Origin of the sequence: Actinoplanes subtropicus (assembly GCF_000721705.1) — a bacterium.
Taxonomy (GTDB): domain Bacteria; phylum Actinomycetota; class Actinomycetes; order Mycobacteriales; family Micromonosporaceae; genus Actinoplanes; species Actinoplanes subtropicus.
The window spans coordinates 57,672-101,774 of record NZ_JOJL01000038.1; the positions used below are offsets into that span (position 1 = coordinate 57,672).

At 72.3% G+C, this 44,103-nt stretch carries 38 protein-coding genes, 2 pseudogenes and 1 riboswitch (1 of these 41 cut by a window edge); of the genes and pseudogenes, 21 read left to right on the forward strand and 19 right to left on the reverse strand.

The features are described from left to right. On the reverse strand, positions 1–370 hold the beginning of the coding sequence (locus IH26_RS0141490; RefSeq protein ID WP_030441782.1) for an AfsR/SARP family transcriptional regulator. It extends 2,648 nt beyond the left edge of the window; the window shows 370 of its 3,018 coding nt (coding positions 1–370); the start codon lies at positions 368–370; its stop codon lies off the left edge, out of view. 58 nt (positions 371–428) lie between these two features. Here IH26_RS0141490 and IH26_RS58865 point away from each other — a divergent pair, with 58 nt between their 5' ends. Together IH26_RS58865 and IH26_RS0141500 are read left to right on the forward strand one after the other, a co-directional pair. Then, positions 429–1,268 (forward strand): DUF1266 domain-containing protein, encoded by an 840-nt coding sequence (locus tag IH26_RS58865; RefSeq protein ID WP_084599545.1) that lies wholly within the window; start codon positions 429–431, stop codon positions 1,266–1,268. Next, complete coding sequence (locus IH26_RS0141500; RefSeq protein WP_245665915.1) at positions 1,265–2,131, forward strand: hypothetical protein; 867 nt, start codon at positions 1,265–1,267, stop codon at positions 2,129–2,131. Before IH26_RS58865 ends, IH26_RS0141500 begins: the two co-directional genes overlap by 4 nt. A 347-nt stretch (positions 2,132–2,478) precedes the next feature. Here the strand turns inward: IH26_RS0141500 and IH26_RS0141510 are convergent, their stop codons facing one another. The 3 genes from IH26_RS0141510 to IH26_RS56600 all read right to left on the reverse strand — a co-directional run bounded on the left by IH26_RS0141510 (position 2,479) and on the right by IH26_RS56600 (position 4,498). After that, positions 2,479–3,297, reverse strand: coding sequence for an SDR family NAD(P)-dependent oxidoreductase (locus tag IH26_RS0141510; RefSeq protein WP_030441784.1), 819 nt, complete (start codon positions 3,295–3,297; stop codon positions 2,479–2,481). Positions 3,298–3,307: 10 nt separating this feature from the next. Further along, positions 3,308–3,937 carry a TetR/AcrR family transcriptional regulator gene (locus IH26_RS0141515; RefSeq protein ID WP_051809438.1) on the reverse strand — a complete coding sequence of 210 codons (630 nt, stop codon included), beginning with the start codon at positions 3,935–3,937 and terminating at the stop codon, positions 3,308–3,310. Between the two features lie 63 nt (positions 3,938–4,000). Continuing rightward, the gene (locus IH26_RS56600; RefSeq protein WP_051809440.1) at positions 4,001–4,498 is read right to left on the reverse strand and encodes a GyrI-like domain-containing protein; all 498 of its coding nucleotides are present in this window, start codon (positions 4,496–4,498) and stop codon (positions 4,001–4,003) included. 26 nt (positions 4,499–4,524) lie between these two features. Beyond that, positions 4,525–4,639: riboswitch (SAM riboswitch) on the forward strand. Positions 4,640–4,652: 13 nt separating this feature from the next. Between IH26_RS56600 and IH26_RS0141525 the strand changes: the two genes are divergently transcribed. From IH26_RS0141525 to IH26_RS0141535, 3 genes are all read left to right on the forward strand, one after another. Beyond that, positions 4,653–5,249 carry a GNAT family N-acetyltransferase gene (locus tag IH26_RS0141525; RefSeq protein WP_063763821.1) on the forward strand — a complete coding sequence of 199 codons (597 nt, stop codon included), beginning with the start codon at positions 4,653–4,655 and terminating at the stop codon, positions 5,247–5,249. Between the two features lie 10 nt (positions 5,250–5,259). Next, entirely contained in the window at positions 5,260–6,204 is a 945-nt protein-coding gene (locus IH26_RS54640) for a serine hydrolase (RefSeq protein WP_051809442.1), read from the forward strand. An 86-nt stretch (positions 6,205–6,290) separates the two neighbouring features. Further along, positions 6,291–6,836: a hypothetical protein gene (locus IH26_RS0141535; protein WP_157437636.1), complete on the forward strand. Its 546-nt coding sequence runs from the start codon at positions 6,291–6,293 to the stop codon at positions 6,834–6,836. Between the two features lie 41 nt (positions 6,837–6,877). Here the strand turns inward: IH26_RS0141535 and IH26_RS0141540 are convergent, their stop codons facing one another. From IH26_RS0141540 to IH26_RS0141550, 3 genes are all read right to left on the reverse strand, one after another. Continuing rightward, on the reverse strand, positions 6,878–7,948 hold the full coding sequence (locus IH26_RS0141540) for a glycoside hydrolase family 19 protein (protein ID WP_030441790.1): 1,071 nt from the start codon (positions 7,946–7,948) through the stop codon (positions 6,878–6,880). A gap of 90 nt (positions 7,949–8,038) precedes the next feature. Further along, entirely contained in the window at positions 8,039–8,719 is a 681-nt protein-coding gene (locus IH26_RS0141545) for a response regulator (protein ID WP_030441791.1), read from the reverse strand. Further along, the gene (locus IH26_RS0141550; protein ID WP_245665916.1) at positions 8,716–9,993 is read right to left on the reverse strand and encodes a sensor histidine kinase; all 1,278 of its coding nucleotides are present in this window, start codon (positions 9,991–9,993) and stop codon (positions 8,716–8,718) included. Before IH26_RS0141550 ends, IH26_RS0141545 begins: the two co-directional genes overlap by 4 nt. Between IH26_RS0141550 and IH26_RS54645 the strand changes: the two genes are divergently transcribed. The 6 genes from IH26_RS54645 to IH26_RS0141580 all read left to right on the forward strand — a co-directional run bounded on the left by IH26_RS54645 (position 9,962) and on the right by IH26_RS0141580 (position 16,508). Next, positions 9,962–10,663 carry an ABC transporter permease gene (locus IH26_RS54645; RefSeq protein WP_245665917.1) on the forward strand — a complete coding sequence of 234 codons (702 nt, stop codon included), beginning with the start codon at positions 9,962–9,964 and terminating at the stop codon, positions 10,661–10,663. The two genes, IH26_RS0141550 and IH26_RS54645, sit on opposite strands and share 32 nt — an antisense overlap. Beyond that, entirely contained in the window at positions 10,639–11,559 is a 921-nt protein-coding gene (locus tag IH26_RS0141560; protein WP_245665918.1) for an ABC transporter substrate-binding protein, read from the forward strand. The genes IH26_RS54645 and IH26_RS0141560 overlap by 25 nt, the downstream gene beginning before the upstream one ends. Positions 11,560–11,622: 63 nt before the next feature. Next, positions 11,623–12,609 carry a lysylphosphatidylglycerol synthase transmembrane domain-containing protein gene (locus tag IH26_RS0141565; protein ID WP_051809443.1) on the forward strand — a complete coding sequence of 329 codons (987 nt, stop codon included), beginning with the start codon at positions 11,623–11,625 and terminating at the stop codon, positions 12,607–12,609. A gap of 106 nt (positions 12,610–12,715) precedes the next feature. Beyond that, positions 12,716–13,729 (forward strand): lysylphosphatidylglycerol synthase transmembrane domain-containing protein, encoded by a 1,014-nt coding sequence (locus IH26_RS0141570; protein WP_169789895.1) that lies wholly within the window; start codon positions 12,716–12,718, stop codon positions 13,727–13,729. After that, positions 13,720–15,507, forward strand: a complete 1,788-nt coding sequence (locus IH26_RS56605) for a glycosyltransferase family 4 protein (protein WP_157437637.1) — start codon at positions 13,720–13,722, stop codon at positions 15,505–15,507. The genes IH26_RS0141570 and IH26_RS56605 overlap by 10 nt, the downstream gene beginning before the upstream one ends. Continuing rightward, positions 15,504–16,508 (forward strand): PIG-L family deacetylase, encoded by a 1,005-nt coding sequence (locus tag IH26_RS0141580; protein WP_030441797.1) that lies wholly within the window; start codon positions 15,504–15,506, stop codon positions 16,506–16,508. The genes IH26_RS56605 and IH26_RS0141580 overlap by 4 nt, the downstream gene beginning before the upstream one ends. Before the next feature lie 247 nt (positions 16,509–16,755). Here the strand turns inward: IH26_RS0141580 and IH26_RS0141585 are convergent. After that, positions 16,756–17,413, reverse strand: a pseudogene (locus IH26_RS0141585) (DedA family protein); the annotation flags it as partial. A 77-nt stretch (positions 17,414–17,490) separates the two neighbouring features. On the opposite strand from IH26_RS0141585, the gene IH26_RS0141590 reads away from it, so the two are divergent. The 3 genes from IH26_RS0141590 to IH26_RS0141600 all read left to right on the forward strand — a co-directional run bounded on the left by IH26_RS0141590 (position 17,491) and on the right by IH26_RS0141600 (position 20,932). After that, positions 17,491–18,159, forward strand: a complete 669-nt coding sequence (locus IH26_RS0141590; protein WP_030441799.1) for an ABC transporter ATP-binding protein — start codon at positions 17,491–17,493, stop codon at positions 18,157–18,159. Between the two features lie 70 nt (positions 18,160–18,229). Further along, on the forward strand, positions 18,230–19,648 hold the full coding sequence (locus tag IH26_RS0141595) for a B12-binding domain-containing radical SAM protein (protein WP_051809449.1): 1,419 nt from the start codon (positions 18,230–18,232) through the stop codon (positions 19,646–19,648). 42 nt (positions 19,649–19,690) lie between these two features. Next, complete coding sequence (locus tag IH26_RS0141600) at positions 19,691–20,932, forward strand: phosphorylase family protein (protein ID WP_051809451.1); 1,242 nt, start codon at positions 19,691–19,693, stop codon at positions 20,930–20,932. Here IH26_RS0141600 and IH26_RS0141605 read toward each other — a convergent pair. Genes IH26_RS0141605 through IH26_RS56610 form a run of 3 tightly spaced genes read right to left on the reverse strand, consistent with a single transcriptional unit; the run spans position 20,910 to position 26,501 of the window. Then, positions 20,910–24,071 (reverse strand): ATP-binding protein, encoded by a 3,162-nt coding sequence (locus IH26_RS0141605; protein WP_030441802.1) that lies wholly within the window; start codon positions 24,069–24,071, stop codon positions 20,910–20,912. The genes IH26_RS0141600 and IH26_RS0141605 overlap by 23 nt on opposite strands. Continuing rightward, complete coding sequence (locus IH26_RS0141610) at positions 24,068–24,682, reverse strand: hypothetical protein (RefSeq protein ID WP_030441803.1); 615 nt, start codon at positions 24,680–24,682, stop codon at positions 24,068–24,070. The genes IH26_RS0141605 and IH26_RS0141610 overlap by 4 nt, the downstream gene beginning before the upstream one ends. 16 nt (positions 24,683–24,698) lie before the next feature. Further along, positions 24,699–26,501, reverse strand: a complete 1,803-nt coding sequence (locus IH26_RS56610; RefSeq protein ID WP_157437639.1) for a hypothetical protein — start codon at positions 26,499–26,501, stop codon at positions 24,699–24,701. A gap of 264 nt (positions 26,502–26,765) precedes the next feature. Between IH26_RS56610 and IH26_RS0141620 the strand changes: the two genes are divergently transcribed. Together IH26_RS0141620 and IH26_RS58870 are read left to right on the forward strand one after the other, a co-directional pair. Further along, entirely contained in the window at positions 26,766–27,173 is a 408-nt protein-coding gene (locus IH26_RS0141620; protein ID WP_030441805.1) for a hypothetical protein, read from the forward strand. A gap of 78 nt (positions 27,174–27,251) precedes the next feature. After that, a pseudogene (locus IH26_RS58870) lies at positions 27,252–28,395 on the forward strand (aminotransferase class V-fold PLP-dependent enzyme). On the opposite strand, the gene rph reads toward IH26_RS58870, so the two are convergent. Continuing rightward, positions 28,392–30,875: a rifamycin-inactivating phosphotransferase gene (gene rph / locus IH26_RS0141630; protein WP_030441807.1), complete on the reverse strand. Its 2,484-nt coding sequence runs from the start codon at positions 30,873–30,875 to the stop codon at positions 28,392–28,394. The pseudogene IH26_RS58870 and the gene rph overlap by 4 nt on opposite strands. Before the next feature lie 82 nt (positions 30,876–30,957). Then, a complete protein-coding gene (locus IH26_RS0141635; protein ID WP_030441808.1) occupies positions 30,958–32,130 on the reverse strand; it encodes an MFS transporter in 1,173 nt (390 codons plus the stop codon). Between the two features lie 285 nt (positions 32,131–32,415). Here IH26_RS0141635 and IH26_RS0141640 point away from each other — a divergent pair, with 285 nt between their 5' ends. The 3 genes from IH26_RS0141640 to IH26_RS0141650 are packed head-to-tail and all read left to right on the forward strand — an operon-like array spanning position 32,416 to position 34,570. Continuing rightward, the gene (locus tag IH26_RS0141640) at positions 32,416–33,048 is read left to right on the forward strand and encodes a response regulator transcription factor (RefSeq protein ID WP_030441809.1); all 633 of its coding nucleotides are present in this window, start codon (positions 32,416–32,418) and stop codon (positions 33,046–33,048) included. Further along, entirely contained in the window at positions 33,045–34,079 is a 1,035-nt protein-coding gene (locus IH26_RS56615) for a sensor histidine kinase (RefSeq protein ID WP_084599549.1), read from the forward strand. The genes IH26_RS0141640 and IH26_RS56615 overlap by 4 nt, the downstream gene beginning before the upstream one ends. 5 nt (positions 34,080–34,084) lie before the next feature. Continuing rightward, entirely contained in the window at positions 34,085–34,570 is a 486-nt protein-coding gene (locus IH26_RS0141650) for a glutathione peroxidase (RefSeq protein WP_030441811.1), read from the forward strand. Here IH26_RS0141650 and IH26_RS0141655 read toward each other — a convergent pair. The 6 genes from IH26_RS0141655 to IH26_RS0141680 all read right to left on the reverse strand — a co-directional run bounded on the left by IH26_RS0141655 (position 34,559) and on the right by IH26_RS0141680 (position 40,555). Then, positions 34,559–35,653 (reverse strand): hypothetical protein, encoded by a 1,095-nt coding sequence (locus IH26_RS0141655; protein WP_084599551.1) that lies wholly within the window; start codon positions 35,651–35,653, stop codon positions 34,559–34,561. The genes IH26_RS0141650 and IH26_RS0141655 overlap by 12 nt on opposite strands. 204 nt (positions 35,654–35,857) lie before the next feature. Then, positions 35,858–36,538, reverse strand: a complete 681-nt coding sequence (locus IH26_RS0141660; RefSeq protein ID WP_245665919.1) for an HAD family hydrolase — start codon at positions 36,536–36,538, stop codon at positions 35,858–35,860. A 51-nt stretch (positions 36,539–36,589) separates the two neighbouring features. Beyond that, complete coding sequence (locus IH26_RS0141665) at positions 36,590–37,453, reverse strand: carbohydrate ABC transporter permease (protein ID WP_030441814.1); 864 nt, start codon at positions 37,451–37,453, stop codon at positions 36,590–36,592. Further along, a complete protein-coding gene (locus IH26_RS0141670) occupies positions 37,453–38,406 on the reverse strand; it encodes an ABC transporter permease (RefSeq protein ID WP_030441815.1) in 954 nt (317 codons plus the stop codon). Before IH26_RS0141670 ends, IH26_RS0141665 begins: the two co-directional genes overlap by 1 nt. Further along, positions 38,406–39,920, reverse strand: a complete 1,515-nt coding sequence (locus IH26_RS0141675; RefSeq protein WP_030441816.1) for an extracellular solute-binding protein — start codon at positions 39,918–39,920, stop codon at positions 38,406–38,408. The genes IH26_RS0141670 and IH26_RS0141675 overlap by 1 nt, the downstream gene beginning before the upstream one ends. Further along, positions 39,917–40,555 carry a DUF624 domain-containing protein gene (locus IH26_RS0141680; protein ID WP_084599553.1) on the reverse strand — a complete coding sequence of 213 codons (639 nt, stop codon included), beginning with the start codon at positions 40,553–40,555 and terminating at the stop codon, positions 39,917–39,919. The genes IH26_RS0141675 and IH26_RS0141680 overlap by 4 nt, the downstream gene beginning before the upstream one ends. A gap of 272 nt (positions 40,556–40,827) precedes the next feature. Between IH26_RS0141680 and IH26_RS62400 the strand changes: the two genes are divergently transcribed. Together IH26_RS62400 and IH26_RS0141690 are read left to right on the forward strand one after the other, a co-directional pair. After that, positions 40,828–42,594, forward strand: a complete 1,767-nt coding sequence (locus IH26_RS62400; RefSeq protein WP_034217084.1) for a serine/threonine-protein kinase — start codon at positions 40,828–40,830, stop codon at positions 42,592–42,594. Positions 42,595–42,738: 144 nt separating this feature from the next. Beyond that, a complete protein-coding gene (locus IH26_RS0141690) occupies positions 42,739–43,926 on the forward strand; it encodes a beta propeller repeat protein (protein ID WP_030441819.1) in 1,188 nt (395 codons plus the stop codon). Positions 43,927–44,103: the final 177 nt, after the last annotated feature.

Below are 44,103 nucleotides of genomic sequence, written 5' to 3' on the forward strand. Positions count from 1 at the left end.
GCGGTTCGCCACGCCACAGCGCCAGGGCGGCGGCCGGATCCGTCGCGGCCAGCCGCTCGAAGGCCGCGACGTCCGCCTGGGCCGGATCGATCCGCAGCTGGTACCCGGCGTCGGTGGAGACCAGGTCGCCGCCCAGCTCCAGCGCCTGGCGCAGCCGGCTCACGTACGTCTGCACCAGGTGTGTCACGCTCGGTGGGGGCTCGGCGCCCCAGACGGTCGCCACGATCCGGTCGACCGGGACCGGCCGGCCCGCCTCGAGCAGCAGCACGGCCAGCACGGTCTGTTGTTTGACGCCGCCGAGCGGGACCTCGTGGTCGCCGCGCCACGCGCGCAGCGGGCCGAGCAGCTCGAAACGCAACGGTCCGGGCACCGCGCGACTATAGCGGGATTCGAGCGAAGTGCGAGCGGCCCCGCCTACTCTCCCGCGCGTGCAAATTCCTGTCTACGTCTACCTTCTCGCGCCCGTGGTGATCGTCGCCTTCGTCGTGCAGCTCGTGCTCCGCGGTCGCTCGGCCGCCCGCAGCGCCCGCGGCATCACCCGCGCGCTGCGCAACGTCGTCGCCGCCGACAAGCAGCAGCCCACCACCGGCGAGCTGGCCACCGCGCTGGCCGTCGGCGCGCACATGTCGCTCAACCAGGGCGTCTCCTGGAACGTCCTCAAGGACGACGCGAACAGCGCCCAGAAGATCTACGCGAACCTGAAGAACCAGTGGGACGTCACCAGCCCCGCCGCGCTGCGCGAGTGCCTCGAGGGCCTGCTCGACGACGAGACCGGCGACCCGATCGCGGACTTCGTCCTCAAGGTCCGGCAGCCGGGAGCGGACGCGTGGCGGGCCACGGTCACCGAGGCCGCCCGCTCGCAGGGCGTCCCCGAGACGACCATCGCCGAGATGACCGCCACCGTCGACCGCGTGCTCCGCTACGAGGACCGCTTCCGCGCCGACGGCCTGCTGCCGCCGGAAGGACAGGTCAAGAGCCTGCTTGCGTACGACTGGGGCCGGGCCGTCAACATGGCCCGCTGGGGGTACAAGCTCCGCTGGATCAAAGAGCAGCAGGCCCAGGAGTACGTGCTGCGCGCCGCCAAGCAGGCCTTCGGCGTCTACGGCTCGTGGACGGACCTGTCGGCCGGCTACGCGCTGGGCCGGGTGCTGCGCTTCGACAACGACGAGTTCGACAGCTGGTACGCCACCATCCTGGAGGCGCACCAGGTCCTCACCACCGACCCGGCGAGCCCCTGGCTGACGCTCCCCTGGCCGGCGGGCCGGTGAATCATCGACGCCTCGTCGTCCTGGCGGCCGCCGTCGGCCTGATCCTGCTGGCGGCGGCCCTCCGGGAGCTGTACACCCGGTGGCGCCGCCGCCCGCCCCGCCCGCTGGACACCCCCCGCTACGCCGGGGTCGCGGCGTCCGCGGAGTACTCCTCGGCGCTCGCCCTGGGCGCGCTGGCGTCGGTCCGGGCCGGCGAGGTGCTCGACGCCGTCCAGTGCCGCCGCCCGCGCCGCGCCATCAAGCGGGAGTTGCGCCGGGCCGCCGAGCCGTACCGCCACTCGGTGCTCGGCGAGGAGGATATCGCCACCGCGGTCGGCCGCTGCGTCAACGACCTGCTCGGCCCGGCCGCCGAGACGGTCGGCGGCCACCTGGCCCGGGCCGAGGAGCTGATCCGGCACCGCGGCCGCGGCGGCCCCGACCTGTGGCACCACGCCATCGACGAGTGGGCGGCCCGCGCGGCCCTTCCGCCGGAAGCCGTGGCCGGCCTGCACGACACGGCCGACCAGATCGCGAACGCCGAGTCGGACCTCCGCGACGCGGGCATCCTCGGCGCCGGCGAGGTCGTGCCCAGCCTGCTGGCCTTCCACTGGGGACCCGGCGTCCACCTGGCCCGCGGCGCGATCCGGGCCGGCTGGCTGGACCGCACCCGAGGCCTCAACTACCTGCGCCGCGCCGGCGAACTGGCCCGCCTCTGGTACCCGACGCCCCGCACGCTGCTGGCCGCCCAGCTGCTGCCCGCCTACCTGACCGCCGACACGGCGACGATCCGCTGGGCCGAGCTCGTCGTACCGCCGCTGCTGACCGACCCCCGCAGCCCGCTCACCGACCCGGCCCCCACCCCGGACCAACCCGCCCAGGCGTAGCCGACGGCGCGCGCGTTCGTCGCCACCACAAGGACCGGCAGCTTCCCGACTTGGCCGACAAGCGGACACCGCCGGAAGCCGCAACCGTAGTCACCCGCACCGCGATCGGCCCTTCACGGATCTTGAAACGCACGCGTCCGCCGAGAACGGAAAAGCTCCACCCTTGCCCAGGCCCGGGCCACCGCGCCGCCCGCGATAACGGAAATATCAGGGCAGCGAATCGGGCGTGCTCTCACGAGGTGGACGCCGATGGGACCACTACCCAGCATCCGGGACCGCGCCCGCCAGGAGCGACGAGCGGCCCACCACGCAGGACAAAACCGCCCTCGGCGACGACAGCAAGGGCGTCAAGCTCCCGCTGTCCTGACCGGCCCGCGCCCGGAAGCCTCGCGCCGCCGGACCGTCCGCTCGGCGAGGCGCAACACCGCCCGGTGCGGCAGGAACCGCTGGCCGTTCGCCACCATCGCGTTGGCGCATCCGTCGACGACCGACGGACGGCCGTGGGCCAGGCCGCGCAGGGTGGTCGCGACGACCTGTTCGGGCGTGCGCCGCCTGCCGAACGAGGCCTCCTCGGCGCCGACGACGTCGAAGAAGGCGGTCTCGGTCGCCCCCGGGCAGATGGCGATGACCTCGACGCCCTGCGGCTTGGCCTCGCCCCACAGCGCCTCGGTGAACGACAGCACGAACGCCTTGCTCGCGGCGTAGACCGCCATGTGCGCGATCGGCTGGAAGGCGGCGGTGCTGGCGACGTTGACGACCGCGCCGCGCCGCCGGGCGGTCATCGCGGGCAGGAAACGGGTGGTGAGGTCCACGACGGCGGCGCAGTTGAGCTGGATCTGCGCCAGCAGCCGGGCCGGGTCGGCGTGCTCGACGTCACCGTGGGTGCCGAAGCCGGCGTTGTTGATCAGGACATCGACGGTACGGCCGAGCGCCGCCACCCGGCCGGCGAGGTCCTCGCCGGCCCCGGGACGGGCCAGGTCGATCGGCAGGACGTCCACGCGGACGCCGTGGGTCGCGGTGATCTCGGCGGCGAGCGACCGCAGCCGGTCCTCGCTGCGCGCGACCAGCACCAGGCCGGCGCCCTGGCGCGCGAGCTCGTGCGCGAAGGCCGTGCCGATGCCGCTCGACGCGCCGGTGATCAGAGCCGTCTCTCCAGCGAACTTCATGACCTGCTCCTCAAGAGTCTGCGGGTGGTAGCAGTCCGTGCTGGGCCAGGTCGAGCAGGACCCCGGCGCGCCGGGTGAACAGCCCGGACGCCTCCGACCCCGGATTCAGCACGTCGGTCAGGGTCTTCAGGCCGTCGAACGCGGCCACCAGGACCACGGCGACGGCGTGCGGATCCGGGCCCGGGCGGAAGTCGCCGTCGGCCTGGGCCCGCCGGACGATGTCGGCGACGAACTCCACCCACTCGGCCATCGGCTTGACGACCGCGTCGGCGGTGGCCGGGTCGGCCGCCATCTCCCGGGTCAGCCGGTTGATGCTCCAGGCGCCCGGCTCGGTGGCGAGCAGATCGAGCATGGCCGGCGGCAACGCCCGGAACTGCTCGAGCGCGCCGCCCGCCGCCAGCACCCGTTCGCTGACCTCATGCAGCCAGCGCTCCTGCTGGTCGCGCAGCACCGCGAGGGCCAGGGCCGACTTGGACGAGAAGTGGAAGTAGAAGGCGCCCTTGGTGAGCCCGCTGGCCACGATCAGGTCGCTCAAGCCGGTGCCCGTATAGCCCCGCTCGGCGAACACGCGGGCGGCCGTCTTCAGCAGGAAGGCGCGGGTGGCCTCCCCCTTGGCGGTGGCCGGCGTCGTCGGTGTCATGAGCCGAGACTAGAAACATACCGGTCGGTTTGTAAATACCGACTGACCGGTATGTGATGCCGGTCATAGCTGATCGCCCAGCCGGATGGCCAACTCGATCTGCCATCTGGTCTTCCTGCGCTCGGTGCGCGGGTCGGTCAGATAGGCCTCGTAGCGACAGGCGAACGCGTCGCCGGCCGGGCCGGTCACGACGTCGAAGGGCAGGCCCTCGGCGCGGACCCAGTCGATCAGCAGGCCGTTGGCGCGGCGGGCGTGATTGACGTACGTCAGGGCGGCGTAGCGCCCGGCCGGCAACGCGCCGGGCCGGACCCGGTCGTCGCCGGCGAACGGCTGGTCGGTGATCGCGCCGACCTCGAGGTCCATGTCGCCGTCCATGTCGACCACGTGCAGACGCAAGAAGACGGGTCCATAGCGGATGCCCGAGTCGTCGAGCCGCTGGTACAGCTCGGCCATCAGCTTGTCGCGCACGGCCAGCATCCCGCGGAACGGCGTCACAGTACGGATCCCGGCGGTGGCGCGCTCGGGCCACGTCACCACCGACGGTCCCGCGAGGATCTCCATTCCGGTGATGCTACGGTCGCCGGGAAGGTCATGAGTGCCAGCGCACAGCCCCGGCTTGCTGGCCGGCAACCCTCCGCCTCGCGGGCGGGGTGCTCCGGGTGACGACCAGGCCGGCACGACCGTGCCCGGCAAGCCGCGAGCGAGGAGCCTCGTCGTGCCCATCGTCTTCAGTCCCGCCGGTCTCGGCGACGCCGGCCGGATCGCCGCGCTGCACGCCGACAGCTGGCGGCGGCACTACCGGGGTGCGTATGCCGACGCGTACCTGGACGGCGACCTGCTCGCCGACCGCCGCGCGGTCTGGTCGTCCCGGCTGGCCACCGCCGAGGGCACCCGGACGATCGTCGCCGAGCGGGACGGCGACGTGGTCGGCTTCGTGCACGTGGTCCTCGACGCCGACCCGCGGTGGGGCAGCCTGGTCGACAACCTGCACGTGTCCCACGCCGAGCACCGGTCCGGCATCGGCAGCCGGCTGATGGGGCACGCCGCCCGCGCGGTGCTGGCCGGGGCCGGGTCGCCCGCGCTGTACCTGTGGGTGCTGCGGCAGAACACCCGGGCCCAGGCCTTCTACCGCGCATCCGGCGGCACCCCCGTGGAGACCGGCATCGCCGCCGCCCCCAACGGCGATCCCGCGCTCCTGACCGGCACCCCCGAAAAGCTCCGGATGTCCTGGCCGGACGCCACCCGGCTCGTCGAGCTGACGGACGGCGGCGCCGACCGATCGAACGACCCGAGCCGAGGGGAGGTCCGGTAGGCTGCCGCGCGTGCGTGCCAGCCGTGTCGTCGTGATGCTCGCCGTGTTCGCCCTGGCCGGCTGCGGCGGGTCCGCCTCCGCGGCCTCGTCGTCCTGGGTCGCGTCTGCGCCACCGGCGACCACCTCCGCGCCCGCCGAGTCGGTCTCGGCGCCCCCGTCGCCGTCCGCTTCGCCCGCCAGGGCGACGGCTCAGAAAGTGGCGGCCGGCGGCACCATCGCCGCCCGCATGGCGGCGGTGCGTGCCCTCATCGCCAAGAAGCCCGGCACGATCGGCCTGGTGGTGCGCGACCGGGTGACCGGCACCGTCTGGCGGGCGGGCGATCCGGCGCAGCTGAACTGGACCGCCTCGACGATCAAGCTGGCCATCTCGTCGGCGATCCTCGAGCGCGCGCACGCCGGCCAGGTCACCCTGACCGCGGCCGACCGGAACACCATGCGCCTGTCGCTGGTCAACTCCGACAACGACGCGACCACCGCGCTGTGGACCAAGTTCGACGGCGCCGGCATGCTGAGCCGCTTCCGCACCACGTACGGGATGTCCACGCTCGGCGTCGTCCCCGGTCTGCCGGTCTTCTGGCGCAACCTGCGCTGCTCGGCCCAGGACCTGGCGAACCTGATGTCGTACGTCCTGGACAGGATGGACCCCACCGGCCGCGCTTACCTGGTCACCACGCTGCGCGGGGTGGCGTCCTTCCAGCACTGGGGGGTGTGGGGCGCCGGCGCGTCGATGCACCCCGGCAACAAGGACGGCTGGGCCCAGAAGCCGGACAACGGTGTCACCCATTGGGTTACCCACAGCGTCGGTTTCGCCGGCGACCACGAGCGCTACGTCGTCGCCGTCACCTATCGGCTGACCGCGTCGGGAACGCTCGCCCAGGGTGCCCACACGGTGAGTGACGTGGTCGCGACCGTCTTCGGCGCGAAGACCCCGGCGGCGATCTCGTTCCCGACCTGAAGCGGATCGCACCCGATCGGGCGGCTGACCGGAAACCGACTCTCCGGCGTCTTCCGCACGGCTCCGCCGACCGGCACCATTCCGGCATGATCGCGAATATCCGCCGGATGCCGGTGTTGATAACTGTTCTCCTCCTCGCCGGCGCGCTGGGCGCCTGCAAGGACTCCGGCGGCGCTGCCACGGCCGCCGGCGCCACGACACCGCCCACCGCGGCGGCGGCGACCACCACCACCACCACCACCACGACAGCCGCCACCACGTCCGACGGCGGTGGCGGCGGCGACTTCTGCGCCACGGTCAAGGAGCAGAAGGCCACCCTGGTCGGCACCGAACTGGGTGGGCTGCTGTCCGGCGGCACCCCGGCGGCCTGGAAGGCGTACCTGGCCAAGACCGCGGAGATGAACCAGAAACTCGTCGACACCGCCCCGGCCGACATCAAGCCCAGCGTCGAGGCGTTGAAGCGGGAGTCCGCCGACCTGCGCGCCGCGATGGAGGCGGCCGGCTACGACATCAAGAAGCTCGGCGCCGCCAAGCTCCTCCCGCTGCTGAACACGCCGGAGCGCAAGGAGGCGAGCACCAAGCTCACCGATTACGTCCGGACCACCTGCAAGATCGACCTGACCAAACTCTAGAAACCGGGGAGGGTACGGCGAAAGCCGTACCCTCCCGATGGTCAGCAGGTCAGATTGCCGCCGGTGGGTACGCCGAGGATCCCGGCGAAGCGGGTGTAGAGGTTGACCCGGTCCTGCATCTCAGCGGTGTTGCCGCCGTTGCACTCGATGCCGTTGATGGCCCGGATCGTGGTGCCGAAGCCCTGGCCGTTCACCATCGCGTTGTGCGAGGTGGTGCCCGCGTTGCCGGTGCCGGTCATCCAGTACCAGATGCCGGTCTCCCACGAGATCGCCGCGTCGGTGGCGACCAGGTTCGGGTTGTCGAGCAGGTCGACGCCGAGCGCATTGCCGGCCGCGTAGTAGTTGAAGTTCCAGCTCAGCTGGATCGGCCCGCGACCGTGATAGGCGGATTGACCCGCCGGGCAGCCGTACGGCTGGGACCAGTCGCAATAGGTCGGCCAGTTCGCCTGGTTGATCTCGTCGATGTAGACCAGGCCGCCGGTCTCGTGCCCGACGTTGGCCAGGAACGCGGCCGCCTCCTGCTTGGCGACGGTGTCCCCGCCGGTGGTCGCGAACGACGGGTACTTGGCCAGCGCGGCGACCAGGCCCTGGTACGTGTAGAAGCTGTTGCGGCCCGGGAACATCGAGTTGAACTGGGCCTCGCTCACCACGAAGCCACCGGTGTTGCCGCCACCGCCGCCCGAGCAGGAGTACGGCGACCAGTACCAGGTGGAGATCGTCGGGTCGTAGCCCGGGTTGTCGTGGGTCGCCTGGTAGTAGAGACCGTTGGTGTACCGCACGATCGCGCCGGTGGTGTAGTTCTGGCCGGCCACCCAGTTGGGGTAGTCGCAGGCACCGCCACCGCCACCGGAGCCGCCGTCGCAGGCGCCGTTGTCGCTCCAGACGCCGGAGCCGCCGGTCGAGGGCGCCTCGTACTGCGTCCACCACTTGGCGGTCCAGTTGTGGCTGTGGTAGGAGACGACCGCCCCGCCGGTGTAGACGGTGCTGTTGTCGTAGGGCGTAGCGCAGGCGACGGCGGCCTCGGACGCGGTGATCGGGAGCAGCGCGGCGGCCGCTCCGGCGAGCACGACGCCGACGGTGGCGACGATCGCCAGGAGGCGTTTTCTGGGCATGACTCACCTTCCGTGCGTGGGGGGACGCACAGTGCAATGGGGGATGAGATATCGACTGAAGCAGATGCCCGGCGGCCCGGTCAATATCTGTTAAGAAACTTCAGGATAAACGGGCAACGCCAGCCAGTTGTAGCGGTGTTCGGGGCGGCCGGTGGCGCCGTAGCGCAGGTGCATCTCGGCGGCGCCGTCGCGGGCCAGGGCCGCCAGGTAGCGCTGCGCCGTGGCGCGGGAGATGCCCAGCTCGTCGGCGATCTCGGCGGCGGTGCGCGGCTCGCCGGCGTGCCGCAGTGCCTCGCTGACCAGCCGTACGGTCACCGCCGACTGGCCCTTGGGCACGGCCGGGCGGTCGCCCTCGTGCAGCAGCCGCCAGACCCGGTCGATCTCCTCCTGCCCGAGGTGGCGGTCGCCGCCCAGCGCGGTCCGGTATCGGCGGTAGGCCGCCAGCCGCTCCCCCAGCTGCTCGGCGGTGAACGGCTTGACCAGGTAGTTGAGGGCGCCTCGGGCCAGCGCCAGCCGGACCGAGGCGGCATCCGACGCGGCGGTCAACATGATGGTGTCGACGGTGAGCTCGGCCAGCAGGTCCAGACCGGGCTCGTCCGGCAGGTAGCTGTCCAGCAGCACCAGGTCCACCGGTCGTACTGCCAAGAAAGATCGGCAATCCGCGGCCGTACGGGCGGTGCCGGCCACCGTGAAGCCGTCCACCCGCGCGGTGAAGTCCACATGCACCTGCGCGACCCGGAAATCGTCCTCGACGACCAGCACCCGGATCATGTGGCCACCGGGACCAGTGCGTGCGGCAGCCGCGCCTCGAAGACCGCGCCATGGCCCTCGCCGGCCGGGGTGGCCAGCCGGACGTCGCCGCCGAGCTGACGGGCGGCCTGCCGGGCCAGCGACAGGCCGAGCCCGCGGCCCTGCTCACCGCGGGTGCTGATGCCGGCGGTGAAGAGCTCCGCACCGGGGGCCAGAGCCGGGTCGAGCCCGTCGCCGGAGTCCACCACCGAGAGGTGCAGGGCGTCGTCGTCGGAGAGCAGCGCCAGGTCGACCCAGGCCGGCCGCCGCGCGCCGAGCCGGGCCGCCTCGAGGGCGTTGTCGACGAGGATGCCGAGCACGGTGGTGACCTCGACCGGCGCGGTCACCCGGGTGCCGACCCAGCTGGTGTCGGAGAGGGTCAGGCGGACGTCGCGCTCGGCCACCTCGGCGGTCTTGGCGGCGACGAAGGCCTGCAGGTACGGGTCGTCCACGGCGCCGACCGGGCCGGCCGCGGCCAGCGCGCCGCCCGCGACCAGGTGCAGGTACTCCAGGGCCTCGTCGCGATAGTCGTTCTGCAGCAGGCCGGAGCGCACGTGCAGCCGGTTCGCGAACTCGTGCCGGGAGGCGCGCAGGGCGTTGCTGAGCGTACGCACCGAATCCAGCTCGCGGGTCACGTTCTCCAGGTCGGTGCGGTCCCGCAGGGTGAGCACGCCGCCCAGGTCGCGACCGTCGCGGCGGACCGCCCGGTAGTTGACCACCAGCACCCGGTCGCCGGCCACGGTGATCACGTTGTCGGCCGCGCGCGCCTCGAACACGGCCAGCAACCCGGGCGGCAGGCCGGCCTCGGCGACCGCGGCGCCGGGCGCGGGGTCGACGCCCAGCAGCCGGACCGCCTCGGAGTTGCAGACCGAGACCCGGCCGGTCGCGTCGACGGCCAGCACGCCCTCGCTGATCCCGCGCAGCACCGCTTCCCGCTCCTGGACCAGCTCGGCCAGCTCGGCCGGCTCCAGGCCCAGGGTCAGCCGCTTGAGCCGGCGGCTGAGCAGCGCCGACCCGGCCACGCCGAGCAGCAGCGCGCAGCCGGCCACGATCCCGGCGACGCCGAGCTGCTGCCACATGTACGTCCGGATGTCGGCCACCCGGAACCCCACGCTGACCTCGCCGACGACGCTGCCGTCCGCCGCGCGCAGCGGCGTCTTGCCGCGGGCCGACAGGCCCAGCGTGCCGCGCTCCACGCTGATGGTGTCGCGCCCGGCGAGCGCCTTGGACGGGTCGGCCGGCGTCGTGCTGGGCATCCTGCTGGGCCGGGCGCGCTTCGCCGCCGAGGTGGCCGCGCCGTTCATCAAGGCCGCCAACGCGGTGCCCCGGATCGTGCTGGCCTCGCTGTTCATCATCTGGTTCGGCCTGGGCCTGACCTCGAAGGTGGCCACCGCGGTGGTGCTGGTCTTCTTCGCGGTCTTCTTCAACGCCTTCCAGGGCGCCCGCGAGGTGGACCGCAACCTGGTCGACAACGCCCGCATCCTGGGCGCCTCGCGCACCCAGGTGCTGACCTCGATCGTCGTGCCCAGCGCCACCAGCTGGATCTTCGCCTCGCTGCACGCCGCGTTCGGCTTCGCGCTGATCGGCGCGGTGGTCGGCGAGTACGCCGGCGCCGACAAGGGCCTCGGCCTGCTGATCGCCAACGCCCAGGGCACGTTCGACGCGGCCGGGATCTACGCCGGAATGATCATCATCACGGTCGTCGCGCTGCTCGCCAAGTACCTGCTCACGCTGCTGGAGAAACCGGCTCCTCCGGTGGCGCCCGCCCGTTCCGTCCTCTTCGGGAGACAACCATGCGTAAATTCCTGGCGGTTTCTGCGGTCCTTGCCTGTTTTGTCGCCGGATGCCGTGGCACCAGCCCCGACTCCACCGCCGCCGCCTCCGACGGGCCGATCAAGATCATGGTCGGCGGCATCGACAAGGTGATCTACCTGCCCGCGAAGCTGACCGAGCAGCTCGGCGGGTTCCAGGCCGAGGGGCTGAACGTGCAGCTGCTCACCGAGCCGTCCGGCGCGACCGCGGAGAACGTGCTGATCTCGGGCGACGTGCAGGGCGTGGTCGGCTTCTACGACCACACCATCGACCTGCAGACCAAGGGCAAGTGCATCACCAGCGTGGTGCAGTTCGCCGACGTGCCCGGCGAGGTGGAGATGGTCGCCGCCGCGAAGGCCGCCACGATCAAGAGCCCGGCCGACTTCAAGGGCCGGAAGATGGGCGTGACCAGCCCCGGCTCGTCCACCGACTTCCTCACCCGGTACCTGGCCACCAAGGGCGGGCTGACCAGCGCCGACTACACCACGGTCAAGGCCGGCGCCGGGACCACGTTCATCGCCGCGATCGACAACGGCGGGATCGACGCCGGGATGACCACCGACCCGACCGCGGCGAAGCTGGTCAGCAGCGGCAAGGCCAAGGTGCTGCTCGACATGCGTACCGAGGACGGCACCAAGCAGGCGCTCGGCGGGCTGTACCCGGCCAGCTCCCTCTACCTGGACTGCGCCTGGGTGCAGAGCCACCCGGCGCAGGTGCAGAAGCTGGCCAACGCGTTCGTCAAGACGCTGCGCTGGATCAAGGGGCACAGCGCCGAGGAGATCGCGGCCAGGATGCCCGCCGAATACGCGGCCGGAAATCCGCAGCTGTACGCCCAGGCGGTGCACGACAGCATGGGGATGTTCAACGGTGACGGCCTGATGAAGGCGGACGGCGCCAAGAACGTCCTCGACGTGCTCAGCCAGTTCTCGCCGAACGTCAAGGGCAAGAAGGACCAGGTCGACCTGTCCAGGACGTACACCACGCAGTTCACCGCGAAGATCGCTGGCTGATTCTTACGCGGCTCTTACGAAAGGTTCATCGATTGCCATAGGCGCGGCGTCCAAGGTTGCCTCATGAGCACGATGCGACGCGGGTGGTGGAAGCTGCCCGTGCTGGCACTGGCCGGGTGCCTGGCGTACGTGGAGTTGCGGGGGCACCTGCCGAGCGCGGCCTCGATGGGGGCCGCGCTCCGGCAGGCCCGGCCCTGGTGGCTGGTCGCCGCGGTGCTCCTGCAGGTCGTCTCGACGGCGGCCTTCGCCGAGCAGGAGCGGCGGCTGCTGGGCGCCTTCGGGGTCGCCATGCGGGCCCGGGTGTCGGTGGCGGTGACCCTCGCGCGCTCGGCCATGGCGACCGGGCTGCCCGGCGGGTCGGCGGTCGCCGCGGCGTACGGCTATCGGCAGTTCCGCGCCCGCGGGGCGACCCGCCCGGTGGCAACGGCCGTCACGGTGCTGTGCGGTGTCGCCTCGGTCTCGGGTCTCGCCATTCTGTACGCCGGTGACGCCCTGGTGCAGGCCGGACCGGCGGTGGCCACGCTCGCCGTGCTGGCCTTGGCGTCGATGGTGCCGGTGGTCCGCTGGGTGCGCCACCGGCCGGGCCGGCCGGCCTTCTCCGCGCCGTCCGGAGGGCCGGGCGCCGGTGGCGGCACAGCGCCGGGCGGCCGGCTGCGGCAGGTGGTCCGCGAAACGGCCGCGCACGCCGCGCTCATCCCCGCCCGGCGCTGGCTGCTGGTGCTCACGCTCGCCGCGATCAACTGGCTCACCGACCTGTTGTGCCTGCTGGCCTGCCTGCGCGCGCTGGGCCTGTCGGTGCCGATCCCGGTGGTCGGCGCGGCCTATCTGGGCGCGCAGCTGGCCCGGCAGATCCCGGCGACCGCCGGCGGTATCGGCGTGATCGAGGCGACCCTGATCCTGGCGATGACCACCACCGGCCACGCGCCCGCCGCCGCGGCGACCGCCGCCGTCCTGACCTACCGGCTGATGTCCTGCTGGGCGCAGCTGCCGGTGGGGGCGGCGTGCTGGGCCGGGCTGCCGCAGGCGAACCAGCCATCGTACAGCGTTTAAGATCCGCTTACGCCGAAATGGCGACTTGCCGAATTTCAGCGTTCCCTCAGCCGACGCTTGTGATCGTGACCAATTCCGATACGGCGGCTGATCGGTGGAGGAAGGCGTGCCGAAACGGTGGCGAGCAGCCCTGGTGGTGGCCCTTCTCGCGGTGACGGCCTGGGCCGCCGTCCGGGCGTCGGCCGCCGGTGCCTCCTGGACGGCGGCGTTCGGGCTGATCGGCGGGCTTCCCTGGGCGGTGACGGCGGGGCTCGCGCTGGTCTGGATCGCGGGGCTGTACATCCACACGGTGGTGCTGACCGCCGCGCTGCCGGGGTTGAGCCGGGGCCGGGCCCTGGCGTTGAACCTGAGCGGCAGCGCGGTCTCCAACGTCCTGCCGCTGGGCGGCCTCGCCGGCACGGCCCTGAACCTGGCCATGACCCGGGCCTGGGGACACAGCCGCCTCGACTTCGCCCGCTTCGTGGTGGTCTCGAAGGCGTGCGACGTCGTCGCCAAGCTGCTGATGCCGGCGGTCGCGCTGGTGGCGCTGGTGGCCGCCGGGGTGCTCAGCCCGGCGGCGGGCGGTGCCTGGGTGCTGCCGGCGGCCGGCGCGTTCGCGGCCGGGGTACTGCTGCTCTGGGCGTTGTGCGGGCGGGCGGCGCCGCTGCTGCGCGTGGTGGGCGTGGCGGCCCGGGGCTGCTCCCGGGTGGTCCGGCGGCCGGTCGGCGCCACCTGGTCGACGACGGTGTCCGACCTGCTGGCCGGGACCGAAGGGCTGGTGCGAAGACGGCGTACGGCGCTGACGCTGGGCATGGCCGGGTACTGGCTGGCGCAGGGTGCGCTGTTGTGGTGCTGCCTGCTCGCCGTCGGGCTGCGGCCGCACCCGGTGCTGGTGTTCGCCGCGCTGGTCGCCGAGCGGGCGCTGACGCTGCAGGTCATCACGCCGGGCGGGGCCGGGCCGGCCGAGGCCGGGATGGCGACGGTGCTGATCGCGCTCGGCGTGGACCCCACCGCGGCGCTCGCCGGGGTGCTGCTCTTCCGCGCCTTCGTGTTCGCCGCCGAGATCCCGGTCGGCGCGGCGGTGGGCGCCGGCTGGTGGGCCTCGCGGCGCCGGAACGGGGCCCCACCGGTATGCGCGTAGCCCACGTCAGCGACGTCTACCTCCCCCGGCTCGGCGGCGTCGAACTGCACGTCCGCGACCTCGCCACCCGGCAGCGGCGGCGCGGCGACGACGCGTTCGTCCTGACCACCACGGCGAGCGGCGACGACTTCTTCGGCCCGGCCCTCGCGGCGCACGCCAACGACTCCTTCGGCCCGGCCACGACGGGCGGCAACTCCTTCGCCCCGGCCACCACGGGCGACAACTCCATCGGCCCGGCCACCACGGGCGACAACTCCATCGGCCCGGCCACCACGGGCGACAACTCCATCGGCCCGGCCACCACGGGCGACAACTCCATCGCCCCGGCCCTCGCGGGCGGCAACTCCATCGCCCCGGCCCTCGCGGGCGGCAACTCCTTCGTCCCGGCCATCGCGGCGCACGGCAACGACTCCCGCGCCCCGGCCACCACGGCACGCAACGACTCCCTCGCCCGGGCTCTCGCGGCGAACGGCAGCGACTCTTTCGGCCCGGCCAGCGCGGCGCACGGTAACGACGACGTGGACGACGTCCCCGTGCTGCGGCTCGGCGCAGGCCACCGGCTGGGCGCCGGCCCCTACCGATGGGTGCCCGGCGCCGAACTTTCCGACGCCCTGCTGACCCGCGGCACGGAGGTGGTGCACGTCCACATCTCTGCCTTCTCCCCACTGTCGTGGACGGCCGCCCGGGTGGCGGCAGCATCCGGCCTGCCGACGGTCGTCTCGGTGCACTCGATGTGGCACGACGTCCTGCCGATGGTCCGTCGGTACGCCCGCTGGCAGCGGGCCGCCGGCTGGCCAGTGGTGTGGACGGCGGTCAGCACGGCGGCGGCCCAGGCGGTGAGCGCGGCGCTGGACGGAGCCGTGGTCGGCATCCTGCCCAACGGCATCGATCCCAGCGAGTGGCAGACCGCCCGCCCGCCGACCGCGTCCACGATGCCGACACTGGTCAGCGTGATGCGCATGGTCCGCCGCAAGCGCCCGCACGCCCTGCTCGACATCCTGCTGGCGCTCCAGGAAAGCCATCCCGGGCGGTTCCGGGCGGTGCTGGTCGGCGACGGCCCGCTCCGGGCGCGGCTGCAGCGCCGGATCGACGCCTCCGGCTCGGCCGGCAGCATCCACCTGGCCGGCGCGCTCTCCCGGCCGGCGATCCGCGACGTCCTCGCCGCCGCCGACCTCTACATCGCGCCGGCGCCGCGCGAGTCGTTCGGCATCGCCGCCCTGGAGGCGCGCACCGCCGGCCTCCCGGTTGTGGCCCGCGCCGGCAGCGGCATCGCCGACTTCATCCGGCCCGACATCGAGGGCTGGCTCGCTCCCTCGGACGACACTCTCACCGCGACCCTCGCCGGGCTGCTGGACGACCCGGCCCGGCTCGCCGCCGTTGCCGGGCACAACCGCGCCACCACGCCCGCCATGAGCTGGCCGGCCGTGCTCGACGCCGCCGACGCCGCATACGAGGCAGCGATCCGACTCCGGTCCGGCCCCTTGTCCCGCATCGGCCCGTCGACCCGGATCAGCCCGTCGACCCGCGTCAGCCCGCTGACCCGGACCAGCCCGTCGACCCAGGTCAGCGCGTCGGCCAGGGTCAGCCCGTCGGCCCGGGTCAGCCGATGGACCCCGACCAGCCCATTGGCTCGGGTCGGCCCGTTGGCTCGGGTCAGCCCATTGGCTCGGGTCAGCCCGTCGGCCTGGACCGGCCCGTCGGCCTGGACCTGCCCGTCGGCGTGGACCGGCCCGTCGACCTGGACCTGCCCGTTGGCGCGGATCGGCCTGCCGGGATGACCCGGCGGTTCACGCTGGTCTCGTTCCACGCTCACCCGGACGACGAGAGCCTGCTCACCGGGGGCACGCTGGCCCGGGCCGCCGCGGAGGGGCACCGCGTCGTCCTGGTCGTCGCGACGCTCGGCGAGGCCGGGGGTGCGGGCGCCCGCCGGCGGGCCGAACTGCACCGCGCGGCCGAGGCGCTCGGCTGCGCCCGGGTGGTCGTCCTCGGCTACCGCGACTCGGGCCTGCACGGCGACGCACCCGTGGCCGCCGGCGACGCTACCTTGGCCGCCAGCAACGCACCCATTGCCGCCGGCGACGCGCCCACGGCCGCCGGCAACGCGGCCATGGCCGCCGGCGACGCACCCACCGCCGCCAGCAACGCACCCACCGCCGCCAGCAACGCACCCACCGCCGCCAGCAACGCACCCACCGCCGCCAGCAACTCACCCACCGCCGCCAGCTACGCGCCCACGGCCGCCGGCTACCCGCCGCGGTTCGTCGACGTTCCGGTGGACCGGGCCGCGGCCGCGCTGGCCGAGATCCTCCGCGCGGAGCGGGCGGACGTGCTCACCGGCTACGACGCGCACGGCGGATACGGTCACCCCGACCACCGCCACCTGCACCACGTGGCCCGGGCCGCGGCGGCCGCGGCGGCAACCCCGGTGCTGCTCGAGGCGACGGTCGACCGGCGACGGCTGGCGGCGGCGCTGCGCGTGCTGCGCCTGGCCGGCCGGCTGCTGCCGCGGCTGCCGCTGGCCGGGGCGGCCGACGCGTACGCCGACGGCTCGGAGACGACCCACGTCGTCGATGTCGGCCGGTACTGGCGACAGAAACGGATCGCCCTGCGGGCCCACGCGAGCCAGGCCGAGGGTGGGGCGGGACTGCGGACCGTGGCGCTGCTCGGGCGGCTGCCCGGCCCGCTCTTCCGGTTGGCCGCCGGGCGCGAGTGGTTCATCGAGGCGGGCCGGACGCCGGGCGCGCGCCGGGAGGGCGACGTGTTCGCCAGCCTGCGGTAACTCGGCCGAGCGCACCCTCGAGTCGCTCGTCGCGGCCCCGCAGGCCAAGCGCACCCCAGAATCGCTTGTCGCGGCCTTACCGGCCAAGCGCATCCGGAGTCGCTCGTCGCCGCCTTGCGGGCCGCCCCGATTCTCCCGGCCCGTGCACCCCGGCGCCCGAGGCTCGTCCGACGCCGACCTCCTCCGCCGGCTGCTGCGCTAACGCCTCGCCCCTCCGACGTCGACCTGCTGCGCCAACGCCTCGCCCCTCCGAGGCCGCGCCAGTTTCCGCGCTAACGCCTCGCCCGGGCCCGCCGCCGACTGCGCAGGAATTCCACCGCGATCGGGAGCACCGACAGCGCGACGATGCCGACCAGGATCAGCTCGATGTTGGACCGCACGAAGGCGATCTGGCCGAGGAAGTAGCCGAGGATCGTCACGCCACAGGCCCACAGCACGCCGCCGACCGCGTTGTAGATCAGGAACGAGCGGTAGTGCATGCGGCTCGCGCCCGCCACGATCGGGGTAAACGTCCGGACGATCGGCACGAACCGGGCCAGGATGATCGACCGCGCGCCGTACCGGTCGAAGAAGCCCTGGGCGCGGGCGAGGTTCTCCTGCTTGAACAGCCGCGAGTCCGGCCGCCGGAAGAGGGCCGGCCCGAACCGGCGCCCGAACAGGTAGCCGAACTGATCGCCGGCCACGGCGGCGGCCGACAGCAGCGCGCACATCAGCCAGAGCGGCACCCGCAGGTAGGTGCCGTCCGCCACGAGCAGGCCGGCCGTGAACAGCAGCGAGTCGCCGGGCAGGAAGAAGCCGAAGAACAGCCCGGACTCGGCGAACACGATGACCAGGATGCCGATCAGCCCGAAGGTGGAGATCAGCCATTGCGGGTCGAGGAACGACGGGCCCAGCGCTGAGGTCATGTATTTCTGCCATGCCCGGCCCGGCCGGGCCCAAACCTCTCACGGAATTTTCAGAAACCGCGCCATAGGTTGCCGGCGTGACCAATGCCGAGGTGCTGACCGGCCATCGCCTCAACAAATACTTCCGTCGTACGGCCGGCGGCTCCTTCGCGCTGTGCGGCGTCTCACTCGCCGTGTGCCGGGGCGAGAGCGTGGCGCTGCTCGGTCGTACCGGGTCCGGGAAGACGTCGCTGCTCGCGCTGCTGACCGGCGTCGACGAGCCGGACAGCGGACTCGTGCACGTGGCCGGCCATCAGCTGAACCTGCGCACCGAGGCCGAGCGCGCGCGGTTACGCGCCGAGCACATCGGGATCCTGTACGCCTACGGCAATCTGGTCGATCACTTGACGGTCGGGCAGAACATCGTCCTGGCCCGGCACCTGGCCGCCCGCCGCGCCTACCGCGACCTGGGCGTCCGGCTGGCCGCGGCCGGACTCGGCGGGCGCGGGGACACGTTCCCGCCGGCGCTGTCCCCCGGCGAACGCTCCCGCGCCGCGCTGGCCGTGGCCCTGGCCAACGACCCGCCGGTGCTGGTCGCCGACGAGCCGACCGGGCTGCTGGCCGAGGCCGAGGCGACGGAGCTGCTGACCATGCTGCGCGCCCGGGCCGACCGCGGCGGGGCGGTGCTGCTGGCCACCCGCAGCGAGCGGGTCGCCGCCACCTGCGACCGGGTCATCCGGATCGAGGCCGGCGAGTTGCGCCGCTGAGCCCGGCCCGGCGCAGAACCTTCACCGCGGCCGCACACCTTCTCCGCAGGCGATTTCTAGCCTTTCGGGCATGCGCGTGACGATGATCCTGCCGGCCCTGACCGAGGCGACCAGCCCGCTCTTCCGGCCGATCAAGTATTCGTTGTTCCCGCCGCTCGGGCTGGCCACCCTGGCCGGCTACCTCGGCCCCGACGACGAGGTACGCATCCTCGACGAGCACGTGGAGCGGATCGCCGCCCAGGTCGCCGACGACCGGCCGGACCTGGCGGTGATCCAGGTCTACATCACCTCGGCCCGGCGCAGTTACGAGCTGGCCGACCGGTACCGCGAGCGGGGCGTCTTCGTCGCCCTCGGCGGGCTGCACGTGACCTCGCTGCCGGAGGAGGCCGCCGGGCACGCCGACGCGATCTTCCTCGGGCCGGGCGAGGACACCTGGCCCCGCTTCCTGGCCGACTTCCGCCGCGGCGAGCCGGCCAAGCGGTACGTCTCCAGCGAGCGCACGCTGCACGGCCTGCCTCCGGTCCGGCGCGACCTGATCAGGCGGGAGCGGTACCTCGTACCCAATTCGATCGTGGTTTCCCGGGGTTGCCCGCACCATTGCGACTTCTGCTACAAGGACGCGTTCTTCGCGGGCGGCAAGTCGTACTACACCCAGCGGGTGGACGACGCGCTCGCCGAGATCGACCGGCTGCCCGGCCGGCACCTCTACTTCCTCGACGACCATCTGCTCGGCAACCGCCGCTTCGCCGAGGCCCTGTTCGACGGGATGCGCGGCATGAACCGGGTCTGGCAGGCGGCCGGCACGGTCGACTCGATCCTCGCGCCCGGCCTGCTGGAGAAGGCGGCCGCCGCGGGACTGCGCAGCATGTTCGTCGGCTTCGAGACGATCAACGCGGGCAACCTGGCCGAGCAGCGCAAACGGCAGAACGTCGGGCGCAGCTACGAGGCGGTGGCGCGGCGGCTGCACGACGCCGGGGTCATGGTCAATGCCAGCTTCGTCTTCGGCATGGACGACGACGGCCCGGACGTCTTCGATCGTACGGTCGAGTGGGGCGTGGACATCGGGCTGGAGACGGCCACCTTCCACATCATGACGCCGTATCCGGGCACCGCGCTGTTCCGCCGGATGGAGACAGCGGGCCGGATCGTGCACAGGGACTGGGATCGGTACGACACCCGGCACGTCGTCTACCGGCCGCGCGGGCTGACAGCGGAGCAACTGGAGTCCGGCTACTGGAAGGCGTACCGGGACTTCTACCGGTGGCCATCCATCTGGCGCGGGGCAGCCGGCAAGCCGCGCGACTACCGGCTGCGGCATCTCGCGTACGCGGGCGGTTGGAAGAAGTTCGAGCCGGTCTGGGACGCGCTGATCCGCTCCCGTCAGGTGCTGCGCGCCCTGCCACTGCTGGAGACGACGCTCGACGGCATGCGGCGCCGACCATCGCCCGGGTTTCTACCGCTTCCCCACCGTCGTCCTTCCGCCCGGTGACCGATCCTCGTCGGCGGCGACCCGAACGGGCACGATAGCCAGGTGACCCACGTCGATGTTCTGATCATCACGGCGCTGCCCGAGGAGTACGACGCCGTGAAGGGCCTGCTCGGGCCGTCGGCGTGGACCGACCACGGCACCGGCGGATCACAGCCGTTCGCCACCGCCGCCGGCCGGGGGCCGTCGGTGGCGCTGGCGCGGCCGACCGCGATGGGCGGGCGCAGCACCGCGCCGATCGCCCTCGCGCTCACCGACCGGCTGCGGCCGACCTGCCTGGCGATGAGCGGGGTGTGCGCGGGCCGGCCAGGCGCCGTCGCGCCCGGGGACGTCATCGTCGCCGCGCCGGCCTACCAGTGGGACGAGGGCAAGTACGTGGGCGCCGCCTTTCACCCCGACAACCAGCAGTTTCCGCTGGACAGCCGATGGGTGCGGACGGTGCAGGAGTTCGACCCGTCGGGCCTGCCGAGTCACGGCACCGCCGACGACGAGGAGGCCAAGGTCTGGTATCTGGAGCGGCTGCTGAGGGGTCAGGACCCGCGCAAGCATCCGGCTCGCGAGCGCTATTTCCCGCGTACGACCTGGCCTGCACGGTTGGGACAGTGGGAGGGCGAGGGACTGATCGCCTGGCGCGACGGCGCTCTGGCGTTGACCGGGACCGGCCGTACGTTCATCGAGCGCACCCTCTACGTCGACGTGGACGGCCCGGACCGCCTGCCGTTCGTGGTGCGGCCCGGGCCGATGGCCAGCGGCGGCGCGGTGATGGCGGATCCGGAGACCTGGAACCGCCTCGAGGTCAACCAGCGCAAGATCCTGGCGCTGGACATGGAGGCGGCGACCATCGCCACGGTCGCGTCCGAACGGCGGGTGCCGCACTGGCTGGTCGCCAAGGGCGTGATGGACCACGCGGACCTGGAGAAGGACGACCGGTTCAAGGCGTTCGCCGCCCGGGCCTCGGCCGAGGTGCTCCTCGCCCTGCTCGAACTCCTGCTGACCCCCGGCGCCGCGCCGCCACCGCCCCGGCCGGCCGGCGGCGTCGTGCCCGGCCCGGTGAAGGTGCAGGTCCTGCGCCGGCTCACGTACGACTGGCAGGACCTGGCCGATCACCTCGGCATCCCGGCGTGGGAGGTACGCCGCTTCCGCGCCGGCGACGAGGCGCACGGGGTGTGGACCTGGCTGGAGACCCGGGACCGGCTCGCCGACCTACCGGGCGCGCTCGACGGGATCGGCCGCGCCGACCTCGCCGGCCTGGTGCGACCCCACTTCACGCCCGGGCGCGCGCCATGACCTCCTCGTCGGTCAGCGGGCTGCTCGGGTGGTGGCTCAGGCACATCGGCGTCCGGGCCCGGCACGGCGCCTCGCCCTCGAGCGCGATGTAGAAGTCGCCCGCGGTGAGGTTCCCGATGTCCGGCACGTCGCCGCCCTTGACCTTCGCCATCTCCCGGGCGGCCTCGATCTGCACCGGCGCGGTGATCCGCCCGAAGACGTGCGTGGCCGCGTTGCCGGGGATGCGATTGTGCAGGCCCTTCGGCGACTGCGTGGCGAAGATCAGTCCGAGGCCGTACTTCCGCGCCTGCGAGGCGAGGGCGAGGGTGCTCTGCGTGCACGCGGTCATCGCCCCGGAGGGCGCGAGGGTCTGCGCCTCGTCCATGACCAGCAGGCCCAGCAGTGGACGGTCGGTGGCCGGGTGCCGTTTGATCCAGGCGAAGAGCCCCATCTGCAGCTGGTTCACGAAGCTCTGCCGCGCCTCGTCGCCGGGCAACCCGATGAGGCTGATCACGGAGATGCGAGCCCGCTTACCGGCCGACGGCGTCAGCAGCGTGCCGGGGTCCGCGGCGGCGCCGGCCCCGCCGAACAGCGGGTCGTTGTCCATCGAGGCGGTGAGCGTCTGCCCCAGGCCCGCGGCGATCTTCTGGGCGTCGGCCAGCTCGCTGACCCCGTCCGGCAGGTCGGACAGCAGCCCGATCAGGCCGCGGACGTCGCTGCCGCCCCGCCGCGCGAAGTGCTCGACGGCCTTCCGCAAAACCGCCAACCTCAAATTCACTCGTTCCGTACGGCCGATCAGGTTGGCCCGCGGTGCGAGGGCGGTCACCGCCGCCTCGACCGCCGCGCCCAACTCGTCGGGGTCGTCCCGCACGCTCGCGAAATCGGGCAGCGGCTGGAAACTCAGCGGCCGGCCGGACTCGCGGCGCGGCGTCCACGTCACGACCTCGGTCCCGGCCAGATACCGGGCGGCCCGCTCGGCGTCGCCCGGGCCCCAGCCGGTCGGCGGCTCCGGCCACGGATCGCCGAGGCGCGCCAGGTCGTTGTTGGGGTCCAGGACGATCACCGACACGCCCCGCAGCGCACACTCCTCGATGAGGCGGCGCAGGAGCACGGTCTTGCCCGAGCCGCTGGCGGCGAAGATCGCCGCGTGCTTGCGTAGCGCTTCGAGCGAGAGCGAGACGGGTACGCCGTCCGCGACGCCCGTGCCGATGGTGAAGCTCTCGCCCCGCTCGGTCGGCGGGGTGTCCGGCCGTCGCACCTCCTCCCCGGTCCACGTGTCGGCGTCGGCGAGGGCCTCCTTGAAGATCCGGATCTGCTCGGTGGGCCGGTACCGGAGCAGCCATGCCTGCAGGCTCGCCGGGTTCTCCGTCCGCAGTTTGTCCAGGGCGTCGAGGATCCGCAGGTCGGACTCGTCGACCGGAAGGGTGACGCCGCCGTCGCGCTTGAGCTGCTCGACGACCTCCTGGGTCTTGGCCGACTGGCTCCAGTCGCCGTTGCGCAGCAGGAAGAGCTTCCGCTTGGTGACCTCGGCGGTGAGCCCGGCCGCCGTACGGGCACGGCGGATCCGGTGCAGCGCGGCCACCCCGTGGTGGGTGTCGCTGATCGCCCGGAACGCCCAGTGCACCTGGTCCTCGGTGCGGGACTGGTCGGGCGAGTGCTCCCGCTCCTCCTCGGAGCGCTCGTCCAGGTCGCGGCGGAGGCGGGCGTGCAGGTCCGGCTTGGAACTCGGCGGCGGGTCGATACCGAACCGCCGGCCGCCGTCGCCACGCTCGGCGATCCACGCCTGCAGCCCCGCCGCCAACAGCCCCGGAAACGTACTGTCCTCGGTGTCACCCTCCAAGGGCAACGTCACGTTCGCATCCCGCTTGAGCTCCTCGAACCGCGCCTCGATCCGCGCCATCTCCTCGTCGGCGACCTGCGGCAGCGGCACGGGCGGCGCCCCGGCCAGCTCTTTCTCGCTCGGCACGTCGGCCAGGCGGGTAAGCTGCCGCGCCTCGCCGCGGATCAGGCAGGCGCGGATGTGCCGATCCACCGCCATGATCAAACTACGGGGCGTGTAGTTGAGAGCTTCCTGGAACGCATCCTCAAGAATGGGCCAGGTAGCGTAATCCGGGGTGAACCCGGTCGCCGCGAAGCGAGGCGCGAAGCGCCTGGCGATGATCTCGCGAGCGATCCGCACATCCCGGATGCCCTGCAGGGCGAAGCGGCGGCGGAATCGCGGATCGAGCGAGGCGGGCGCGTTCTCCACGACCAGGTCCCACGTCGCGGACAGGGTGGCGATGACCAGCAGCGTCCGCTGGGTCAGGTCCCGCAGATCGCTGACGCCGTGCGCGAGATCGGCGACCAGAGCCGCTTGCCGCACGTTCGCCTCACCGACGGACATCTTCGCCAGGTCCGCCTGTACGGCAGCCTGCGCGACGGCCGTGTCGATCTGATCGAAGGCGATGACCGAGGGGCCGGTCAGCGCGAGCAGCGAGGAGATCTCGCGGACGAGCTCCGGGGTCTCCCGCGCCCGGGCGCTGATCTTCCACGATTGCCGCTCGCCCGGGACCGCCTCCCCGGCTCCGGCGAAGTAGCTTTCGGCGATGTCCTGATGCCCTTCGTCCGCCGAGGCACGCAGGGCGAGGGCGCGCAGCGTGCTGCGGCATTGGCGGGCGACTCGCTCGTTGTAGGCCCCCAGTCCGCTCACAAAGGAGCTCAGCGCGGCCTCCGTCAGGTCGGTCTCGCCGATCACCGCACGCCGGTCGGCGCGCGGGGCGCCGATCCGCGAGGCCAACCGGCGGAGCAGCAACCGCAGTTGGGTCTCCCCGTCCGACGTCTCGCGCGCCAGGCCGTCCAGCAGAAAGACGAGCAGGCCGTCCCAGAAGTCCCCGTTGCCGAGCAGCCCGACGAGGAAGAAGTAGCCGCCCTGCTGCTGCACCTGTTCACGCACCAGGCCCAGCAGATGCGTCTTGCCCGAGCCCTGCCGGCCCTCCAGGACGAGGCCGATCGGGCTGGCGTCGGGGCTGGCGGCCGCCTCGGCGATGCCGTCCCGCACGTCCCGCAGGGCGGATTCGTGCAGGCCGTCGACATGGTAGGGCGACCGCCGCCAGACATCGTCGGGTGCCTGCACCCAGCTCAGCCGGAGCGCCGCGAGCGCGGCGCGCTGCTGCTCGTTCATCGCACGCCGATCGCCAGCTTGTGCCGGTCCTCACCGCCGATGTGGACGGCGGCGCGGCGCTCCTCCGGACCGATCCGGCGGTCGAGCGCCTCCGGTTCGAGCTGGACATCCGGCGAGTCGAGCATCTGCTCCAGGGTCTTGTCGAGTTCCGCCGTGGACAGGTCGGCGAGCTGCGCCCGCAGGTTGGCCAGCTTGACCCACGTCCCGGGCGTTTCCGCCAGCTCCGCGTAGGCGGCCCGGACCCGGTCGGCGAGGTCCATCGGCGGGGGGACGACCTTTTTGCCCGGCGGGCGGCGCAGGAGCTTGTGCATTGCCAGCATGGCGGCCCAGTACAGGTCGCCCTCCTTGGCCGTGCGCCTCTTCCCCTCCGGCACGCGGCCCTGCTCCAGGGTCAGCTCGTGGTCGAGAGCCCGGACGCCCCTGTCGGTGATGACGTGCCAGAAGGTGCTGCCCCTGGTCGTGGAGACGACGTAGCCGGCGAGTCTCTTGAGCTCCGGATTCCTCAGCCGTACGCCGTACAGCTCGGCCATCTCGGTATTGGAGATCTCGCGGTCCTCGGCCTTCAGGATGATCAGGTATGCGTAGTCGGCGGAGGTCAGCTCGGCGGCCATGAAGGGTCCCTTTCGTCTACGGGGTGTGGAGCCGGCCGTCCGCGGTCAGGCCGAAGGCCCGCAGCCGGACAAGCGACGGATTGTCCTGCGCGGTGTAGAGGGCCAGCAGTCGCTCGGCGGCGCCGGCCGTCCCGGCGTCCAGCTCCGCCCGGAGGTTCGGCTCGTCGCGCAGGTCGAACAGGAGCGAGCAGAGCTTTCCGGGCGCCTCGGGGTCGCCCTCGTCGACCGCCTTGCGCAGGGCGCCGATCTCGTACTCGGGCGCCGCGCCCCGGTCGGCGTCCCGTTGCAGCTTCGCCAGGCGCAGCTCGGCCGCCTTGTCCCCGGCGTCGGCGCGGGCCCGCAGCAGATCGATCTCGCCCCAGCCGGCGTACAGGTCGGCCAGCGCCTCCGCGGACCGCAGCTCGCCCCGCTCCGCCCGGGAGCGCAGCTCCCGCACGCATCCCCGGTCGAACAGGATCTCCACGAGCCGGTCGGCCGCGATCGCGTCGCCGGCGTCCGCCTCCTGCCGCAGGCCGTCGCAGACGCCGCCGTCGGCCAGGATCTCGGCGACCTCCGCGGACATCTCGTGCGCCCGGCCGGCCGGGCGCACGAGCTCCACGCGCTGTCGGAGCTCCTGCACCCGGGACAGCTTCCGGACGGCGATGCGGTCCTCCGCGTGTGTCGCCAGCCGGTCGCCGAGCAGCCGCTGCGCCTCCGCCAGCCGGTCCTGACGGACCAGCAGGTCGGCCAGATCCGCCACCGCGCGACCGTCGTCGAACTCGGTCACGAGCCGGGCCAGCGCGATCTCGGCGTAGTGGAAGCGGAGCCGGGCGATCGCCGCGTGGGCGAGCCGCCGCAGGTCGTCGCGCCGGCGCAGCCTGGTCACCAGCGCGTACCAGGCCTCGGCCGGGACCGGTTCGGTGCGCCGCCGGCCGCGTACGTGCTGGGCCAGGTAGTCGGCGATCGTGTAGCCGGCGCAGGTGCCCGGGCGCCCGTCGTCGACCGGGACCAGCGGCGAGACGTCGCCGTAGAGCGGCTCGGTCGCATGCGGCAGCGCCTGGGTCAGCCAGTGCTCCGTCGGGCGCACCCGATGGCGCGGCTGCAGGTAGCCGAACATCGCGTCGGCGAGCAGCCCCTCGCCGAGCGGCGACTGCACACCGAGCCGGTGCGCGTCGGCCGCGGCGGTGATCATCGCCTTGGCGTACGGGTTGGCGGGCTGCTCCCAGCACATCACCAGCCGCGGCCCGCCGGCCAGGACCTGGGTCATGCCCACCTCACCGGAGCGCAGCGCGTCGTGGATCCGGCTGTCCTGCCGGGCGACGTCCTCGGCCCGGGCCCGCTCCGCGGCGGTCAGCGCGTCCGGAACCGGTATCACGTCCGCGCTCTTCACCAGCGCGTGGACGTCGTCGCGGCCGGCCGTCCACCGGGCGTACTGGTCCGGCCAGAGCGTGCCGACCACCAGATTGCCGTGCCGCACCAGCACGCGGACGCATTCGGCGGTCAGCGGTGGATGAGCGCCGAGATAATGGTGCAACTCGTCGAGCCAGAAGACCGTGTCCTGCGGCGGCGCATTCTTCCATTCCAGCAAATCGGCCGCCTCGGCCGGCTGGATCAGCCACCAATTCGGCACGAGTTCGTAGATCGCCTCGTACAACGATCTCGTTTTCCCGGTGGAGGAGCCACCGACCAGGACCACGAAACTCCCGCGTTTCGGCAGCTTGCCGGCGAGCTTGGCGTGCAGGAGGAAGTCCAGGTCACGCTCCACATAGGTGGGCAGGTCGTCGTCGCCGGCCACGGCCGGAACGGCGCTGTGAATGCCGAGATCACGGGGAAAAGCCATATCGACTCGCGGCCGATCCAGCAATGTCCCTCACCGCCCAAACAATGGTGGCCGACGACCGAATGGAAGGCTACCGCACCACCACGAAGATCACCATGAGTGAATCCGCATTCACTCTTCTACCATTTTTCTTCCGAAAACCTTCCGCGGATGCGGGTCCGGATTTCAGCGCCGCGTCAGGGTCGCTCCAGCCGCCGGTGCCATCGTCCGGTCAGGAGCGGGGGCCGGATGCCGTGCGGTCGCCGCACGACGGAAGGGCATCCGATGTACCGGAAGATCGGCAGCGTCGCACCGGTGGCGCTGGCACTGGTTCTCGCCGCGCCGGCGGCCGCCGCGGTCGCCGCACCGGCCCCCGAATACACGATGAACCTCAGCAGGAGCGCGGCCACCGTGCAGGCCGGCGGCCTGGCGACGACCCTGATCACGTTCACCCGGACGAGGCACGAGTCGGAGAGCACCCGGGTGGCGTTGAGCGCGACCGGCCTGCCCGCCGGGGTCACCGCGCACTTCCTGCCGGCCAAGCCGTTCCTCATCGGCCACTCGTCGATGTTCCTGACCACCTCGCCGGGCACGCCGGTCGGCACCGCCACGATCACCATCAGCGCGATCACCCTCAGCAGCGACCCGATCGGCACCACCGCCCCGTTCACCCTGACCGTCACGGGCGGCTGAGCAAGGGCTTGCCGCGAGGCGAAGGCGCCGGGCGGGATCCGGCGCCTTCGTCACGTCCGGAACGCCTAGGCTCGGCGGGTGATCCTTGACGTCGACCTTGTGCGGTCGCACTATCCGGCCCTCGCCGAGGGCTTCGTCCACTTCGACGGGGCCGGCGGCACCCAGCCGGCCGAGCCGGTGATCGCCGCGATCGCCGGGGCGATGCGGACGGCGGTGTCGAACCGGGGCAGCGCCCACGAGCCCGCCCGCCGGTCCGGGGAGATCGTCGCCGCGGCCCGGTCGGCGGTCGCGGACCTGGTGGGCGGCGACCCGGCCGGGGTGGTGTTCGGGCCGAGCGCCACCGCGCTGACCTATCTGATGGCCCGCACCCTGTCCCGGGAGTGGGGACCGGGCGACGAGGTGGTGGTCTCGCGGCTCGACCACGACGCCAACGTCCGGCCGTGGGTGCAGGCCGCCGAGACGGCCGGAGCGACCGTACGGTGGGCCGAGGTCGACCTGACGACCGGCGAGCTTCCGGCGGCCCAATACCGGGAGTTGATCGGCTCGCGGACGCGGCTGGTGGCGGTCACCGCGGCCAGCAACGCCATCGGGACCATGCCGGCGGTCCGGCAGATCGCCGACGTCGCGCACGCGTTCCAGGCTTTCGTGTACGTGGACGGCGTGCACGCGACCGCACACCGGCCGATCGACGTGCGGGCCCTCGGCGCGGACTTCTACACGACCAGCGCCTACAAGTGGTCCGGCCCGCACTACGCCGCCGTGGTCGCCGACCCGGCCGTCTGGGCGCCCCTGCGCCCGGTGAAGCTGATCCCGTCGCCGGAGCAGGCCCCGGACCGGTTCGAGTACGGGACGCTGAGCTTCGAACTGCTGGCCGGCCTGACCGCCGCGGTCGACTACCTGGCCACCCTCTCCGGCGAGCCGGCGGTCGACTACCCGGCCACCCACTCCGGCGAGCCGGCGGTCGACTACCCGGCCACCCACTCCGGCGAGCCGGCGGTCCGACCGCTGCCCGACGGTCTCGTTCCGGGTCGCCGGCCAGACCCCGGCCGAGACCGCCCACGCCCTCGGCGAGCAGGGCATCTGCGTCTCGCACGGCGACTACTACGCGGCCGAGTACTTCGAGGCGGCCGGCCTGCGCGCCGACGGCGGGGCGGTGCGCGCCGCCATCTACCACTACAACACCGAGGACGAGGTGGACCGCCTCCTGCGGGCGCTGGCCTAGGACAGCAGCTCGACGTAGCCCTCGCTGCCGTGCACCCGGATCCGCCGGCCGTCGGCGATCAGCCGGGTCGCGCCGGCGACGCCGACCACGGCCGGCAGGCCGTACTCGCGGGCGATCACCGCGCCGTGCGTCATCAGGCCGCCCACCTCGGTGACCAGGCCGGCGACCGCCACGAACAGCGGTGACCAGCTGGGGTCGGTGAACGCGGTGACCAGGATGTCGCCCGGTTCCAGGTCGGCCTCGGCCATGTCGAGGATGACCCGGGCCCGGCCCTCGACGGTGCCGGCCGAGACCGGGAGGCCGATCAGGGCGCCGGGCGGGGCGTCGTCGCGCCGGTAGGAGCCCGCGATGGCCTCGCCCTCGGACGTGAGGACCCGGGGTGGCGTGAGGGCCTGGTAACCGCGGAAGTCGTCCTTGCGCTGCCGGATGAGGCGATCGTCGGACCGGCCCCGGCGTACGACCGCTTGAAGCTCTTGGAAGGTGAGGTAGTAGATGTCCTCGCGGTCGGCGAGCACGCCGGCTTGCACGAGGCGGTCGGCCTCGGCCAGGAGGGCCTGCTTATAGACGAAATAGCGGGCGATGATGCCGTATTTCGGGTACTCCCGGTAGCCGATGAACGTGCGGAGGCGGTCGATCATCCGTACGGTCTGATCGGCTTTGTCCTCGCCGTTCGGAAGGGTCCGCAAGCGGTCCAGGACGTCCTGGCGCTTGGTCTCGGCCTCGCGGCGGCCCTTCTCGAAGCGGCGGCGGGCCTCGCCGGGCTGGAAGAGGCGGATGTTGTCGAGGATCAGCGGGACGAGGGTGCAGGGGCGCTCGCTCCAGCGCGGCCGGGTGATGTCGATCTCGCCGGCGCAGCGCATGCCGTATCTGTCGAGGTAGACCTGGATGGCCTCGCGCGGCGCGGGCGGCAGTTCGGCCAGGAAGCCGTCGTCCTCGACGCTCTCGAGGAACTTCACCACCTCGGGGTACGGGCGGATCGCGTCGGCGACGTCGAGCAGCGCCAGGCCCATCTCGGAGGTGATGTTGTTCGGCGCGGAGAGGGTGAGCGTGTCGGCCGCGTTCCTCTCGCCGAGCCACTCCTCGAGGTGGTCGTTGAGCCACCAGGTGGCGTTCATGCCCGCCATGATCGCCTGCATGCTCAGCGGGTCGGTGAGCACCCGCTTGTGCTCCTCGAAGGCCGCCAGCAGGAAGTCGAAGAGCTCAGGCCCGCTCTTGCCGGCGATCTCGCGCCGCAGCGCCGCCAGGGACGCCTCGCTGCGCTCGATCAGCCCGGTGACGATGGCCGGGTCGGTCTCGATCGAGGGGGCCGCGGCGTGCGCCGGCGGCGGGGCGGCGTCCGGCACCTCCCGGATGAAGCCGCGGTCGAGAACGGTCTCCAGCGCGTCCCGGAACAGCGGATCGCCGCGGCCCACCATCGCGAGGAAGCCGGCGCGGGCGGCCGGTGAGGTCAGCTGCCGGGTGGCGTCGACGAACAGCCGCCCGCCGGCCTCGTGGAAGGTCGCCATCGCGGTCAGCCGCCACACGGACAGGCCCAGCGGCTTCATGGCGTCGGTCATCATCTGCTGGTGGCCGGCGGAGAGATAGACGTGGTTCTCCCCGTCGGCGGCCTCGGGGATCGGGTACAGGGTGGTGATCGGGCGGCTCTGCACGACCCAGAAGTCGTCGCCGGCCAGACACCATTCGATGTCCTGCGGCCGGCCGAAGTGGGCCTCGATCCGGCGGCCGAGTCGCACCAGCTCCCTCACCTGTGGATCGGTGAGCGCGGGCTGGTCGCCGACCACTTTCTTGTCGAGGATCTCGCCGTCGCGCACCTTGTACACGTCCGGGTTGACCAAGCCGGAAACCAGAGCCTCGCCAAGGCCGAAGACGGCGTCCACGGTTGTGACAGTCCGATTGCCGGTGACCGGGTCGGCCGTGAACAGGACGCCGGACGCATCAGGGACAACCATCTGCTGTACGACCACAGCCATGTCGACCATCCGGTGGTCGATACCGTTGCGCGCCCGGTAGACGACCGCCCGCTCCGTGAACAGCGACGCCCAGCACTTGGCGATGTGCTCGAGGACCGCGGCCGCGCCGACGACGTTCAGATACGTGTCCTGCTGGCCGGCGAAGGACGCGGTCGGCAGGTCCTCGGCGGTCGCGCTGGACCGGACGGCGTAGGCGGTGTCCTCTTCCACGGCTTCGGTCACCGCGGCCGCCAGCTCGGCAGGGATGGCGACGCCCTCGATGGTCCGGCGGATCTCGGCGCTCAGCGCGCGGATCGACTCCCGGTCGGCCGGGTCCAGGCGGGACAGCCGCTCCATCGCCGGCGTCTCCGGGACGACCCGCCGGAAGGCCGCGGTCGTCAAGCAGAACCCGGGAGGCACGCGTACGCCGTCCAACCGCGACAGCTCCCCCAGATTCGCGCCCTTGCCCCCGGCGATCGCCCCCTGCGCCCCGTCTACCTCGTGCAGGTCCAACACGTACCGCTCGGTCATTCGATCCCCATATCCGCAGGTCGTGGACTCGGTGGACGATTCTGCAGTATGACAGGGGTCTTGCCGCAAGCCACCCGGTGCGTTATACCTTGGAGTGGGCGGGACGGCGCACCGACCAGCCGAGCGCGGCGACCGCCAGGGCGCCCACCGTGCCCGCGAAGACGGCGCTGGCGATCAGCGGCCCGGCCACGGCGGAGAGCACCCCGACCCCGATCACCGGCACCGAGTTGCCGATGAAGCAGGCCATGAAGTAGGTGGAGACCACCTCCGCCCGGCGGTCGTCGGGCGCGATCTCGTTCACCACCTCCAGGCTGCCGCGATATCCCAGCGCCAGGGCCACGCCGCCGACCGCCGAGGCGAGCAGCAGCACGCCCATCGACCGGGCCGCCTGGGCCAGCACCACCAGCGCGACCGCCGGCAGCAGGCACAACAGGCCGCCGGCCATCGCCCGGGCCGGCTCGAGCCGCCGGCCGAGCACCAGGCTGACCGCGGCCACCACGCCCAGGGCGAAGACGACGAGGCCGCTGACGGCCACGTTCCGTACCCGCAGGTCGTGGGTCACGATGGTCGGGATCAGCGCGAAGTAGAGGCCGCCGAGGGCGAAGCTGACGAAGGCGGTCACGGCCGGCGCGGCGAACGCGCCCCACCGCTCGCGGGGCACCCCGACCCGTGGCCGGACCCGCAACCGCGACTCGCCGAGCCGGCGGGTTTCCGGCGCGCGGGCGACCGCCGTCGCGACGACGCCCAGGACGATCAGGTACGCGACGAACGGCAGGACGAGCGGGACCGGCGCGTACTCGGCGAGCAGACCGGCCAGCAGCGGGCCGACGGCGATGCCGGTGAGATTGGCCGTCGCCGCGGTCACCGTCGCGGCCCGCCGCTCGCCCGGTCCGAACAGCTCGGCCAGCCAGGCCGTGCCGGTGCCGGAGAGGATGCCGACCGCCAGGCCGATCAGCAGGCGGCCGGCGTACAGCCACGCGGTGCCCTGGGCGAACACGAACAGCAGCGTGCCCGCGGTGGCCAGGCCGAGCGCCGGCAGCGCGACCCGCTTGCGGCCGGCCCGGTCGGAGATCTGGCCGAAGAACAGCAGGGCGGCCAGGTTGCCGACCACGTACACCGCGTAAACCAGGGTCAGGGTGATCTCGGAGAACCCGAACTCGCGCTGGTACAGCGGGTAGAGCGGCGTGATGATCACGCTGCCCATGAACGCCGATCCGATGAGGGCGGCAATCGGAGCCGCCGTTGATCTGGTCATCCTCAGCGCCACTACCCCGAACCGTGCAGGGTAAACGGAAATGGCCGCATTGGCCGATCCGTCAGTCTGATCTTTGCGGCGACGACGGAAATGGACAGCGATCTACCAGACCGCGGCCGAGCGCGCCTGCCCGGAACCGCGCCTGCAGTCGTACGCGCGGGAGGGTCGGTGCGCCGAGTTCGACGCCTACTGCTCCGGCGGCAAGCAGTTCAACGGGTTGTCCGCACATTTGGGTGCGGTTTTCCCGTAGCGACGCGCCGCGGATCACGACCTACTCTGGGCAGCATGACGGCGGACGGTGCCTGGCGGATCCTGCTGGCGGACGACCACACGGTGGTCCGCGCCGGGCTGCGCGCGCTGCTGGTGGCCGACCCGCGGTGCGAGATCGCCGGCGAGGCGTCCAGCCTGGAACAGCTGCGCGCCCGCGCCCGCCACCTGCGGCCCGACCTGATCGTGCTGGATCTCAGTTTCGGCTCCGGCAACGCGCTCGACACCCTGCCGGAGCTGCTGGCGGTGGCCGGACCGCCGCGCGTCGTCGTGCTCACCATGCACGACGACCTGGCCCACGCCCGGGCCGCGTTCACCGCCGGCGCGCACGGCTACCTCGTCAAGGAGGCCGCGGCCGACGAGCTGCTGCGCGCGGTCGAGACCGTCATGGCCGGCTCGCGATACCTGCACGCCGAGCTGGGCGCCCGGCTGGCCCGCGCCGGGCACGCCGCGCTCGACGAGCTCACCCGGCGCGAGCAGGAGGTGCTCGAGCTGCTCGCCCGCGGCTACACCAACGCGGAGACCGCCGCGCACCTGAACGTCAGCCTGCGCACGGTGGAGGCGGTACGGGCCGGCCTGCGCGGCCGGCTCGGCACGCACAGCCGCGCGGGCATGGTCGAGGCGGCCAAGCGCCTGGGCCTGCTCGCATGACTCGACCCGCTGGCATGAACGGGCCGGCTCGACCCGCCCCGGCGGCGCTGGCCGCGCTCGGCGTCCTGCTGCTCGCCGCCAGCACCGTCCTCGAGCTGAGCGACACCAACGCCCGCGCCGAACTGTGGGCCGGCGCCGGGGCCGGGGCCACCTTCCTGCTCGCCATGGTGCTCAGCCCCGGCTCGGACGCCCGCGTGCTGGCGTTGCGGGCCCGGCTGCTGGTCGGCGCCGGCCTGTCCGCGCTGCTGGCCGTCTCCGGGCTCTGGCAGCTGACCGAGCGCTCGGCGCCCCGGGTGCTGCTGCTGCTCATCCCGGTCTGCCTGCTCTTCACCACCGCCGCGCTGGCCCTGCGCGAGGCGGCCCACCAGCGCGAAGTGGCGCGCATCCGAGAGCTGAGCTCCCGCCAGGCCGGCGAGGAGGCCGAACGCCGCCGCTGGGTGCGCGAGCTGCACGACGACACCCTGCAGGAGCTCGCCGCGGTGCACGTGCTGCTGGCCGGCGCGGCCGCCGAGCGGGATCCCCGGTCCGGGGCGGCGATCACCCAGGCCCGGGACCTCGTCGGCCACCAGATCCAGGCCCTGCGCCGGCTGATCTCGCAGATGCGCCCGCTCGCGCTGGACAGCCTCGGGCTCTCCGCCGCGCTGGAGGAGCTCGCCCGGCACACCGGCGACGCGAGCGCGCTCGACATCCGCGTCCAGGCGCCGTCGCTGCCCCGGCTGCCGCCGGACGCGGAGGCCACGATCTACCGGATCGTGCAGGAAGCGCTCACCAACGCCGCCCGGCACTCCGGCGCGCGCACCGTCGACGTGGCGCTGCGTCTGCACGGCCAGGAGCTGGAGGTCGTCGTCCGGGACGACGGCCACGGCGCGGCCGGCCGGTTCACGCCCGGCCACGGCCTGACCGGCATGCGTGAGCGCGCCGAGATGCTCGGCGGCACGCTGACCGTCACCACGGACGGCCCGGGCACGACGGTCCGGCTGCGCGTGCCCCGGCCGGCGCCCGCGGCCGCCCCGGCGCGGACACTATCCTGAAGCTCATGACGATCTTCGACGTGACGCTCCCCGGCGGGACCGACCCCTCGGTCGAGCTCGGCGCCCGGCCTGGCGTCGCCACCCTGGTGGTGAACGTGGCCTCCAAGTGCGGTCTCACCCCGCAGTACAACGGCCTCGAACGACTGCAGGAGCGGTACGCCGGCCGCGGCTTCACCGTGCTCGGCGTCCCGTGCAACCAGTTCGGCGGGCAGGAGCCGGGCACCGCCGACGAGATCGCCGAGTTCTGCTCGGCCACCTACGGCGTCACCTTCCCGCTGACCGAGAAGATCGAGGTCAACGGCGACAACCGGCACCCGCTCTACGCCGAGCTGGTCACCGTGCCGGACGCCGAGGGCTACACCGGCGACATCCGCTGGAACTTCGAGAAGTTCCTGGTCGGCCCGGACGGCACGATCACCCGCTTCGGCCCGCGGACCGAGCCGGAGGACGCCTCGGTGGTCAGCGCGATCGAGGCGGCGCTACCCGCGTAACCGGATCGTCGGGCCGTCCCCCTCGGCGATGATCGACAACACCGTGGTCACGATCGCGTCCAGCCGGCCGCGGTCGGCGAGCGCCCCCGTGACGCCGCCGAGCGGGTCGGCCGCGGCGTGCGGCGCGCGGTCGAGGCCGCCGGTGAACAGGCCGCCGAAGACGCTGCGGATCACCTCGGCGACGGCCGCCTCGGCGTCCTCGCCCTCGGCGACCCGGCTGTGGATCAGCCGGACGGCGTGCCCGGCCAGCCGGGCCAGCTCGCTGTCCACGTGCCCGTCGGGCTCGCCGAGGACGAGCGGGGCGTCGGCCGGCGCGGCGGCCACCGGCGCCTGCTTGGTCCCGAGCGGGCGCTCGACGAACGACTCGTACCAGCCGGGCCGGGTCCGCATCGCCCGCAGGACCAGCCCGATCTCGCGCGAGACCGCCCCCGGGTCGCTGCCGGTCCAGTCGCCGAGGCAGCGGGCGCGTTCCTGGGCCCAGGAGTCCACCGGCCACAGCTCGGTGCCGGCCGTGTCGGCCACGCCCACCCAGACCAGGACGTTCGTCGCCAGCGTGGTCAGCCACGGGTCCCGGCCGAGCTCGTCGGCCAGCCAGCCGGGCAGCCGTGGCCGCTGCAACGCCCCCCGCTGGCCGCGCCGGCGGCGGTGGGCGTCGACGGTGGCGGCGCCGAGCCGCGCCGCCACCCAGGCCTCGAGGTCGCGGATCGGCCGGCGGGCGTGCGCGAGGAGGTCTTCGACGACCGCCTCGACGTCGTCGTGGAACCGGTCCAGGCACTCGTCGGCCAGGTTGCCCACGCCGGCGGCGCAGGCGGCGTGGCCCCGCACCTGCTCGAAGCGGCGGGTCACCCGGTTGAAGACGATCGGCCACACCATCTCGTACGCCGCACTGCTGAGATCCAGCCGGTCCAGCCCCCGCGCGGCCGCCGCCTCCTCGGCGAGGGTGCCCGCCGCGGCCAACCGGCGCAGCCGGTCGGCGCTCTGCCGGGCCTGCGACCGATTGGCGGCCCGGGACATGTACAGGCTGCCGCCGGCGTTGCCCCGGCCACTCTCGAGACGCCGCGTCTGTCCACTCGAGACACCCATCGAGGACTCCTTCCGAACCGCGCATCGGGAAAGGGCGCCCGCAGCTTGGCGCAGACACCCCCGGCGATCCAGAGAAAACGGATGACTACGGCGACTCGCCGATCGATTGCGGACAATCGTCCGTCGCCGATCGTCACGTCCGGGCCATCTAGGCAAGCCGCTCGGTGGATGCAATCTCCGAACCGGCGTCCCGCAAGCGTGGGCTCAGGCGCGGATCAGCTCCGGCAGCTCCGCCATGTCGGTGAAGACGAGGGTGGCGCCGGCCGCGCGCAGCACCTCCGGCGCCGCGTGGGCCGGGCCGGCGGGCGCGAAGCCGTAGACGGTCGCCCCGGCGGCGACCCCCGCGGTGACGCCGGCGACCGAATCCTCGATCACCACGGCCGCGGCCGGATCGACCCGCAGGGCGGCCGCGGCGGCGAGGTAGACGTCGGGGGCGGGCTTGCTGCGGGGCATCTCCACGCCGCTGAAGACGCGGTCGCCGAAGTACTGGTCCAGGCCGGCGATCTTCAGCTGCATCTCGGCCTTGCCCCGGTCGGCCCCGGTCACGCAGGCGAACCGCTCCCCCATCAGCGCGGCCACGGCCTTGACCGCCTCCTCGGCGCCGGCGATCGGCACCAGGCCGGCCCGCAGGGCGAGGTTCCGCCGGCTGCGGAAGCTCGCCAGCCACTCGTCGTCGATCCGGAAGCCGGTGTGCCGGTGGATCACCGCCCACTCGTCGGCGAGCGCCCGGCCGACGAACAGGTCGACGCAGTCCCGCTCGGAGATCTCCCAGCCGAGCGCGATCAGCATGCTCCGCAGCACGCCGTTCGTGATCGGCTCGGAGTCGACGAGCACGCCGTCGCAGTCGAACATCACGGCATCGAAGCGCGGGGTAGGAGAAGTCACGTGGGGCAACTCTACTGCGGCGCATTGATCCGGTCCCCGGCCAGGTGGTAGTCACTCCTTCACCGATCCGATGAGAACGCCCTTGGCGAAGTGCTTCTGCAGGAACGGGTAGAACAGCAGGATCGGGACCGTCGCGATCACGATGACCGCGAACTTCACGCCCTGCTCGGGGAAGGCGTAGCCCTGCAGCGACTCCAGGACGTTCGCCGAGTCGGCGTCCGGCGCGGTGAGCTGGCGGACCAGCATCTGCAGCGTCCACTTGTGGCTGTCCGAGAGGTAGAGCAGCGGCGACGTGTAGTCGTTCCAGATGGCGACGGCGTAGAACAGCGAGAAGGTCGCGATCACCGGCTTGGAGAGCGGCAGCACGATCCGCAGGAAGACGGTGAGGTCGCCGGCGCCGTCGATCCGCGCCGCCTCCTCGAGGGCCTCGGGCAGCGCCTGGAAGAACGTCTTCACGATGATCAGATAGAACGGGTTGATCGCCAGCGGCAGGACGAGCGCCCAGTAGCTGTCGAGCAGCCCGAGGTCGCGCACCACCAGGTAGGTGGGGATCATGCCGCCGCTGAACACCAGCGTGAAGATGACCAGGTTGAGAGCCAGCGTCCGGCCGGGTAGATAGCTCTTGGACAGCGGGTAGGCCATCGTCAGCGTGAGCGCCACCTGGATCAGCGTCCCGACCGCGGTCACCGCCACGGTGGTGAGCAGCGCCCGCAGGAAGGTATCGGTGCCAAAGATGTAGTCGTAGGTCGTGGTCACGAACTTCTCCGGCCACAGGAAGAAGTGCCGGGACTCGATCTCCGACTCGCTGGCGAACGACCCGGCGAGCACGTAGAGCAACGGCAGCACGGTGATCGCCCCGAGCCCGAGCAGGAAGACCGCGTTCAGCACGTCGAAGACCTTCGAGCCGCGGCCCATCAGTACAGCCCCCGCTCGCCGAGGCGCTTGGCCAGCCAGTTGGTGCCGAAGATGAGCAGCACGCCGATCACGGCCTTGAACAGCCCGACCGCGGTGGCGTAGCTGTACCCGCCCTGGGTGATGCCGACCTGATACACGTACGTGTCGAAGACGTCCGCCACCGACCGGTTCAGCGAGGTGGTCATCAGCCAGATCTGCTCGAAGCCGGTGTCCAGCAGCTGGCCCGAGGTCAGCACGGCCATGACGACAAGTGCCGGGCGAATTCCTGGAAGGGTGATGTGCCAGAACTGCCGCCACCGGCCGGCCCCGTCCACCCGGGCCGCCTCGTACAGCTGGGTGTCGACGCCGGCCAGCGCGGCGAGGTAGACGATCGTGCCCCAGCCGGTCTGCTTCCACAGCGACTGGAGCACGATGATCGGCCGGAACCACGCCTCCTGGGCCACGTAGTCGACCGGCCGGCCGCCCACGACGGCGTGGATGGCCTGGGCGATCACCCCGTAGTCCACCGAGAACAGCACGTAGGTCAGCGAGGCCACGATGGTCCAGGACAGGAAGTGCGGGATGTAGATCAGCGACTGGACCGAGCGTTTCAGCACGCTGTGCCGCACCTCGTTGAGCAGCACCGCCACCACGATCGGCGCCGGGAAGACGAACAGCAGCGTGAGCAGCGCCAGGATCAGCGTGTTGACCATGATCCGGGCGAAGTCGGGGCCGGTCAACAGCTCCTCGAAGTGCTTGAGCCCGACCCAGGGGCTGCCCGAGTAGCCGAGGAACGGCAGGTAGTCCTTGAACGCGATGGTCAGGCCGTACATCGGCCAATACCTGAAGATCAGGAAGTACGCCAGGCCGGGCAGCACCATCAGGTAGAGCCAGCCGTGTCGCCAGATTCTTCTGGCCGGGGGCGCCGGCGGGGACTCGACCGGCGCCTGGCGGGGAGCCAGTTCGGTGGCCATCACTTGAGGAAGTCGTTGATCTCTTGCGTGATCTTGCTGCCGCCGCCCGCGTACCAGCGCCGGATCTCGGCCTGGAGGCCGGCCTCGTCGATCTCGCCGGACAGGTACTTGACCCGCGCGTCAGGGATGATCTTGTCGAGGGTGGGGCCCTGCGCGACGGCGGTCGGCGCGATCACGCCCAGCGCCGGGTTGAAGACGGCGGTCTTGAGGTCCTCGGTCTCCATCGGCTTGCGCTGCTCGATCAGCGCGCGCTTCGCCTCGTCGGCGGGCTTCAGCGGGTAGTAGCCGCCGTTGACGCTGTACCGGGTGCCCAGCTGGATGAAGGCGTTGTCCACGTCGTTCTGCAGGACCTTGACCTTCGGGTCGTCCAGGCCGATCGGCACCGAGTAGCCGCCCTCGAGCTTGAAGTTGCGGCCCTCGATGCCGTTGGTGAGCAGGATCGAGCCCTCCTTGCCCTCGAGCTTGTCGAGGACCCGCAGCAGCTCATCCAGCTGCGCCTCGGTGCGGACCCGCTGCTTCGAGACGGCCAGCACGTTGTTGTAGCCGGTGAACGGGGAGGAGAACTTCTGGCCGTCGGCCCGCCTCAGGTTGCCGACCATGAGGACCTTGTCGGCGTCCTTCGGGTTCTTCTCCCGGAACCGGTCGTACAACGCGGTGGCGCGCACGTCGACGTCGATGATGATCCCGCCCTTGCCCTGCACGAACGGGTCCATCCAGTGGCCGGTGTCCAGGGTCGCGAAGTCGGGGTTGACCAGCCCTTCGCCGACCCACTTCTTGAGCTCCCGCTCGGCGGCCAGGAACTCCGGGGTGTCGAAGCCGGGCACGTACCTGCCGTCGCGCAGGCCCCAGCCGTTGGGCGCGCCGAACCAGGTCTCGAAGACGTCGTACGGGCTGGCCGTGGCGTACTTGCCGGTCCATTTCGGGATGATCAGCCCGTACGTGTCCTTCTTGCCGTCGCCGTCCGGGTCCTGCTCGGTGAACGCGTTGGCGATCCGGTAGAGGTCGGGGACCGACTGCGGCGCCGGCAGGCCGACCTTCGCCAGCCAGTCCTTGCGGATCGAGATGGCGGAGCGGAGCAGCGGGCGGGTCCGGTAGATGCCGTACGTCTTGCCGTTGACCATCGAGTTCCTGGCGGTCTGCGGGTCGAGCGGCTTGAGATTCGGGTACTTGTCCAGCTTGCCGGTGAGATCCCAGAAGGCGCCGGCCTCGGCGGTCTTCACGAAGGACGGCGACTTCTCGTCCACCACCATGACGTCCGGCAGGTTGTTGGACGCCAGCGTCACGTTCGCCTTGTCGTTGTAGCCGGCGTCGGGCACCCAGGTGATGGACAACTTCTTGCCGATCAGCGCCTCGACAGCCTTCTGCAACTCGCCGTCCGGGCTGGGCGCCGTGCCGAACAGCCGCACCATCATGGTGATGGTGTCGCCGGTGCCCTTCGCCTCGCCGCCACCGCACGCGGTGACGCTCAGGGCGGTGGTGAGGGCCAACGCGGCCGCCAGGGTCTTGGTCTTCATGAGATCCGCTCCGCTCGTAGACGCGCCTCGTTCTCGGCGAAGAACCGCAGACACAGCCATGTGTCCAGCTGGATCCACCCGCCGACGGAGATCACCAGGGCCAGGAAGGGGAACGTCGCGGTCGCCTTGAGCACCGCGACGAAGGCGAACAGCAGCAGCACGGACGAGGCCGGCCGGGCGAGGGCGAACCGCGACGCCCTGGGGAGACAGGCGATCGTCCGCAGATCGAAGTGCACGACCATGGGCAGGAGGTACGCGACGATGACGACCACCGCGGCCAGCGCCGCCAGGCTGGCCAGCCGCGGCAGCGTCGCCGCCGGCCCGCGAGCGGCGAAGTACAGGTAGTCGCCGACCAGGCAAGCGCTTACCCCGAGGACCGGAAAAAGCAGGGCGGTGCCCCGGACGAACTGCCGCCGGTAGGCGGCGGCGAACGCCGGGACGGCCTGAAATGATTCACCCCGGGCGTGCCGGCGGGCCACGGCGTACGCCGCGACGGTGGCCGGGCCGACCCCCAGGAGCACCCCGCCGAGGAGGGCGGCGGCCAGCCACAGCAGGTTCAGCCGGACCGCCCAGAAGACCTCGTCGGCAGCCTCGTACAGCCTGATCACCCAGGCCGTGCCGCCCCTTGGAGGCATCGTGACCACCCCCGCTCGCTGCCCGAGAACGTGAGCGTGACCGTAACTTTGAAACGTATTGATGTCAACGTTCATCGATGTCTCGCCCCCGGCTCACGCTCCGTATTGCCAGGCGTCAATGTGCCAAAACCCGCGGGTAACCAGAAGAGTCCGGAAAATAATGGCGGCCACATGGGCCTATGCGTGACAGTCGGTCGTAAGATCAGGGACCGTTCAGATCGGAAGCCGTCACCTTTAGTGAGCTTCCTTCGCGTACGGGATGGGTACTGGCGATGACAACGAGCCCGCTGCGGCCCAGCGACCCGCGACGACTGGGCGAGTACCGCCTGCTGTCCCGCCTGGGCGAGGGTGGGATGGGCACCGTCTACCTGGGCCGCGACCTCGACGGCCGGCCCGTCGCGGTGAAGGCGATCCGGCCCGAGCACGCCAGCAACCGGGAGTTCCGCAATCGCTTCCGCAGCGAGGTGGAGCGTGCCCGGCAGGTCCCGTCGTTCTGCACCGCCGCCGTCCTCGACGCCGATCCCGACGACGTGACGCCCTACCTGGTGGTCGAGTACGTGGAGGGTCCCAGCCTGCAGGACATGGTCGAGGAGCGCGGCCCGATGTCCCCCGGCGACCTGCACAGCGTCGCGGTCGGCGTGGCGGCCGCGCTGACCGCCATCCACGGCGCCGGCGTCATCCACCGCGACCTGAAACCCAGCAACGTCCTGCTCTCGCTCGGCCTCCCCAAGGTGATCGATTTCGGCATCGCCCGGGCCCTCGAGGCCACCACCAGCCACACCCGGCCCGGCCGCTGGGTGGGCACGGTCGACTACATGGCGCCCGAACGGCTCGACCCCGACGTCGGCCCGGTGACACCCGCGGCCGACATCTTCGCGTGGGGCGGCGTCATCGTCTTCGCCGGCACCGGCCGCAACCCGTTCCTCGGCGACACGCCGGTGGCGACCGCCGCCCAGATCCTCACCAAGGCCCCCGAGCTGCGCGGCGTGCCCGACTCGCTGGTCGAGCTGGTCCGCCAGGCGTTCGCCAAGGACCCCGCCGACCGGCCGGCCGCCAACGACCTGCTGCAACAGCTGCTCGCGGTGAACGCCCCGCACGCACCGCTCTCGGGTCCGAAGGCGCGCCGGGCGACCGGCCGCTTCGACGCCCGCAACCTGCTCGAACAGGTGATCGCCGACGGCCCGAAACGGCCGACCACCACCGGCTCGCAGCGCATCCCCACGCCCCTGCCGGTCGCCGAGCCGGAGCCGAGACGGCGGCGACGGGCGCAGTCCTCCCGGCGGGCGCAGGCCGCCCAGCCGGCGGCGGCCTCCCGGCGGGCGCCGGCCTCGCCGAGCCGGGTGACCGGCCGGCGCCTGGCGTGGGCGGTGGGCGCCGTGATGGTGGCCTCGGTGGCCGCGGCGACGGTCGCCTACGCCCGCACCAACGGCGAGCCGGCGGCGAACAACCCGGCAAGCCAGCCGCAGACCAAGGTCGCGACGGTGACCGGCACCCCGAGCCTGCGCGGCGCGTCCTTCTTCGACCCGCTCAGCGCCCCGGGCCGGTTCAAGGAGACGGTCGCGGCGTCCGGGGCCTGCAAGTTCGAGAACGGTCAGCTGCACGCCCGGGTCAAGGGCCGCTCGACCGTGCAGTGCCCCGGCCCCGACGACACGTTCGCCGGAAACCAGTCCCTTGCCGTACGGGTCGAGCTGGCCGACGCGAACGCCTGCGCGATGGTCTGGTTCCGCTACCTCGGCGACAAGGGCTACCAGCTGACGGCCTGCGCCGACCAGGTCGAGCTGGAGGAGCTGGACGGGGTGCTGCTGACCTCGCTGGGCAAGAGCTCGTCGACCGCGCTGCAGCCCGGGAGCCCGCACGACCTGGTGATCACGATCACCGACGAGCACGCGGCCGTGACCATCGACGGCCAGGACGCGGTGCAGGGCGCCGTGACCGCCCCCGACCTGGCCAAGGGCCGCATCCAGCTGGGCGTGACCGGCAACGGCGGGAACGGCGCGGCCGAGGTGTCCTTCACCAACCTGGACGCCCGCTCCAACTGACCACCGGGGCGGTGCCTCGACGCCACTCCCCCCGCCGGTGCTTCAGCGCCGTTTCAGCCGCACGTCAGGGGCTCGGCCCACACTGCTCGCGATCGGCGTGCACAGCGCGCGCCGCGGCTTCCTGGCACAGAAAGAGATCCCGCCATGTCCGGAAAGGCATTCCGGAGCGGCCTGGCCGCCGTCACGGGCGTCACGCTCGTGGCGGTGGTCGCCGCGCCGGCCCGCGCGGCCACCTCCTGGTCCGTGCTCAGCACACCGAACCGCGGCACGATCGCCAACGAGCTCTACGGCAGCGCCGCGCTGTCGGCCACCTCGGCGTGGGCGGTCGGCAGCTGGTACGACACCAACCTGGCCGCCCCGCGCACCCTGATCGAGCGCTGGAACGGCACCTCCTGGTCGACCGTCACCAGCCCGAACGCCACCCAGTACTACAACGAGCTGCACGATGTGGACGCGAGTTCGCCGACCGACGCATGGGCGGTCGGCTACGCCAACGGCTCGTCCGGTGTCAACGGGATGCCCCGCGGGACGCTCGCCATGCACTGGAACGGCACCGCCTGGTCGACCGTCGCCACCCCACAACCGGGAACGAACGTCCGGCAGCTGTACGGCGTGAAGACCTTCTCCGCCGGCAACGCGTGGGCGGTCGGCTGGTACTACGACAGCTCCCTGCACGGCGAGGGCCTGGTCCTGCACTGGAACGGAACCGCCTGGTCACAGGTCACCGCGCCGGATCCGGGAACCTCCGGCACCACGCTGGAGGCCGTCGCCGGCAGCGGGCCGAACGACGTCTGGGCGGTCGGCTACTACACCAACAGCGGCGAGCACGGCGTGCTCGGCCACCCGCTGGCGATCCACTACGACGGCACGACCTGGACCCAGGTCCCGATGCCCGAGTCGGGCTCCGGCACGTTCCTGCACTCGGTCGCGGCCCTGTCGGCCGACGACGTGTGGGCGGTCGGCTCCAAGAACGGCTACTCGGCACCGGTGGCGTACCACTGGAACGGCACGGCCTGGACGGAAATCCCCACCGCGCCAACCGGCGGGTCGTTCAACAACGTCCTGTACGGCGTCACAGGTGTGGCACCGAACCAGGTGTGGGCGGTCGGCTACTCCTCGTCCAGCGGCCAGAGCCAGCCGATCGTCCAGCGCTGGAACGGCACCGCGTTCACCAGCGAGACCGTCCCGCAGCAGCAGATCGGCGGCCTGCTCTACGCCGCCGCCGCAAGCCCCACCGGCCCGACGGTCTTCGCCGCCGGGACCCGCTGGGACCTGAACGAGACCGGCTCCCTCGCCGACCGCACCCTGTCGATGCGCGGCTCCGGCACCTGACAGAACGAGCCAAGGCCGTCACCGGCGCCCCACGCCGGTGACGGCCCCGCCCAACCCCGTCCGCGGGTAGTGGACGCACTAGTACGGCAGCCGCCATTCGTGATCATGGCTGGAATTCGAGGCTGAGGCGGCGGGCGTAGTGGGCTCGTCTGGCTCGTGCCTGGTGCTGCAGTCGCC

Bases quoted from the DNA above. Each gene is read 5' to 3' on its own strand.
- IH26_RS0141595 (WP_051809449.1), top strand. From the start codon at position 18,230: ATGCGCGTGACGATGATCCTGCCGGCCCTGACCGAGGCGACCAGCCCG.
- IH26_RS0141635 (WP_030441808.1), bottom strand. From the start codon at position 32,130: ATGACCAGATCAACGGCGGCTCCGATTGCCGCCCTCATCGGATCGGCG.
- IH26_RS0141565 (WP_051809443.1), top strand. From the start codon at position 11,623: ATGAGCACGATGCGACGCGGGTGGTGGAAGCTGCCCGTGCTGGCACTG.
- IH26_RS0141510 (WP_030441784.1), bottom strand. From the start codon at position 3,297: ATGAAGTTCGCTGGAGAGACGGCTCTGATCACCGGCGCGTCGAGCGGC.
- IH26_RS0141580 (WP_030441797.1), top strand. From the start codon at position 15,504: ATGACCCGGCGGTTCACGCTGGTCTCGTTCCACGCTCACCCGGACGAC.
- IH26_RS0141675 (WP_030441816.1), bottom strand. From the start codon at position 39,920: ATGAAGACCAAGACCCTGGCGGCCGCGTTGGCCCTCACCACCGCCCTG.
- rph (WP_030441807.1), bottom strand. From the start codon at position 30,875: ATGACCGAGCGGTACGTGTTGGACCTGCACGAGGTAGACGGGGCGCAG.
- IH26_RS0141515 (WP_051809438.1), bottom strand. From the start codon at position 3,937: ATGACACCGACGACGCCGGCCACCGCCAAGGGGGAGGCCACCCGCGCC.
- IH26_RS0141665 (WP_030441814.1), bottom strand. From the start codon at position 37,453: ATGGGCCGCGGCTCGAAGGTCTTCGACGTGCTGAACGCGGTCTTCCTG.
- IH26_RS0141545 (WP_030441791.1), bottom strand. From the start codon at position 8,719: ATGATCCGGGTGCTGGTCGTCGAGGACGATTTCCGGGTCGCGCAGGTG.
- IH26_RS56605 (WP_157437637.1), top strand. From the start codon at position 13,720: ATGCGCGTAGCCCACGTCAGCGACGTCTACCTCCCCCGGCTCGGCGGC.
- IH26_RS0141650 (WP_030441811.1), top strand. From the start codon at position 34,085: ATGACGATCTTCGACGTGACGCTCCCCGGCGGGACCGACCCCTCGGTC.
- IH26_RS0141680 (WP_084599553.1), bottom strand. From the start codon at position 40,555: ATGCCTCCAAGGGGCGGCACGGCCTGGGTGATCAGGCTGTACGAGGCT.
- IH26_RS56610 (WP_157437639.1), bottom strand. From the start codon at position 26,501: ATGGCTTTTCCCCGTGATCTCGGCATTCACAGCGCCGTTCCGGCCGTG.
- IH26_RS0141670 (WP_030441815.1), bottom strand. From the start codon at position 38,406: ATGGCCACCGAACTGGCTCCCCGCCAGGCGCCGGTCGAGTCCCCGCCG.
- IH26_RS0141690 (WP_030441819.1), top strand. From the start codon at position 42,739: ATGTCCGGAAAGGCATTCCGGAGCGGCCTGGCCGCCGTCACGGGCGTC.
- IH26_RS56615 (WP_084599549.1), top strand. From the start codon at position 33,045: ATGACTCGACCCGCTGGCATGAACGGGCCGGCTCGACCCGCCCCGGCG.
- IH26_RS0141640 (WP_030441809.1), top strand. From the start codon at position 32,416: ATGACGGCGGACGGTGCCTGGCGGATCCTGCTGGCGGACGACCACACG.
- IH26_RS0141535 (WP_157437636.1), top strand. From the start codon at position 6,291: ATGATCGCGAATATCCGCCGGATGCCGGTGTTGATAACTGTTCTCCTC.
- IH26_RS56600 (WP_051809440.1), bottom strand. From the start codon at position 4,498: ATGGAGATCCTCGCGGGACCGTCGGTGGTGACGTGGCCCGAGCGCGCC.
- IH26_RS0141540 (WP_030441790.1), bottom strand. From the start codon at position 7,948: ATGCCCAGAAAACGCCTCCTGGCGATCGTCGCCACCGTCGGCGTCGTG.
- IH26_RS62400 (WP_034217084.1), top strand. From the start codon at position 40,828: ATGACAACGAGCCCGCTGCGGCCCAGCGACCCGCGACGACTGGGCGAG.
- IH26_RS0141605 (WP_030441802.1), bottom strand. From the start codon at position 24,071: ATGAACGAGCAGCAGCGCGCCGCGCTCGCGGCGCTCCGGCTGAGCTGG.
- IH26_RS0141550 (WP_245665916.1), bottom strand. From the start codon at position 9,993: ATGCCCAGCACGACGCCGGCCGACCCGTCCAAGGCGCTCGCCGGGCGC.
- IH26_RS0141560 (WP_245665918.1), top strand. From the start codon at position 10,639: ATGGTCGGCGGCATCGACAAGGTGATCTACCTGCCCGCGAAGCTGACC.
- IH26_RS0141655 (WP_084599551.1), bottom strand. From the start codon at position 35,653: ATGGGTGTCTCGAGTGGACAGACGCGGCGTCTCGAGAGTGGCCGGGGC.
- IH26_RS0141610 (WP_030441803.1), bottom strand. From the start codon at position 24,682: ATGGCCGCCGAGCTGACCTCCGCCGACTACGCATACCTGATCATCCTG.
- IH26_RS0141620 (WP_030441805.1), top strand. From the start codon at position 26,766: ATGTACCGGAAGATCGGCAGCGTCGCACCGGTGGCGCTGGCACTGGTT.